This window comes from Leclercia sp. UBA5958, from assembly GCF_002430365.1.
GTDB classification, from domain to species: domain Bacteria; phylum Pseudomonadota; class Gammaproteobacteria; order Enterobacterales; family Enterobacteriaceae; genus Enterobacter; species Enterobacter pneumoniae.
Genome location: NZ_DJCE01000003.1, coordinates 552 through 54,762, shown reverse-complemented (window position 1 = coordinate 54,762; position 54,211 = coordinate 552). Strand labels below are relative to the sequence as shown.

The 54,211-nt window shown below is 52.0% G+C and carries 65 protein-coding genes, 3 tRNA genes and 2 pseudogenes (1 of these 70 running past the window's edge); 39 read left to right on the top strand and 31 right to left on the bottom strand.

The features are described from left to right. The 3 genes from B2Q93_RS04250 to B2Q93_RS04240 form a co-directional block, all read right to left on the bottom strand. Nucleotides 1-18, bottom strand: the beginning of a protein-coding gene (locus B2Q93_RS04250) for a DUF4222 domain-containing protein (RefSeq protein ID WP_212477874.1). 189 nt of this gene lie to the left of the window's left edge; only the first 18 of its 207 coding nucleotides appear in the window; its start codon is at nt 16-18; its stop codon lies off the left edge, out of view. Between the two features lie 195 nt (nt 19-213). Further along, a complete protein-coding gene (locus tag B2Q93_RS04245; protein ID WP_286931877.1) occupies nt 214-759 on the bottom strand; it encodes a YmfL family putative regulatory protein in 546 nt (181 codons plus the stop codon). A 23-nt stretch (nt 760-782) separates the two neighbouring features. Beyond that, nucleotides 783-1,040 carry a helix-turn-helix transcriptional regulator gene (locus tag B2Q93_RS04240; RefSeq protein WP_286778026.1) on the bottom strand — a complete coding sequence of 86 codons (258 nt, stop codon included), beginning with the start codon at nt 1,038-1,040 and terminating at the stop codon, nt 783-785. A 97-nt stretch (nt 1,041-1,137) separates the two neighbouring features. Between B2Q93_RS04240 and B2Q93_RS04235 the strand changes: the two genes are divergently transcribed. The 13 genes from B2Q93_RS04235 (at nt 1,138) to B2Q93_RS04175 (ending at nt 8,012) form a co-directional block, all read left to right on the top strand. Continuing rightward, the gene (locus B2Q93_RS04235) at nt 1,138-1,833 is read left to right on the top strand and encodes an XRE family transcriptional regulator (RefSeq protein WP_286931875.1); all 696 of its coding nucleotides are present in this window, start codon (nt 1,138-1,140) and stop codon (nt 1,831-1,833) included. 264 nt (nt 1,834-2,097) lie between these two features. Further along, complete coding sequence (locus B2Q93_RS04230) at nt 2,098-2,253, top strand: hypothetical protein (RefSeq protein WP_286931873.1); 156 nt, start codon at nt 2,098-2,100, stop codon at nt 2,251-2,253. 463 nt (nt 2,254-2,716) lie between these two features. After that, nucleotides 2,717-3,076 (top strand): hypothetical protein, encoded by a 360-nt coding sequence (locus B2Q93_RS04225; protein WP_286931872.1) that lies wholly within the window; start codon nt 2,717-2,719, stop codon nt 3,074-3,076. After that, nucleotides 3,076-4,104, top strand: a complete 1,029-nt coding sequence (locus tag B2Q93_RS04220; RefSeq protein ID WP_286931871.1) for a chromosome partitioning protein ParB — start codon at nt 3,076-3,078, stop codon at nt 4,102-4,104. The genes B2Q93_RS04225 and B2Q93_RS04220 overlap by 1 nt, the downstream gene beginning before the upstream one ends. After that, nucleotides 4,091-4,552 carry a hypothetical protein gene (locus B2Q93_RS04215; RefSeq protein ID WP_286931869.1) on the top strand — a complete coding sequence of 154 codons (462 nt, stop codon included), beginning with the start codon at nt 4,091-4,093 and terminating at the stop codon, nt 4,550-4,552. Before B2Q93_RS04220 ends, B2Q93_RS04215 begins: the two co-directional genes overlap by 14 nt. Then, entirely contained in the window at nt 4,549-4,968 is a 420-nt protein-coding gene (locus B2Q93_RS04210; protein WP_286931868.1) for a hypothetical protein, read from the top strand. The genes B2Q93_RS04215 and B2Q93_RS04210 overlap by 4 nt, the downstream gene beginning before the upstream one ends. An 11-nt stretch (nt 4,969-4,979) precedes the next feature. Next, nucleotides 4,980-5,285 carry a hypothetical protein gene (locus tag B2Q93_RS04205; RefSeq protein WP_286931867.1) on the top strand — a complete coding sequence of 102 codons (306 nt, stop codon included), beginning with the start codon at nt 4,980-4,982 and terminating at the stop codon, nt 5,283-5,285. A 1-nt stretch (nt 5,286) separates the two neighbouring features. Continuing rightward, the gene (locus B2Q93_RS04200) at nt 5,287-5,550 is read left to right on the top strand and encodes a hypothetical protein (RefSeq protein WP_286931866.1); all 264 of its coding nucleotides are present in this window, start codon (nt 5,287-5,289) and stop codon (nt 5,548-5,550) included. Between the two features lie 10 nt (nt 5,551-5,560). Then, nucleotides 5,561-6,205 carry a DUF551 domain-containing protein gene (locus B2Q93_RS04195; RefSeq protein ID WP_286931865.1) on the top strand — a complete coding sequence of 215 codons (645 nt, stop codon included), beginning with the start codon at nt 5,561-5,563 and terminating at the stop codon, nt 6,203-6,205. Continuing rightward, nucleotides 6,202-6,384, top strand: coding sequence for a hypothetical protein (locus B2Q93_RS04190; protein WP_286931863.1), 183 nt, complete (start codon nt 6,202-6,204; stop codon nt 6,382-6,384). Before B2Q93_RS04195 ends, B2Q93_RS04190 begins: the two co-directional genes overlap by 4 nt. Before the next feature lie 79 nt (nt 6,385-6,463). Next, nucleotides 6,464-6,733 (top strand): hypothetical protein, encoded by a 270-nt coding sequence (locus B2Q93_RS04185; protein ID WP_286931862.1) that lies wholly within the window; start codon nt 6,464-6,466, stop codon nt 6,731-6,733. A 32-nt stretch (nt 6,734-6,765) separates the two neighbouring features. Then, on the top strand, nt 6,766-6,996 hold the full coding sequence (locus tag B2Q93_RS04180) for a DUF4224 domain-containing protein (RefSeq protein WP_072056326.1): 231 nt from the start codon (nt 6,766-6,768) through the stop codon (nt 6,994-6,996). After that, nucleotides 6,996-8,012 (top strand): phage integrase central domain-containing protein, encoded by a 1,017-nt coding sequence (locus B2Q93_RS04175; RefSeq protein ID WP_286931860.1) that lies wholly within the window; start codon nt 6,996-6,998, stop codon nt 8,010-8,012. Before B2Q93_RS04180 ends, B2Q93_RS04175 begins: the two co-directional genes overlap by 1 nt. Before the next feature lie 336 nt (nt 8,013-8,348). On the opposite strand, the gene B2Q93_RS04170 is transcribed toward B2Q93_RS04175, so the two are convergent. The 8 genes from B2Q93_RS04170 to uvrY form a co-directional block, all read right to left on the bottom strand. After that, nucleotides 8,349-8,879 (bottom strand): ImmA/IrrE family metallo-endopeptidase, encoded by a 531-nt coding sequence (locus B2Q93_RS04170; RefSeq protein WP_286931858.1) that lies wholly within the window; start codon nt 8,877-8,879, stop codon nt 8,349-8,351. Nucleotides 8,880-8,889: 10 nt separating this feature from the next. After that, nucleotides 8,890-9,252 carry a helix-turn-helix domain-containing protein gene (locus B2Q93_RS04165; RefSeq protein ID WP_286931857.1) on the bottom strand — a complete coding sequence of 121 codons (363 nt, stop codon included), beginning with the start codon at nt 9,250-9,252 and terminating at the stop codon, nt 8,890-8,892. A gap of 397 nt (nt 9,253-9,649) precedes the next feature. Continuing rightward, nucleotides 9,650-9,736, bottom strand: a tRNA-Leu gene (locus B2Q93_RS04160). Nucleotides 9,737-9,748: 12 nt separating this feature from the next. After that, nucleotides 9,749-9,822: transfer RNA gene (locus B2Q93_RS04155), tRNA-Cys, on the bottom strand. A 50-nt stretch (nt 9,823-9,872) separates the two neighbouring features. Then, nucleotides 9,873-9,948, bottom strand: a tRNA-Gly gene (locus B2Q93_RS04150). A 151-nt stretch (nt 9,949-10,099) separates the two neighbouring features. Next, nucleotides 10,100-10,648 (bottom strand): CDP-diacylglycerol--glycerol-3-phosphate 3-phosphatidyltransferase, encoded by a 549-nt coding sequence (gene pgsA / locus B2Q93_RS04145; protein ID WP_040075055.1) that lies wholly within the window; start codon nt 10,646-10,648, stop codon nt 10,100-10,102. A gap of 56 nt (nt 10,649-10,704) precedes the next feature. Further along, the gene (gene uvrC, locus B2Q93_RS04140) at nt 10,705-12,537 is read right to left on the bottom strand and encodes an excinuclease ABC subunit UvrC (protein WP_040075054.1); all 1,833 of its coding nucleotides are present in this window, start codon (nt 12,535-12,537) and stop codon (nt 10,705-10,707) included. Then, a complete protein-coding gene (gene uvrY / locus B2Q93_RS04135; protein ID WP_040075052.1) occupies nt 12,534-13,190 on the bottom strand; it encodes a UvrY/SirA/GacA family response regulator transcription factor in 657 nt (218 codons plus the stop codon). Before uvrY ends, uvrC begins: the two co-directional genes overlap by 4 nt. Nucleotides 13,191-13,550: 360 nt before the next feature. On the opposite strand from uvrY, the pseudogene B2Q93_RS21315 reads away from it, so the two are divergent. Together B2Q93_RS21315 and B2Q93_RS04130 are read left to right on the top strand one after the other, a co-directional pair. After that, a pseudogene (locus tag B2Q93_RS21315) lies at nt 13,551-13,622 on the top strand (hypothetical protein); the annotation flags it as partial. 35 nt (nt 13,623-13,657) lie between these two features. After that, nucleotides 13,658-13,882, top strand: a complete 225-nt coding sequence (locus tag B2Q93_RS04130; protein WP_040075051.1) for a DUF2594 family protein — start codon at nt 13,658-13,660, stop codon at nt 13,880-13,882. A 68-nt stretch (nt 13,883-13,950) separates the two neighbouring features. Here the strand turns inward: B2Q93_RS04130 and sdiA are convergent, their stop codons facing one another. From sdiA to B2Q93_RS04080, 10 genes are all read right to left on the bottom strand, one after another. Further along, complete coding sequence (gene sdiA, locus B2Q93_RS04125; protein WP_040075050.1) at nt 13,951-14,673, bottom strand: transcriptional regulator SdiA; 723 nt, start codon at nt 14,671-14,673, stop codon at nt 13,951-13,953. Between the two features lie 222 nt (nt 14,674-14,895). Next, nucleotides 14,896-15,648 (bottom strand): L-cystine ABC transporter ATP-binding protein TcyN, encoded by a 753-nt coding sequence (gene tcyN, locus B2Q93_RS04120; protein ID WP_046884875.1) that lies wholly within the window; start codon nt 15,646-15,648, stop codon nt 14,896-14,898. After that, entirely contained in the window at nt 15,645-16,313 is a 669-nt protein-coding gene (gene tcyL / locus B2Q93_RS04115; RefSeq protein ID WP_046884874.1) for a cystine ABC transporter permease, read from the bottom strand. The genes tcyN and tcyL overlap by 4 nt, the downstream gene beginning before the upstream one ends. Before the next feature lie 20 nt (nt 16,314-16,333). Then, nucleotides 16,334-17,320 carry a D-cysteine desulfhydrase gene (gene dcyD / locus B2Q93_RS04110; RefSeq protein WP_233802791.1) on the bottom strand — a complete coding sequence of 329 codons (987 nt, stop codon included), beginning with the start codon at nt 17,318-17,320 and terminating at the stop codon, nt 16,334-16,336. A 104-nt stretch (nt 17,321-17,424) separates the two neighbouring features. Beyond that, nucleotides 17,425-18,225 carry a cystine ABC transporter substrate-binding protein gene (gene tcyJ, locus B2Q93_RS04105; protein WP_046884872.1) on the bottom strand — a complete coding sequence of 267 codons (801 nt, stop codon included), beginning with the start codon at nt 18,223-18,225 and terminating at the stop codon, nt 17,425-17,427. A gap of 87 nt (nt 18,226-18,312) precedes the next feature. Further along, nucleotides 18,313-18,864, bottom strand: a complete 552-nt coding sequence (fliZ, locus tag B2Q93_RS04100; RefSeq protein WP_046884871.1) for a flagella biosynthesis regulatory protein FliZ — start codon at nt 18,862-18,864, stop codon at nt 18,313-18,315. Between the two features lie 55 nt (nt 18,865-18,919). Continuing rightward, on the bottom strand, nt 18,920-19,639 hold the full coding sequence (gene fliA / locus B2Q93_RS04095) for an RNA polymerase sigma factor FliA (protein ID WP_040075043.1): 720 nt from the start codon (nt 19,637-19,639) through the stop codon (nt 18,920-18,922). Between the two features lie 393 nt (nt 19,640-20,032). Further along, complete coding sequence (locus B2Q93_RS04090) at nt 20,033-20,305, bottom strand: hypothetical protein (RefSeq protein WP_286931853.1); 273 nt, start codon at nt 20,303-20,305, stop codon at nt 20,033-20,035. A 172-nt stretch (nt 20,306-20,477) separates the two neighbouring features. Continuing rightward, the gene (locus tag B2Q93_RS04085) at nt 20,478-23,216 is read right to left on the bottom strand and encodes a tetratricopeptide repeat protein (protein WP_286931852.1); all 2,739 of its coding nucleotides are present in this window, start codon (nt 23,214-23,216) and stop codon (nt 20,478-20,480) included. A gap of 152 nt (nt 23,217-23,368) precedes the next feature. Then, on the bottom strand, nt 23,369-24,262 hold the full coding sequence (locus B2Q93_RS04080; protein ID WP_286931850.1) for a flagellin: 894 nt from the start codon (nt 24,260-24,262) through the stop codon (nt 23,369-23,371). A gap of 391 nt (nt 24,263-24,653) precedes the next feature. Between B2Q93_RS04080 and fliD the strand changes: the two genes are divergently transcribed. From fliD to amyA, 4 genes are read left to right on the top strand one after another with little or no spacing between them, the layout of a single operon-like run. Next, nucleotides 24,654-26,081, top strand: coding sequence for a flagellar filament capping protein FliD (fliD, locus tag B2Q93_RS04075; protein WP_286931849.1), 1,428 nt, complete (start codon nt 24,654-24,656; stop codon nt 26,079-26,081). A 15-nt stretch (nt 26,082-26,096) separates the two neighbouring features. Further along, nucleotides 26,097-26,501 (top strand): flagellar export chaperone FliS, encoded by a 405-nt coding sequence (gene fliS, locus B2Q93_RS04070; protein WP_286931847.1) that lies wholly within the window; start codon nt 26,097-26,099, stop codon nt 26,499-26,501. A 5-nt stretch (nt 26,502-26,506) separates the two neighbouring features. Beyond that, nucleotides 26,507-26,881 (top strand): flagella biosynthesis regulatory protein FliT, encoded by a 375-nt coding sequence (fliT, locus tag B2Q93_RS04065; RefSeq protein ID WP_212475559.1) that lies wholly within the window; start codon nt 26,507-26,509, stop codon nt 26,879-26,881. A 52-nt stretch (nt 26,882-26,933) separates the two neighbouring features. After that, nucleotides 26,934-28,421, top strand: a complete 1,488-nt coding sequence (gene amyA, locus B2Q93_RS04060) for an alpha-amylase (RefSeq protein ID WP_286931968.1) — start codon at nt 26,934-26,936, stop codon at nt 28,419-28,421. A gap of 41 nt (nt 28,422-28,462) precedes the next feature. Here the strand turns inward: amyA and yedD are convergent, their stop codons facing one another. Next, complete coding sequence (yedD, locus tag B2Q93_RS04055; protein ID WP_040078455.1) at nt 28,463-28,876, bottom strand: lipoprotein YedD; 414 nt, start codon at nt 28,874-28,876, stop codon at nt 28,463-28,465. Nucleotides 28,877-28,945: 69 nt separating this feature from the next. Further along, nucleotides 28,946-29,260 (bottom strand): flagellar hook-basal body complex protein FliE, encoded by a 315-nt coding sequence (fliE, locus tag B2Q93_RS04050; protein WP_040074974.1) that lies wholly within the window; start codon nt 29,258-29,260, stop codon nt 28,946-28,948. A 229-nt stretch (nt 29,261-29,489) separates the two neighbouring features. Between fliE and fliF the strand changes: the two genes are divergently transcribed. From fliF to rcsA, 14 genes are all read left to right on the top strand, one after another. Then, the gene (gene fliF, locus B2Q93_RS04045; RefSeq protein WP_046884852.1) at nt 29,490-31,172 is read left to right on the top strand and encodes a flagellar basal-body MS-ring/collar protein FliF; all 1,683 of its coding nucleotides are present in this window, start codon (nt 29,490-29,492) and stop codon (nt 31,170-31,172) included. Continuing rightward, a complete protein-coding gene (gene fliG, locus B2Q93_RS04040) occupies nt 31,165-32,160 on the top strand; it encodes a flagellar motor switch protein FliG (protein WP_040074972.1) in 996 nt (331 codons plus the stop codon). The genes fliF and fliG overlap by 8 nt, the downstream gene beginning before the upstream one ends. Continuing rightward, nucleotides 32,153-32,863, top strand: coding sequence for a flagellar assembly protein FliH (fliH, locus tag B2Q93_RS04035; protein ID WP_046884851.1), 711 nt, complete (start codon nt 32,153-32,155; stop codon nt 32,861-32,863). The genes fliG and fliH overlap by 8 nt, the downstream gene beginning before the upstream one ends. Next, complete coding sequence (gene fliI, locus B2Q93_RS04030) at nt 32,863-34,233, top strand: flagellar protein export ATPase FliI (RefSeq protein WP_046884850.1); 1,371 nt, start codon at nt 32,863-32,865, stop codon at nt 34,231-34,233. The genes fliH and fliI overlap by 1 nt, the downstream gene beginning before the upstream one ends. 21 nt (nt 34,234-34,254) lie before the next feature. Then, nucleotides 34,255-34,698 (top strand): flagellar export protein FliJ, encoded by a 444-nt coding sequence (gene fliJ, locus B2Q93_RS04025; protein ID WP_040074969.1) that lies wholly within the window; start codon nt 34,255-34,257, stop codon nt 34,696-34,698. After that, on the top strand, nt 34,695-35,906 hold the full coding sequence (gene fliK, locus B2Q93_RS04020; RefSeq protein ID WP_207292001.1) for a flagellar hook length control protein FliK: 1,212 nt from the start codon (nt 34,695-34,697) through the stop codon (nt 35,904-35,906). The genes fliJ and fliK overlap by 4 nt, the downstream gene beginning before the upstream one ends. Nucleotides 35,907-36,012: 106 nt before the next feature. Further along, entirely contained in the window at nt 36,013-36,480 is a 468-nt protein-coding gene (gene fliL, locus B2Q93_RS04015; RefSeq protein ID WP_040074967.1) for a flagellar basal body-associated protein FliL, read from the top strand. A 4-nt stretch (nt 36,481-36,484) separates the two neighbouring features. Further along, complete coding sequence (gene fliM, locus B2Q93_RS04010; RefSeq protein ID WP_040074966.1) at nt 36,485-37,489, top strand: flagellar motor switch protein FliM; 1,005 nt, start codon at nt 36,485-36,487, stop codon at nt 37,487-37,489. Continuing rightward, nucleotides 37,486-37,899, top strand: a complete 414-nt coding sequence (gene fliN / locus B2Q93_RS04005; protein ID WP_040074965.1) for a flagellar motor switch protein FliN — start codon at nt 37,486-37,488, stop codon at nt 37,897-37,899. Before fliM ends, fliN begins: the two co-directional genes overlap by 4 nt. A 1-nt stretch (nt 37,900) precedes the next feature. Then, nucleotides 37,901-38,275, top strand: coding sequence for a flagellar biosynthetic protein FliO (gene fliO / locus B2Q93_RS04000; RefSeq protein WP_040074964.1), 375 nt, complete (start codon nt 37,901-37,903; stop codon nt 38,273-38,275). Then, nucleotides 38,275-39,012, top strand: a complete 738-nt coding sequence (gene fliP, locus B2Q93_RS03995) for a flagellar type III secretion system pore protein FliP (protein ID WP_040074963.1) — start codon at nt 38,275-38,277, stop codon at nt 39,010-39,012. Before fliO ends, fliP begins: the two co-directional genes overlap by 1 nt. 9 nt (nt 39,013-39,021) lie before the next feature. After that, nucleotides 39,022-39,291 (top strand): flagellar biosynthesis protein FliQ, encoded by a 270-nt coding sequence (gene fliQ / locus B2Q93_RS03990; RefSeq protein WP_040074962.1) that lies wholly within the window; start codon nt 39,022-39,024, stop codon nt 39,289-39,291. An 8-nt stretch (nt 39,292-39,299) separates the two neighbouring features. Beyond that, nucleotides 39,300-40,094, top strand: a complete 795-nt coding sequence (gene fliR, locus B2Q93_RS03985) for a flagellar biosynthetic protein FliR (protein ID WP_040074961.1) — start codon at nt 39,300-39,302, stop codon at nt 40,092-40,094. 283 nt (nt 40,095-40,377) lie between these two features. Next, on the top strand, nt 40,378-41,001 hold the full coding sequence (gene rcsA / locus B2Q93_RS03980) for a transcriptional regulator RcsA (protein ID WP_046884848.1): 624 nt from the start codon (nt 40,378-40,380) through the stop codon (nt 40,999-41,001). 78 nt (nt 41,002-41,079) lie between these two features. Here the strand turns inward: rcsA and dsrB are convergent, their stop codons facing one another. Next, on the bottom strand, nt 41,080-41,268 hold the full coding sequence (gene dsrB, locus B2Q93_RS03975; protein WP_046884847.1) for a protein DsrB: 189 nt from the start codon (nt 41,266-41,268) through the stop codon (nt 41,080-41,082). Between the two features lie 126 nt (nt 41,269-41,394). Between dsrB and yodD the strand changes: the two genes are divergently transcribed. Continuing rightward, complete coding sequence (gene yodD, locus B2Q93_RS03970; protein WP_046884846.1) at nt 41,395-41,622, top strand: YodD family peroxide/acid resistance protein; 228 nt, start codon at nt 41,395-41,397, stop codon at nt 41,620-41,622. Nucleotides 41,623-41,920: 298 nt separating this feature from the next. Beyond that, entirely contained in the window at nt 41,921-42,733 is an 813-nt protein-coding gene (locus B2Q93_RS03965) for a mannosyl-3-phosphoglycerate phosphatase-related protein (protein ID WP_286931842.1), read from the top strand. Here the strand turns inward: B2Q93_RS03965 and dgcQ are convergent. The 3 genes and pseudogenes from dgcQ to B2Q93_RS03950 all read right to left on the bottom strand — a co-directional run bounded on the left by dgcQ (nt 42,718) and on the right by B2Q93_RS03950 (nt 45,685). After that, nucleotides 42,718-44,406 (bottom strand): annotated as a pseudogene (gene dgcQ / locus B2Q93_RS03960) (cellulose biosynthesis regulator diguanylate cyclase DgcQ). The gene B2Q93_RS03965 and the pseudogene dgcQ overlap by 16 nt on opposite strands. Before the next feature lie 116 nt (nt 44,407-44,522). Then, entirely contained in the window at nt 44,523-44,705 is a 183-nt protein-coding gene (locus B2Q93_RS03955) for a YodC family protein (RefSeq protein ID WP_040074953.1), read from the bottom strand. 68 nt (nt 44,706-44,773) lie between these two features. Further along, nucleotides 44,774-45,685 carry a DUF808 domain-containing protein gene (locus tag B2Q93_RS03950; RefSeq protein ID WP_046884929.1) on the bottom strand — a complete coding sequence of 304 codons (912 nt, stop codon included), beginning with the start codon at nt 45,683-45,685 and terminating at the stop codon, nt 44,774-44,776. A gap of 178 nt (nt 45,686-45,863) precedes the next feature. Between B2Q93_RS03950 and yedA the strand changes: the two genes are divergently transcribed. Further along, entirely contained in the window at nt 45,864-46,778 is a 915-nt protein-coding gene (gene yedA / locus B2Q93_RS03945; protein WP_233802756.1) for a drug/metabolite exporter YedA, read from the top strand. Here yedA and B2Q93_RS03940 read toward each other — a convergent pair. Genes B2Q93_RS03940 through B2Q93_RS03930 form a run of 3 tightly spaced genes read right to left on the bottom strand, consistent with a single transcriptional unit; the run spans nt 46,738 to nt 49,401 of the window. Next, nucleotides 46,738-47,241, bottom strand: coding sequence for a very short patch repair endonuclease (locus tag B2Q93_RS03940; protein WP_286931841.1), 504 nt, complete (start codon nt 47,239-47,241; stop codon nt 46,738-46,740). The two genes, yedA and B2Q93_RS03940, sit on opposite strands and share 41 nt — an antisense overlap. Continuing rightward, nucleotides 47,222-48,655: a DNA cytosine methyltransferase gene (locus tag B2Q93_RS03935; RefSeq protein ID WP_286931840.1), complete on the bottom strand. Its 1,434-nt coding sequence runs from the start codon at nt 48,653-48,655 to the stop codon at nt 47,222-47,224. Before B2Q93_RS03935 ends, B2Q93_RS03940 begins: the two co-directional genes overlap by 20 nt. A gap of 50 nt (nt 48,656-48,705) precedes the next feature. Continuing rightward, on the bottom strand, nt 48,706-49,401 hold the full coding sequence (locus tag B2Q93_RS03930) for a phosphohydrolase (RefSeq protein ID WP_207292008.1): 696 nt from the start codon (nt 49,399-49,401) through the stop codon (nt 48,706-48,708). A 621-nt stretch (nt 49,402-50,022) separates the two neighbouring features. On the opposite strand from B2Q93_RS03930, the gene B2Q93_RS03925 reads away from it, so the two are divergent. From B2Q93_RS03925 to dcuR, 3 genes are all read left to right on the top strand, one after another. After that, nucleotides 50,023-51,099 (top strand): porin, encoded by a 1,077-nt coding sequence (locus B2Q93_RS03925; RefSeq protein WP_286931839.1) that lies wholly within the window; start codon nt 50,023-50,025, stop codon nt 51,097-51,099. Between the two features lie 130 nt (nt 51,100-51,229). After that, nucleotides 51,230-52,828, top strand: coding sequence for a sensor histidine kinase (locus B2Q93_RS03920; RefSeq protein WP_286931838.1), 1,599 nt, complete (start codon nt 51,230-51,232; stop codon nt 52,826-52,828). Beyond that, entirely contained in the window at nt 52,825-53,550 is a 726-nt protein-coding gene (gene dcuR / locus B2Q93_RS03915; protein ID WP_286931837.1) for a two-component system response regulator DcuR, read from the top strand. Before B2Q93_RS03920 ends, dcuR begins: the two co-directional genes overlap by 4 nt. A 342-nt stretch (nt 53,551-53,892) precedes the next feature. On the opposite strand, the gene B2Q93_RS03910 is transcribed toward dcuR, so the two are convergent. Continuing rightward, nucleotides 53,893-54,207, bottom strand: a complete 315-nt coding sequence (locus B2Q93_RS03910; RefSeq protein ID WP_286931965.1) for a hypothetical protein — start codon at nt 54,205-54,207, stop codon at nt 53,893-53,895. Between the last annotated feature and the right edge of the window lie 4 nt (nt 54,208-54,211).

Below are 54,211 nucleotides of genomic sequence, written 5' to 3'. Positions count from 1 at the left end.
CCGGTCAACTTCAGCCATTCCTCGCGCCCCTTCTCGTTCATCAGAGCAAATGCACCTACCATCTCTGCACATGCCTGGTAGTTGTTGGCACCATCAGCGCTGTGTACTATTTCCACATAGCCGAACGGGGAGCTTTTCCCCACCAGCGGCAGGCATCTGAATTGCTTAGTTGGTCTGAATCGGTTTAAACTGTTCATGCGTTAGTTTCTCCACTTAAAGAACCGGCGCGCCAGACGCCTCGAGCTGCACACTCGGGGCGTCACCTTTTCTGCCGGTTGAAACGAAAACATCAACTGCCTGATCTGAAATTCCCGCCCCGTACAGAGCCATGAACCCTAGGAAGCCGTGAATCTGGTGACGCAACTTCTTGTTGAATAGATCGGACAGTGTCTTGCGTTCTTTCACATCGATTACGCCATCAGCAATAGCTGCAACTTTTGCTGAAGCCAGTTCGCCAGCTGCGACCGTCGCTTTCATATCGATTTCATACAAATCGACATTGTCGATGCTCTCGGGAACAGGAATGTCCACCAGCATTTTTCCGCAGCGCTTAGCGAAATACTCAGCCAGATAAGACGTGCCGGAAATGGACTGCATCTGTTCAAGTTCGACTACCGTAAAAAAACGACTGCCGCATTTTTGGTATAGATGGTTGTGAAATTGATCGATGGTCATGCCAAGATCAGCAGCCAAGCCGACACGACCGTGTTTGTGTGCCTTGCACATAAGGCGAATCGCTGTGTTTATGCTGTCTACCATTTTGTTTTCCCTTTGGTAGTTATTTAGTTAGCTACTTTCGAACTAAGATTTCGCTTGCTGAGAACGTCGTCAGGAGTTTGATAGCGGCTCGGATATAAAATATGTAATTCATTGATCTCGCCATGGAAGAACTTGGCAAGACGTTCGGCTAGCTCTACAGACGGTACTTGCTCGCATCTTTCAATGCGGCTCAGCGTCGCTGGATCGACTTGTACGCCAGTTGCAACATGCAACAAAGTCATACCATGCGATTTACGCAATTTTCTTAACGGTGATTGCATAACGCCTCCTTAATTTGCGTAATACGCATATTATTTCATACTGGCGGATTGCGCAAGTTGCTTTGCATGAGGCGCAAAAACAACATGTAATAGGCGCATGAATATAGGATCTCGCATACGACATCTTCGCCTGACGAAGAACATGAAAATCGCAGAACTCGCTGAAGCTGTGGGGGTTGATGCTGCCAATATTTCTCGGCTTGAAACCGGAAAGCAAAAGCAGTTTTCAGAACAAACACTTAACAGGCTTGCTCAAGCTTTAGGCGTTAAAGTTACCGACCTATTTACGTCAATGGAAAATGAGTCTACTGTATGTATAAACAGTAAAACTGATTCATCAGCCCGAAAGGACATTGATGTGTATAGAGTCGAGGTACTTGATGTGAGTGCAAGCGCCGGGTCAGGACATATTCAAGGTAGTGACGTTATCGATGTTATTCATGCCATCGAATACAGTAACGACCAGGCGGTGATTATGTTTGGAGGCAGGACGTCAACTGGCGTTAAAGTTATCAACGTTCGCGGTGATAGCATGGCCTCTACTATCGAACCTGGTGATTTAATCTTTGTTGATGTAAACATTAATGAATTTGATGGTGATGGCATTTATGTATTTGGCTTTGACGGTAAGGTTTACGTAAAACGCCTACAAATGATCCCCGATCAGCTTCTTGTCATTTCTGACAATCCCAAATATCGTGAATGGAACATCACCAAAGAAAATGAGCACCGCTTCCACATCTTTGGTAAAGTTTTGATAAGCCAATCTCAAGCGTATAAACGTCACGGATAATCCATCTTTGATAAAACAGGCCTCCACTGGAGGTCTTTTTTTTGCCCTCAATTTGCGTGTTGTGCATTTTATCACTTGCGCTACTCGCAATTTGTGATTATCTTTACCCCACGGCATATGGCACATGTGCCGCAGCGGTCCGGGGATTCCTTTGAAGACAATATCCAGATCCAGCGGGTAGCCGGAATGTGCAAGCCAAGCAGTAGCACGAGCATTGGATTCACCATCCAGGCGGTACGGTGTGACACCTCGGAAGAGACGAGGATGCAACTGAAAGAGCGCGGGCGTGAAAAACTGTACCCTTCGACTGCCGTAGTAACCAATCCCGATGGTGGCAGGCAAAGCATGGTGAAGGTGGACCGCTCTTTTTCAGATGTGGTGAATGACGGGGCTGACCGTCAAACGGTTGAGAAAAGATAAGCAGGCGAAACGTTCTAGGCGAGCATACGGACTGATAAAACGCGGATGGAACGGGCGGTTACGATATTGAAACACCGCGCCACTGAGCTGGAGTTCAGCACCAGCCACCACAAACGAATCACGTAGCTAGCGTGGTAAACCCGTAGTAACTGCAACAAATGCTGTGTGTAGTCTTGGCGGTCGGCAGTTCTGAATGTCCTTATGTCGACCGCCCCTTTTACACAACTGAAAGCGCGTTCTGGACCTTTAACCTAAGTGTCAGTTCGTTAAATGCAAATTCGAGCGGAGCGCGCTCTCAGTTGTGGAGAAGCTAACAGGCGATGGCAGTCGCCCGTTTCATTAAGTGCCCTGCTCGGGTGCTTACTAAAACGAACCCCCTTTATTTTTGTCGCCACCAGGCGAGGGATTCGTGCAACCAAAAATCAGCGCTGTGCAGAGCGCTTATATAACGGAGAAACTGACCATGACGACCACACAGAACGTCACCGAGTTACAACCACGCTTGACCAGAGAGCAGCTGATCGACGCAGCTCGTAAAGCCGCCCCTCTCCTTCCCCCTGCTTATCGCGGGATCGTGAATGAACTGGCTAACCGACTGGATTACACCAGCGTGGCGCTTTGTGAGTCCATGAGTCAGCGTAAGGCACTGGCTGCTGAAAATGCCACTCTTCGAGAAGATGTTACCTGCTGGGCTAAAGAATGTGACCGTATCGTTGAGCGCCACACAAAAACCCCCAGCAATATGCACCTGCTTGAAGCCCAGCGCGAGCTTCGCGAACTTACGCCTGTCACCCTGACAGTATTAAACGAAGGGGTTGCGTGATGGCTAACTCATTCAAATTGATGTCTCGTGACGGAACTATCAAGCGTACTGACACCGGCATGTTCATCAGTCTCGACAATATTCACGTTCGTGAAGGCTTCAATAAACGTCATGATGACGATGAACGTACCCGCCTGGCTGATGATGACCTGTTTAACTATCTGATGAATGGTGGCTCAGTACCTCCGCTGGAAGTTATCGCCCGTGACGAAGGTGGCGTTTGGGTTGTTGAAGGTCACCGCCGTCGTCGTTGCTATGAGCGCTGCCGCATAGCCGGTAAGCCAGTAGACCGCATCCACATCATGCCGTTCAACGGTAACGATGTTCAGCGCCTGGCTCGCATCATGACCAGCAATAACCAGCTTCCATTATCCGATATGGAACAGGCCGCGGTTATCCAGGAGCTGCATAACGCGTTTAACCAGACCACCAGCGAGATCGCAAAGCTGGTCAATAAATCTGTGGCCACGGTAGAGAAGTTACTCACGCTTAGCACCGCCAACTATGACGTTCAGCAGGAAGTGAAATCGGGCGCTGTATCGGTTGATGTTGCTGTTGATCGCGTCCGTGAATATGGCGAACAGGCTGGCGAGGTTCTACAGCACGATAAAGCAGTAGCTGCTGCCCAGGGTAAAACGAAGGTTACACGCAGCTCTATCGCGCCAGAACTTAGCATCAAAACTGCACGTCGTTTCGTCGAGCTTATGGCTCAGGCATCTATCAGCGATGAAGGGGTCTTCACTATCGAAGGCGCAGCACTTGCTGAAGCACTTTCCATTATCGACGAACACAAGGCCATTGCTGAGGCGAGAGAAACCTACCGCCTGTCTCAACCAATACCAGCCGCTGAAGTACGTGGAAAAACCCTTTACGTAACTCTCGACGGAGTTGATATAGGCTCTGCACCGATCTACCGGGGCAAGAACGTCAATCTCAATGGCATCGTTGCCAGCCAGTCAAAAGCAGTCGCCTACTTCGTTAAGCAATACAAACTGCAGCAGCAGGAGAATCATCATGACAACAACTAATAAACCAATGACCGGTGAGCAGTTGGACGAACTGATGACTGTTGCCGTCAATATGCAGCGTGACAGCGAGAAAGCAGGTGAACGACCTGCTGCCATGTTCGCTTATGCAGTTCAGGTTGCAGTGCTTGAACTACGAAAAGTTCGTGATGATGCTGCGGCGCTGGCTGCGGAGAATGCGGGGCTGAAAGAGTGCACCGTTAATCATGCGCCCGCAGTAGAACATTGGAACGCATGGGCAGATGCAGAAGATAAAATCCCGCCCGTGCCTGAAACCCCGGCCACCGACTCCTTCCTGGCTGAAGTGCGGGCTCAGGGTGTGGATATGATGGTTGATCAATGCGAGTCAGACATCGTGTTCATTGAGCCTGAGGATGAGGAACATTACACGCTGATGATTGAGCACGCCAAAGAGTTCGCAGCCCAACTTCGCAAAGGAGCATCAGAATGAGCAAGTACTCAAATACCAAAGCGCGCATCGAGAAGAAATTTTCTAAAAACGCGAAAGAGCTGCTGCTGGCATTATTTCCAAGCCTTCATGGCAATGATTTCACGGTTGAGAGCGACAGCTTTGAATCCCATCGTGGCCGCGTCTGGCACGAGCAGCACGTTGTATGGTTCGGACCTGACTACTACGGCGAGAGCGATTACATGGACTGCGAATGGCTGCTTTACTCCTGGCTCATCGACAACACAACAGACTGGGATGGCATCGGCAAGGCCCATGATGCGACTGGCTGGGATCCTGATATCGCGGTGGACGAGTCGCCATTCTATTCGCCGTGGCGTGGAGCTTCCCGGGCTGAGATTATCAGTCACTGCAGGGATCTGGTTCGTGCCGGCGTAACATTAGAGCGCATGCGCTAAGGAGCAGCCCAATGACCAACAAACAGGCGCTGCGCCAAACAGCAGAGAAAGCTCAAGAGCATGGCGTGTTCAACATGGATATACATTCAGAAACCGTGCTGGCTCTACTGGATGAGCTGGAAGCCGCAGAGAAGCGCGTGGCTGAACTGGAGGCGGTTAAGTTCAAATTAAGCGATTCGAAATTGCTCTTACTGGCTAAGGATATCGTCGAGAGCCTGGTGGATACGGGATCATCTGATCCAGAGTATACGCAGCAATACCTTGACTGGACCTGCAAACGAATCCGCGCCGCTGGCCGCATCAACGGGGAGGGGTGATATGACAAAGCTAACCAAAAAAGAGGTGACCTGGGTTGATGAACTCCAGGCAGTCCTCGACCGGTGCCCATCACCAAAGAAAATCGGTTTTTATACCATCGGCGATTCGAATATTTTCCTGTATGACCTGCGCCGGTTAGAAGAGGTGCAAAACGAGCTGGATAGCAGTTCATCCTCTGACTGGTGTACCGCTGTCCAGGAAATCGGCGCTGGCTTCGATGAAACCATAGATTTCCCATCTCCAGTTGAAAGCACAGCAGGTTGAGGACTAACCCATGACATTAACCAAAGAGTGGCTCCTGAAAACAATCGCAGAGCTTGAAGAAGAGCGCGATGCTACGCCCGGAGCGGTAAACGAAGATGCGTCCATGGCGCTGGCAGCGATGAAGATGGCTCTGAAATCGATGACGGCTGAGCCGGTGGCTTATATCGACCCTTTGTCCCTGCAAAACTTTGCCACATATCGAGCTGGCGAAACCGATAATAAGCGCATGGGCAGGGAATGGTCGTGGGCCAATAGCGATGCTGGCCTTGAGCCAGTGTATGCCGCCCAGCCAGCTCCGGTAGTGCCTGATGCCTTACCGAAGCTGAAAGATGGTCAACGGTTTAAATATGTGAAAGATGGAATCCGTTATTCCGCAAATTATGCCAACGGATGGAACGCCTGCCGCGCCGCCGTGCTTCAGGGTGCCGCTGGCAACTCTCCGGCGATTCCGGATAGCTGGGTGACATGCAGTGAGCGGATGCCGACTATAGGTGTGCCAGTTATTACATGCTGTGGAGATGTGGTTCAGTACGCTGTGTATGCGTGGGATGGCAAGGTATGGCAGGACTGGTACGAGGAATACGATAAGTTACCATCCGACACCTTTACTCACTGGCACCCTCACCCTGCAGCACCGCAGCAGGAGGCCGAATGAGCTACGTCTTTCTGATTATGGTTCTTACCAGCCAGAGCATGAACATGCAGATCGAGCCGATGAAGAATATGGCTCAGTGCCAGGCAGCTATAAAAGCGCTAGCTATTGCGGAGCGAGAGCGCTCATGGAATGAGACATCACCGCGCATTAACAATATTAAGTGCGTGGAGGTGAAGTGATGCCTCCAGTCAAAGTGCTAGTGGTCACTGTGGTGATGTTCGCTATTTGCCAGCTGATATCCATGACCGGGTATGGCATATGGTAAGCAAACTCAAACAGCGGCGCTTGCGTCGCCTTAAAGCCGATGTCGCCTGGTGGCGCGAAGAAGCTTCTGATCTGCATGCACGCGTCATGGAGCAGGCCGATGAAATAGCAGAACTACGCCGGCTGGTTATCCGCGTGCCGATGCCGGTGGTCGTGCCAAAAGAGATGGTCCACCAGCTCTATCATACTGACACAACAATATGTCGTACCTGCAATGATGGCCTCCGTGGTGGATGCTCATCTTGCGCGTTTTATAAACCGTAACCGGGTGCAGCCGGTTTAGTGGAGAAAAAACTATGAGCGAACAAAGCCAACGCTTTCTTACTCCGGATGATCTTTATCAGCTTACTGGTTATCGCCGCCCTTCCCTGCAGTGCAAAGCACTCAAAGAGAGCGGAGTATTCTACGTTCCCCGCAAGGATGGACGGCCAGGCACAACGTGGGACCATGTATCAAACCCAGTTGGTTTAAAGTTGGTAGTGAATAATCCTGAAGAAGAAGAGCCTAACTTCAAGGATATGTGTTGATGCCTAGAGTTCGTAAAAACCCAGAAGACAACTGGATGCCGCCCCGCGTTCGTCGGGGCAAGTCTGCCTATGAGTTTCGGACATCTGATGGCCGAACCGTAAGACTCTGCAATGCAGATTTAACCAAGGCACAGGTTTGGTCTGCATATGAACACTTTATTAACGACATAAAGGTTGGAACAAACTTTAACGCGCTGTGTGAGGATTTTTTTAACTCAGGAGATTTTCACGAGCTGGCTACGGAGACAAGGAAGGATTACAGAAAGTACAGCTCTAAAGTTAATGTTGTGTTTGGAAAAATGAAGCCTGACAACATTAAGCCTGAGCACATCCGTAAGTATATGGACAAGCGAGGGGTGAAAAGCAGGGTTCAGGCGAACCGGGAGAAGGCTTTTATCTCTCGTGTGTTTAGATGGGCGTACGAGCGAGGCAAAGTGAAGATGAATCCTTGCCAAGGTGTGAAGCAATTTAAGGAGAAAGCGAGAACACGATACGTGACGGATAAGGAGTATTTAGCGCTGCTTAGTGTGGCTCATACGCCCGTCAAAGTGGCAATGGAACTGGCGTATTTATGCTGTGCAAGGCAGGGAGATATTCTCGACCTTAAGAAAAACCAGATCCTTGAAAACGGAATCATGATTCAGCAAAGCAAAACTGCGGTACCGCAAATCAAGGCCTGGACTGAACGATTAGAAAAGGCGGTAAAGCTTGCGGAGGGTCTGCCGCTAAATTCAGGCATGGTTAGTATTTTCCTACTCCACCAGCCATCAGGGTTGCGCTATACGCGAGACGCATTCAACGCTCAGTGGTCAAAAGCCAAAGTGTTAGCCGCTGAGAAGTTTCCTGAGCTCGACTTCAAATTTACTTTTCATGATCTTAAAGCGAAAGGGATATCGGATCTCAGGGGTACTCTGCATGAAAAGCAGGGAATAGCGGGTCATAAAAATGCCTCACAAACAGCGAGGTATGATAGAAAAATCCCTGTGGTACCAGTGGTCGGCGGGCAAAATAAATAAAGGCACCTCGCGGTGCCTTTAAGATATAACCTGCTAGCAGCGGACTAAAAATGCCCATGCCTCATAACCGTAATCATGGGCATCAAGTACTTTAGCCGACTTTCCACGCACCTTGCGGTAGCGGCAGAAAATCCAGCGGAAGCCTTTAGGTGCTGCCTTCGAAGTAATAGACTTTAAGCTCATTCATGTACACCTCCTTACCGAGAGAGATTTTTTCCCTTGAACCTACTCTCCTGAAGTGCTATTTTCAGGTTGCTTATAGAGAAGTTCCTGGTGACGATGCCTCTTGGTTTCATCGCCTATACAGACCCTGATGGTTGGCGCCGTCAGGGTTTTTTATTTTTTGCTTAACAACTCTTTTTGGTAGAAGGCTGCATGTGCCGAAACTCCGCACTTTTCAGCAATCTCTTCTACCGACATATTTCTTAGCAACGCTGCATGACTATGCGGGACAAGCAACTCACCACTAAAACACTTTGCTTGCCATTCGCTGCTTTCAAATGCCCGAATTTCTACACCTGGCTCTGCGCGGGCAAAAGCAATGTTTTTGTGCATCAGTAGATGCCCTATCTCATGAGCGACTGTCATTCGATCACGACCATTACCTTCATGTGCACCTTCGTAGACATCTTCACGAAGGATAATCAGGGAATCTTGTGGTAATGTCAGACCATGAGTACCACCCATTTCCTTTACCGAAGCGGTTTCAAAGGAAAAATTGGGCAAGATCTGAGGCAGTGCGAACTCAAGCATCTCAATTACTGGAAAATACATGTCATGTATTTTCAACATTGAACGTAACTGGATTGTTAAGCCACGAACCTCGTTACGACTCAAAGGTGGTACTCGATAATCTTGTCCGCTCAAACAAAGTCTCCTACTTATTGTTCTTGGTTAACAACTCACGCAGACGTGTAAATTCTTCATCACTCAGCTCATCAAAGTTACGGGCGAAAGCCATCGCTACTTCGCGAGCGTTTTGATTCTTACCAGAAAGATTAATCTCAACAGATTGTTGAGAATCCCGAGCGGCTTTGGCTAATTCATCTTGGGCATGTACACCTGCGCCAGAAAAATAACCAATGATGCTGTTCAGCACAGGATCAGTAACAGCTCGTTTTCCTGTTTCAATTGCTGAGAGGTAAGACGAAGTCACGCCCATAGAATCAGCCATGCTCTTCAGCGTGACACCGACGTCTATACGTAATTTCCTAACTTTCTTACCAAACGGCGTTAACATATTATGCCTCTCTAATGTTCGTGAGACCCTGATACTACCTAGGCCTGACTTAAAAGTAACAAAACCAAAAAACAAAATCAACTAAATTTTGTTGATTCCGTATCAGGTTTGAAGTTCACGTTCTGCACTAAGCGTAGTTCATCAACATGATCATTTCTTGCAACGCCTAGAAATTTGCCTATCCGTAGTTGGAAGCCAGGAAAATTTTGACATCAAAAAAGGGCAAATGACTACAACACTTAGGGGTAGATGTACAACGACCGGGATGAGCAAACCAAAAAATATGGCGAAGCTGAATGGCGAAACAATGGCGAATGGTGAATTTTAGGCAATAAAAAACCACCTTTCGGTGGTTTACACGACACTGCTTATCATTGATTTTATTCGTCTTTTCCCATGGTACCCGGAGCGAGACTTGAACTCGCACAGCGCGAACGCCGAGGGATTTTAAATCCCTTGTGTCTACCGATTCCACCATCCGGGCTCGGGAAGAAAGTGGAGGCGCGTTCCGGAGTCGAACCGGACTAGACGGATTTGCAATCCGCTACATAACCGCTTTGCTAACGCGCCTTAAATCTTCTGTCTTTCGACGGCATCCGCAACTGCCGATGCACTTAATTTGGAGCGGGAAACGAGACTCGAACTCGCGACCCCGACCTTGGCAAGGTCGTGCTCTACCAACTGAGCTATTCCCGCAATCATCAAGTCATTCGCTAATCACTTGATTTTGCTATCGACTGGCTAGCTGTGCCGCCGTTCGATGCGTTGCATTCTACTTATATGACGTTTTGAGTCAACGTTAATTTTCGTCAGTATTGTTCGTTTGCTGAAAATTACGGCGAAACGATCACTGTTCAAGCAAATCGCCACGTGCGGCGTTCAGATACTGCAACATAGACCAGAGCGTGAGCACCGCTGCCACCCACAGCAGACCGATACCGGCCCACTCTACCCAGGCGTTCGGACGCCACAGCATCCAGACCAGCGAGGCCATTTGCGCAGTGGTTTTCACTTTGCCAATCCAGGAGACCGCCACGCTGCTGCGCTTGCCCATCTCAGCCATCCACTCACGCAACGCCGAGATGATAATCTCGCGGGCAATCATGGTTGCGGCTGGCAAGGTCACCCACCAGCTGTGATAGTGCTCGGCGACCAGCACCATTGCAATGGCGACCATCACTTTATCAGCCACAGGGTCAAGGAACGCGCCGAAGCGGGTACTCTGATTCCAGCGGCGCGCCAGATAGCCGTCAAACCAGTCGGTGACGGCGGCGACAAGAAAAATAAGTGCACATGCGAATGGCGCCCAAATGAAGGGCAGGTAAAACGCCACTACAAAGAACGGGATAAGTACGACACGAAAAAGCGTGAGTAGCGTTGGAATATTTAATCGCATAGTGACGGTAACTGTTTGTTGGCAGTAAATATTAGCTCTATGTTGCTACAGAGCCCTCAATGTTTCAACGAGTAGTAGATCTTTTCTGCCAACGCTTGCGAAATACCCGGCACTTTTGCAATTTCCTCAACGCTGGCGTTGAGTAAACCTTGCAATCCGCCCATATATTTCAACAACATCTGGCGACGTTTTGGCCCAACGCCCTCAATGGTCTCCAGCGTACTGGTATTTTTGACCTTCGCCCGCTTTTTACGGTGACCACCGATCGCATGATCGTGCGACTCATCGCGAATGTGCTGGATGACGTGCAGCGCCGGTGAGTCCGGCGGCAGGCTGAATCCCTCCCCTTCCGGCTCCAGGAATAGCGTCTCCAGGCCCGCCTTACGATCGGTACCTTTGGCGACACCCAGCAGCAGAGGATGATGCTTATCCCAGCTGACGTCCAGTTCGGCAAACACCGTTTTCGCCTGGCCTAGCTGCCCCTTGCCACCGTCAATCAGGATAACATCCGGGATCTTGCTCTCTTCAATCGCTTTGCCGTAGCGGCGGCGCAAGACCTGATTCATTGCAGCGTAATCATCACCCGGGGTTATGCCGGTAATATTGTAGCGGCGATATTCTGCGCGCAGAGGGCCGTTGGCATCAAAGACCACACAGGATGCGACGGTCTGCTCGCCCATGGTGTGGCTGATGTCGAAACACTCCATGCGTTTCACTTCCGGCAATTTTAACACCGTCGCCAGCGCGGCAAGACGCTGATGAACTGTAGATTGCTGTGACAGTTTGGTGGTCAGCGCCGTGGCCGCGTTGGTTCGCGCCAGCTTTAGATAACGGGCCCGATCGCCGCGTGGACGGGTCTGCACATTTACGCGACGCCCGGCCAGCTCAGAGAGCGACTCTGCTAACAGCGTTTTATCGGTAAGGTTGAAATCGAGCAAGATTTCCGAGGGGAGCGTACGCATCTGGCTTCCCTGCAGATAGAACTGCCCGACAAAGGTTTCGACCACTTCACCCAGCTCGGTGCCACCCGGTACTTTTGGGAAGTAGCTCCGGCTGCCCAGCACTTTACCCTGACGAATAAACAGCACGTGGACGCAGGCCATGCCCGCATCAAACGACACGCCAATCACATCCAGATCGTCACCATTATTGGAGACGAACTGCTTCTCTGTGACCCGGCGCACGGCCTGAATCTGATCGCGAATTCGCCCTGCCTCTTCGAAGGCCAGCGCCTGGCTCGCTTTTTCCATCCGCTCAATAAGCTGCGTGAGCACCTGGTCATCTTTACCGGCCAGGAACAGCCGCACGTACTCCACCTGCTGCGCATACTCCTCTTCGCTGACCAGCCCGGCGACGCAGGGCCCCAGACAGCGGCCGATCTGATATTGCAGACACGGGCGCGAGCGGTTGCGGTAGACGCTGTTTTCGCACTGGCGAACCGGGAAGATTTTTTGCAGCAAGGCGAGCGTTTCACGCACTGCGTAACCATTCGGGAACGGTCCGAAATACTCCCCTTTCGCATGCTTTGCACCGCGGTGCATTGCCAGGCGCGGGTGGGTGTCGCCGCTGAGGAAAATAAACGGATAGGATTTGTCGTCGCGCAGCAGTACGTTGTAGCGAGGTTGATAGAGCTTGATGTAGTTATGTTCAAGCAGCAGCGCTTCCGTCTCTGTATGGGTGACGGTTACGTCAATTTGCTGGATTTGCGCGACGAGCGCTTCCGTTTTACGGGACGCAAGATTGCTACGGAAATAGCTGGAAAGACGCTTTTTAAGGTCCTTCGCTTTACCGACATAGATAACCGTACCGCCAGCATCGTACATCCGGTAAACGCCGGGCTGGCTGGTCACGGTTTTCAGAAATGCACTGGATTCAAACACATCACTCACTGACTGGTTAAGGTCTCTGCATTACACAGACCATGGCGAATGGCCAGGTGAGTGAGTTCGACATCGCCATGAATGTTCAGTTTACTGAACATTCGATAGCGGTAGCTGTTCACCGTTTTCGGGCTGAGATTAAGCTGCTCGGAAATCTCATTCACCTTCTGGCCTTTGGTTATCATCAGCATAATCTGCAATTCGCGCTCAGACAAACTGGCAAAGGGTGATTCGGTCTTTTCTGGCTCAATCTGGCTTAGCGCCATCTGTTGCGCAATGTCAGAGGCGATATAGCGCTGTCCGGCGTGAACAGAGCGAATGGCGTTAACCACCTCTTGCGGCGCAGCGCCTTTGCTTAAATAACCTGCAGCACCTGCCTGCATAACACGCGCAGGAAGGGGGTTCTCGGTATGCACCGTCAGCATAATGACTTTGGTGTCTACAAAGGCGCGGGCGATTTTTCGGGTTGCTTCAAGCCCACCGATCCCAGGCATATTCATATCCATCAGGACAACATCGGCGGTATTGGCGCGGCACCATTTTACGGCGTCTTCACCGCAGCAGGCCTCACCGGCAACTTTAATACCCTTAATATCTTCCAGAATGCGTCGTATCCCTGCGCGCACCAGTTCGTGGTCATCAACAAGAAGGACGTTGATCAATGGAAAGTCTCCAGAATAGGGATAACGCTATGGAATGCTAATGCCGTATATATTACCGTTTTTTACCTCAACTTTAAAACGTTAAAAATGCAGATAAGCGATACCGAACAAATTTTTGGAAATTAACCTATACAGTAACTGGAAACGATAAGAAGGCACTTCAACGCTTGTCGCTAAATTTTAGCTCCCTTTTTTCAGAAGGTTACAATTGTTCAGGCGGGGTTGCGTTCACCAATATAATTTTCAAATTTTTGTAACAATAATTAACTGCATTAAAACTGCCGGTATATGTTAATTGTCAGTAAAAGCAAGATGAAGTTTATGCTTATTGATTGTTTATTCAATTAAACCGCATGCCAAAAGTACAAAAAACAACCGCTGCATTTTTTTGTCAAGCTTGTGGTATACTCCGCCGCCTTAACTAAGGTCTAAGCGCGTATGCGCCGTTTTTATAATGAGGAAAATGAATGAGCACACCTGATTTCGCCACTGCGGAAAATAACCAGGAACTGGCGCAGGAAGTCTCCTGTCTGAAATCCCTTCTGACCCTGATGCTTCAGGCAATGGGCCAGGCTGATGCGGGTCGTGTGATCCTTAAGATGGAAAAGCAGATCGCGCAAATGGAAGACCAGGCTCAGGCCGACGTATTTTCCAGCACGGTTAAGCAGATTAAACAAGCTTACCGTCAGTAAAAACAAAAACGGCTGAACGCATTGCATTCAGCCGTTTTTTCGTCTGGCACGCAGAACGTCAGAACGCGTCAGATAATGCCCGTCGCCGCCGCATAACAGGCTATCTGCGTTTTGTTTGGCGCATTGAACTTCTTCTGCATATTCTTCTGATGGAAGTTCACCGTATTTTCAGAAATAGAGAGAATAATCGCTATTTCTGCTGAGGTTTTTCCTTCCGCCGTCCATTTCAGAATCTCTTTCTCGCGCTTGCTGAATTTCATCTCTGGCGGCATCACCATTTCATGTTCCAGACGCAACAGGGTGGTCAGCGCCATCTGCACCAGCATTTGCAGACGCAACTCCAGCTCTTCTTTGCTGAATCTATTAATGCCTTGCACCGTGCTGGAGACGGACAGAAAACCGAGCGCATGATTCGGTAACATCAGGCACTGGGTAATTCCCCTGCGCAGCCCATGCTCCCGTGCGCCATCCCATAGGGGTTGCGCATCGGCAAACAGCGCGTCATTCCAGGGAAGATGGCCGTGCACAAAATTCTCTGGTTTGAGTACCGGATCGATGGCGAAATAATTCTCCGCCTGATAATGCGATAGCCATTGCGCCGGATAATTACTCTGCAATGAGAGTTTAGGCCGGGTAAACGGCACGGGATGACGGACACAAAGCGAAAAATAATCGAACTCTAGTGCCTGTGTTTGTCGCAGAAGTTCGGAATATACCTGATCGGCCGAAGTCATTTCCTGAAACCGAAGATAGCAATCCCGTCGCCATGTGAAAAAGTCTGAATCCTTCATACTTACGGAATGAAGCCCCTGTAAAAGATAATCATTATTATGGATTGATTAAACTAACACATAAATCTTATTTATATGTGTAAAATATCGACCACAAGGGAAATTTGTACAGAATTTATGTGGTTACAGCAATTCAGACAGAATAAAACAATATATGTAAAGACTTTCAGGGGGAATTATTTGCTCCAGATAATGTTTCTGGAGCAAAAAAGAACAAAGATTCTACCGAAGAAGGAATTTTTCCAGGAACTGTCGGGTACGCGGCTGTTGCGGGTCGGCGAATAACGCTTTTGCCGGCCCTTGCTCAACAATACGCCCCTGATCCATAAAGATAGCCCGGTCCGCCACGTCACGAGCAAAGCTCATCTCATGGGTCACGATCACCAGCGTGCGCTTCTCCTGAGCCAGTTGACGGATGGTATTTAATACCTCCCCCACCAGCTCTGGGTCGAGTGCGGATGTGGGTTCATCAAACAGAATCACCTCCGGGCGCATTGCCAGCGCGCGGGCAATAGCCACGCGTTGCTGCTGCCCGCCGGAGAGACGGCGCGGATAACTGGTCTCTTTCCCTGATAGTCCCACCTTGGCCAGCAGTTCGCGGGCGCGGGTTGTCGCCTCCTCTTTCGGCTCACCTTTCACGATAACCGGCCCTTCAATGATGTTCTCCAGCACCGTGCGATGAGGGAACAGATTGAAGCTCTGGAAGACGAAACCCACATGCTGGCGCAGACGGCGAATTAGCCCCTTCTGTTGCCCCATGGGTTTACCGGTATCAATAGTGATATCCCCTACCCGGATTGTGCCGCCTTCTGGCTGCTCCAGCAGGTTTATGCTGCGCAGTAAGGTAGTTTTACCCGAGCCGCTGGGGCCGATAATGGCCACCACTTCGCCCTGCTGCACCTCCAGATCGATACCATGCAGTACCGTTTGACCGTGGAATTTTTTAACCAGGTTTTTGACTTCGATAGCACTCATTTCGGATCACGCTCCTGGCGGTTCAGCTGGTTTTCAAAGTAATTTTGCAGCGCGGAGAGAACCGTCGCCATCACCCAGTAAATCAGAGAGGCCGCCAGATACATGGTGAATACCTCCAGCGTACGCGACGTAATCAGCTGCGCCTGACGGAACAGTTCCGGCACCTGAATCGTGGCCGCCAGCGACGTATCCTTCACCAGGCTAATAAAACTGTTGCTAAGCGGCGGTAATGCTACGCGCGCCGCCTGCGGTAAAATCGCCCTGCGCAGCGTCTGCCATGGCGTCATTCCGATACTGGCTGCGGCTTCCCACTGCCCTTTATCAATAGACGAAATGGCGGCACGGAGTGTTTCAGAAGTATATGCCGCCGTGTTAAGCGATAACCCAATCATGGCCGCCGGGATGGGATCCAGCTCAATACCAAACTGCGGGAGACCGTAATAGATCATAAACAGCTGGGCAATCAGCGGCGTGCCGCGGAAGACTGAGATGTAAAAACGCGCCAGCCAGCGCACCGGCAGAATCGATGACATGCGCATCAACGCCAGTATAAAGCCCAGCAGCAACCCAAAGAACATGCCGCCGATACTCAGTTGCAGCGTAAATACCGCCCCTTTGAGCAAGAAGGGCAAGGAGTCGATAACCAGTTGGATACTTTCTTGCATTCGAATTTTTCTACCCGCAGTTAAACATGAGGATGGTAGGCAAAAAGAGCCGGCGCTCCGCCAGTATGGACAAACAAAATAGGCCCTTCATCCTTAAAGCGTTTCTGGCTGATCCCATCGATAAGCCCTGCCATGGCTTTGCCCGTATAGACCGGGTCGAGCAGGATACCTTCCAGGCGCGCCAGCAGTTTGACGGCTTCCATCCCCTCATCATTCGGCGTGCCATAGCCTGGCGCAAAGTAGTCATCCCAGAGCGTGATGTCCGCACTGGCCGTGACTTCCAGTGCTTGCGCCACCGCCTGTTGCAGCATGACCACTTTCGGTTTTTGATCCGCAATGCTGCGCGAGACCGTCACGCCAATGAGCTCAACCTGCGGCATAAGCTGTTCCAGCCCTACCGCCAGCCCGGCATGCGTGCCCGCGCTACCCGAGGCCACCACTACCGACGAAATCCCTACAGCACCTTCACACTGCTGGGCAATTTCCAGCGCGCTCTCCACATAGCCCAGCGCGCCCAGTGCGTTTGATCCGCCAACGGGAATGACATAAGGTCGGAACCCCTGCGCTTCAAAGCGGGTGGCCAGTTCATCAAGCTGCGTGACAGGGTCGTGCAGGGCATCGCACATTTCAATCTGCACATTAAACAGGTCGAGCAGCAGGCGGTTGCCGTTGGTGAGATAGTTTTCCGCGCGGGTGCCAATCGGATTTTCCAGCAAGGCCACACAGTGTAGTCCCAGCTTCGCGGCGACGGCCGCGGTCTGACGGACGTGGTTCGACTGAATAGCGCCGGCGGTGATGAGCGTATCGGCCCCCTCACGCAGGGCTTCAGCGGCCAGAAACTCCAGTTTGCGCAGTTTATTACCGCCCATTGCCATTGGAGTCACATCGTCCCGTTTGATCAGTATGTCGCGGCCCAGGTAATCCGATAAGCGAGGTAGATATTCGAGCGGCGTCGGTGCGCCAATAAATTCCAGACGCGGATAACGCGTTAAGTTTTGCAATGACATGGATTCCCCCGGCGGGTCTGTTTGATCTGTTATTATTTATTATGCACGTAGATCGGCAGGAAATAAAAAAGGCGCTGAATAAGCGCCTTTTTCTGAGCAAAAACTTATTGGGTGACGTCTGCGCCGAACCACTTCTCAGAGAGTTTCTTCAGCGTGCCATCTTTCTGCATATCGGCAATCGCGCCATCGATGGCTTTCACGAGGTCTTCATTGTCTTTACGCACGGCAACACCGGATTCCTGACGGGAGAACGCGTCACCGGCCACTGCCAGGGTGTCTTTGGTTTTCTTCACCAGATCCAGCGCAGCAAGACGGTCAACAAGGATGGCGTCGATACGGCCTACGCGCAGATCCTGGTATTTAGTCGGGTCATCATCGTAAGTGCGGATATCCACGCCCTGTACGTTCTGGCGCAGCCACTCTTCATAGTTAGTGCCCAGACCAACCCCCACTTTCTTGCCTTTCAGGTCGGCGGCGGTTTTGATGCTGCCTTCATTCCCTTTCTTCACCAGCGCCTGAATACCTGAGACGGTATAAGGCGTCGAGAAGTCATACTTCTTCTTACGCTCGTCAGAGATGGTGACCTGGTTTATCACCACGTCGATACGTTTAGAGTCCAGCGATGCCAGCATCCCGTCCCACTTGGTCGGCTTCAGCGAGGCTTTGACCCCGAGATGCTTCGCCAGCTCCTCGGCAAACTCCACTTCAAACCCGGTCAGTTTACCGTCGTCACCCTGGAAGCTAAACGGAGGATAAGTACCTTCCAGCCCAACCAACAGCGTACCGCGCTCTTTGACTTTATTTAACAGACCTTCGGCGGCGAAGGTTTTGACACTCATACCCGCAACCAGCGCCACGGCCATAACACCCATCAGCGCCTGACGACCCAGAAGTGCTAATTTCATAAGTACCCCGATATAGTGGAATTTTGACTGTAGTGTAGGGCGTTTGGCCCACAGGTCAAACACGACTGCGCTACATGTTATTCATTTTTAATATATATCAGAAGTTGTCTCGAGGAGGACTTTCTGCTTCTGCACCGCCGGCATTTGCGCCTTAAACTGTGCATATTTACGCAGCGCAATTCGGTAGTTGTTGGTGCTGGTGACGGGCAGCCACGGCTCCAGATTTTCATCCAGTAAACCGCTCTTCAGCAGATCGCGAGAAATCGCTTGTGTGGTCAGATGCTGGCCAAGACGACGCAGGCGCACGACATATTCGCGGACCGTGCCGTGGCTCATCTCGGTTTGCTCAAACAGGAACTGTTTGAAGCCGATGATATCAAAAAAGTCGCTCTGTTCTTTGCAGTGAAGATCGCCGCAGAAACGACATAACGCCACCCACTCTTTCTGCTCTTCTTGCCACGCGGCTTCGTCCATCAAGGTATCGAGGCGGGAAATCGCAATCTTGTTCACGATCTCACCGCGACGAACCAGCGTGATGCGGTCGAGCAATTTATGGCAATGGGCGCAATGCGTCTGGCTGTGTTTAAAGTCTTTCAGATAGCGGCTTAAAGGCCGTCTTTTAGATTGCTGCACCGTCATGATAACTCCTGGTTGTCAATACGTTGTGCGGCACTTTTCGGATGAAATGAATCACCTATAACTTACCCAGTTTGGTACGTAAGCGTTTAATGGCCTGACTGTGCAGCTGACTTACCCGTGACTCCCCGACTTCCAGTACCGCGCCAATCTCTTTGAGATTGAGCTCTTCCTGGTAATAGAGCGTCAACACCAATTGCTCACGTTCCGGTAAAGCTTCTATCGCTTCCATTACGCGCTGGCGTAAATTGCCTTCAAGTAATTGGTGTAACGGGTTTTCCTGCTGATGATCATCAGTCACGAGCTCGATGCTATCGCCATGCTCTTCACGCCACTCGTCATAAGAGAAGAGTTGGCTATTATTGGTATCGAGCAACATCTGGCGATATTCGACAACAGCAATACCCAGACGCTCCGCCACTTCGGTTTCGGTTGCGTTACGTCCAAGCTCCTGTTCCAGCTGTCCCATCGCCTGCGCCACTTCGCGTGCGTTACGTCGGACGCTGCGCGGCACCCAGTCCCGGCTGCGCAGTTCGTCCAGCATCGCACCACGAATACGCTGTACTGCGTAAGTAGTAAATGCCGTTCCTTGCAGAGCGTCGTACCGGTCAACTGCATTCAATAACCCGATACCGCCCGCCTGTAGCAGATCGTCCAGTTCCACGCTCGCCGGCAACCGCACCTGTAGGCGCAATGCTTCGTGACGCACTAGTGGTACATAACGCTGCCACAGCGAGTGTTTATCCATTACACCTTCAGCGGTATAGAGTGAATTCACGATAAACAGCCCTGCGTTAATTGAGTTATCGGCATGATTATCCGATTCTGCAGGGCGTTCAATTGGATGAATAGTGGGTGAAATGAGGGGTTATTTTGGTTGTTAGATTATGAAATCATAACTTTCATACAGTTACCGAGCGCAAGTGCCGGCCTAAAGCAGACTGCTATTCACAATCAATGCGATAGAACATGAGGTTCATGAGCTCTGAAAAATAAAAATAATCGCCTAATTTTTCACCAGGCGACCAACATTATGCCGGAACGTATTTGTATTTCTCGAGAGCTGTTTGTAATAAATCAGTATTGATATTCGATTTTAAACGGAATACCGCTGCGCTCTCTTCAGTATGCTCAGCGTCAAGGAACTCGAGCACAGGGTAATATTCAGGCCTTATCCAGAAGCCGCGAATAAATATTGCCTATCACGGATATTGTCTTGTTTTTCCAGTGTGTGCTTTATGGCGTTCAATGTGCATGCCACGCGGAAGCGTCCATCGACCAGAATGAGATCAAATGCGCGGTCATGTTGCAATATCGTTTTACTGTAGTCGGTAAACTTTTCCTGATGTGTATCGTCTATAGGGTAGCCCCAGGCTTTGTTTGGCCCAATATCAACATAATCGACTTTACACAGCGGTCCAGCCTCGCTGTGAAGCGTGTCCACCTAGAATGTGTCACTTTCTACACTGTACACTTCGATATTACTACGCGTGGTAAGCTTGGTTGAACCGCCGCTGCCAAATTCAAAATAACGTTCGGCCTTTTTGAGACAATCTTCAAATAAGGCTGTTTCTTTCGGAGACATTCGTGGCATCGCTGGAATAACCAGTGTCTCTTTAGGTAACGTCTGCCCCGACAGTAGTACTGCTGGCCCCCGCCATGCTTGCGAGGTAGTTCTCCCCGCGCTCTACAGACCCAGTATTCAACACCGTATAAGCTGCGTGTTTAAGGTCATATGCCACATGCAGTATGAAGGCCAGTTTTTCTCGTTGTCCGATATCCATCTCCTCAAGACGAACTGCTGAAGGAATGAATAGCGCCTTGGCAGCCTCCATTTGTGTTGATGCTAATGGATCGCCTGTTTGTGCAGTCAAAGGCTTTGAATATTCAATGTCATTGAAGCAGTGGAAAACGAACCCAGAATTTTTCAGCGAGCGACGAATATCATCAAACCCTGACTGACCCTCATGCGTATCGTTAAAGGTAACCCGTACTTCAACCGCTAAACAATTAGCAAGTATACGCTGACCAAATTCGAATACAGGTTTCAGATCGTAACGATTATCTAACGCAAACCAGTCTAGTTTTTCCAGACCATGAATATCGTCAAGACGGGAAGTCTGAACTTTCAATTCAGTGACGATCTGCGCCCCGGTATTGGATAGAGGCTTAAGATTACTACTTTGGTGGCTATCGAGACATAGCCAGATTGGCGCTGCTTTACCATCACCTAACGCATGTAGAGTAATGTGCTGGATTAATTTTCTGCGCAACGGGAGATGCGTTTCCTGAACAATACCTACAGTATCCATTAAAATAAAGAAGAAAGCATCGAAACCTGTAAGCGTTACAAATTTAGCTCTGGTTACCAGGTTTGAGCCGTAATCCATCGTGGAAATTTTACCGGGAAGTTTAAATTCGAATTCACTGCGCTGCTTTTTATGTTTCTTGATTACAAATTCGGTTGGGATATTCAGTTTAATTGGCTCAGCATCCCCCTCAAAATAAGGTGCAGCATCATGTCTTAATGTCAAAGCAGCTGGCGCTTTATTTTCGCAATGGCGCTGCCATACGGCGCGCATAGCATCGGCAAAATGACGGCCGAAACGCTGCCCATCACATAATGGAGAAACCAGCAATATATCACGAAGATTACTACGAATTATTTCAAGACTTTTAAGATCTTGAGTTAAACCTACAGTGATATCAATGTAATTTTCCCAATCTGAAGCCACTAACTCTTGTAGTCCAGCATTGACAAGATGAGAGGCAGAGTGACGTCCAGCAAAAGTTGGCCCTGGAAGGGTGACCACAGGTACGCCCATGACCATCGCTTCGCATGTCGTTAAACCACCTGAGTAAGGCCAAGGATCGAGTGCAATATCAACATCGTTGTAACTTGTCAGCAAATCTTTATGAGCAGATTTCCCCTCAATTCTAATTCGGTCGCGAGAAACTCCATGATTTTCGAGTACAACATATATTTTTTCCCTAAGAGCTAAATTATCAAAATTAAAACTCTTCAAAAACAGATGCGAATTCGGCACGGCATTAAGAATAATCGCCCATTGTTGCAATAATACGTCGTTTATTTTCGAAGCGTTATTAAAACAGCCAAACGTAATATATCCATTGCGTTTAACAGGATTTTCGTTGATTGGAGGCAAGTAGAATGGCGGATCATAGCAAATATAATCATCTGGCATGCGAATAAGCTTCTCGGTATATTGCGCATCTACACCTTCCGGAGTTTCAATCCGATCACTAAGAAGATAGTCCATGCTCTCAAGACCTGTGCTGCTTATGAGGCCACCTACCCATTTTATTAAAATTGGTGCCGGTGCCAGCTGAAAAGCCTGCATTCTACTATTTGCATTGTAACCGCATAAATCAAATAAAATATCGATCTCATCAGATCGAATTAACTTGTCGAGGTCATGTGGCATGGTATGTTCTATTACAGACCATTTGGCACACATTCGCTTAATACTTTGTGTTATGTGATCTTCTTCAAAATTAGTGCTGTAACCGTAAAACTGAATCTCTGAATCCGATATAGAGTTAAGACCCATTGCAATCATTTGGCCGACGGGATGGACGCGAAATCCATCTGAAATGAGTCCAATGCGTAAGCACTTCTTAGGATTATTATCTTTTGAGATTGCCCGCGAAAATGATTTTGGTGAAAAATATTTTTGCCATTGCTTACAAAGCGAAAGGATATCATCTGCGCTAGAGCGCGGATCATAGTGAGCACCCACAATACGATTAAACCAAGGTGTAGGATCATCGCCTGCAACGTTACAACTTTTTTCATAAGCTGCAGACATATCATCAAAATTACCTAAATCTTGGTTTACCATGCCAAGATTACTCCAGTAATGCCAGTTATCAGGCTTTTTGTGAGTTAAGAACGCATAAATTTTCTGAGCTTCTTCGTATTTTTTAGCTTTTTGAAGAATGACAGCCTTCAGAGAAAGTAAGGGTAAAGATGCTTCTTCTTCAATAACAGCCAGAACTTCATTGAGATAAGTTTCCGCTTCCTTTAAACGTTCGCTTCGGAAGAGGAGGTCGGAATATGCGTAGATAACTTCATGATCATTTGGCGCGAGCTTTAAAGCTTTATCTATACTCGCCTCTGCCTTCAAAAATTTCCCTAGCCTGATATTGGCTTTGGTAGCTATGACCCAAAGCAATGGGTTCTCGTCATCCTTTACAATCAACTCATTTATAATTATTAAAGCGTTTTCTGGTTGAGAAGATAGCAATTCGATCGCAAGTCGCATTTTGTTATTAGCTGTATTATCAAGCGATTGATTATTTTTTTTAACCATTTTAACAGATGACTTTTTCATAGGCGTGCTTAACTTCGTATTGGCAATTGAGTTGGCAGAGATTGAGCTCTGAGAAACCTGTTAGGTATGGTTATTATAAGAAACGCAAAAAAAAATAACGGGTGAAATACCCGTTATTTTTTAGCTTAATTAGACAGATTGTAATTGCGCGATTAACGCAGCAGTGACAGTACGGTCTGAGGAACCTGGTTAGCCTGAGACAGTACAGAAGTACCAGCCTGCTGCAGGATCTGCGCACGGCTCATGTTGGATACTTCAGTCGCGTAGTCAGCGTCTTCGATACGACTTTTAGCTGCGGTGATATTGGTCACGGTGCTGTTCAGGTTGTTAACGGTAGATTCGAAACGGTTCTGGCTCGCACCCAGGCTTGAACGCAGGGAGTCAACGTCAGCAATTGCTTTATCGATTTTAGCCAGCAGGCCGGTATCTACAGTTGCAGTGGCCGCAGTACTTGTAGTAGCTGCAGCATATGCAGAAAGAATACCCACAGAGGCTGCGCCAGTGGAAGTCTCGGTGATCCCAGTCATACGGGCATTACCAGTAAACAGTGTAGAGGCATCAATCTGCTTGAGGGAAATGCCGATAGTCTCATCATCATTTGCACCAACCTGAATATCCAAGGTCGTGGTTTTAGACAGTACTTTCACGCCGTTGAAGCTGGTCTGGTCAGAGATACGGTTGATTTCTTTCAAACGGTCAACGACTTCGTTGTTGATGGAAACCAGGTCATCACCAGAGTTAGTACCGTTTTCTGCCTGAACGGTCAGTTCACGGATACGCTGTAAGTTGGTGTTGATTTCGTTCAGTGCGCCTTCAGTAGTCTGAGCAACAGAGATACCGTCGTTTGCGTTACGTGCTGCCTGAGTCAGACCTTTAACCTGTGCAGTCATACGGTTTGCAATCGCCTGGCCAGCAGCGTCATCTTTCGCGCTGTTGATACGCAGACCAGAGGACAGACGCTCGATCGCAGTACCCAGGGAAGACTGAGATTTGTTCAGGTTGTTCTGAGTAGTCAGGGACAACAGGTTAGTATTGATAACTGCCATAATTTTAATTCCTTCAAAAATGGGTTTAGGTTTCGGTGCCTAACACTCACGGCGTCTCTCACCGTCAACAAGGTTATCGACGGCACCCAAAAAGACTTTAGAATCAATTTTAAAAAAAATTCATCCGACTGATTTTAAAGGAATTATTTAGACTATTATTTTTAAGCGGTGGTTTCTTAACGCAAACGCTGAGTGCATAACCTCTCTTGTTTTCATCTTCTTACCCACGCCTTTTTAAGGCCTTTATAGGTGCGTCACTGGTCAATCCACTTATTTGCCCACTCCGCATATTGCTATTCCACGGATTATTTTTTTGCCCGAGCCGTAAACTTTTGCCTCTATAAGCCGATAAAGAGTCCTGAACTACTACCGTACTTTAAGGAAAACAGGCATGGCTACTATCACTAACCTCGGGATAGGTTCTGCTGGACTCGGGGATTTGTACGATCAGTTAGAAACAGCAGAAAGAACAAAACTGACAACAATTACCACCCAACAAACGACGTATAACGCTCAATTAAGCGCTTACGGCAAACTGCAGAGTGCCATGACCAGTCTGCAAACGGCTACCGCTGCACTGGCGAAAACTGCGACCTGGAACTCAACCTCCGTCAGCAGCACGAATACGGCGTTTACAGCGACTACCTCTACCGCGGCCTCTACGGGTTCGTTTACGGTCAACGTAAACCAGATTGCAAAAGCGCAGGTACTGACCAGCGGTTCTATCGCCAGCAACACTGAGCTGTTGGGTGAATCAACGGGCGCCAAACGCACCATTATCATCACCCAGCCGGGAACCGAAAAACCGCTGGAAGTGGAACTTTCCGACACGGACACGACGGTAAGCGGTATTGCCAGCGCGATTAACAAAGCGAACGGTAACGTCACCGCCAGCGTCATCAAAGCTAATGATGGCGACTACCGTCTGATGCTGACGTCGAAATCGACGGGTACCGACGGCCAGATGACCATTGACGTCACCGGCGACGATAAATTAAAAGCCGCGATCGGCTATGACTCCTCCGCTGGTACTGGCGCGCTCACCGTTCAAACGAAAGCGCAAAACGCCATCGTGGTGGTGAATGACATCAAAATCGAGCGCCAGAGCAATACCATTTCTGATGCGCTGCCAGGCGTGACCTTTACGGTTAAAGCCGAAAGTAAAGCCGACGAAACGCTGGATATTACCCGCGCAACCGACGCTAACCAGAAAGCCATTACCGATTGGGTAACCGCCTACAACTCGCTGCAATCCACCATCAACAGCGTCACCAAGTATGTTGCTGTAGATAAAGGTGAAGATCAGTCTAATAGTAACGGCGCTCTCGTCGGCGACGGCAATGTGCGCGGGATTCAGGCGCAGCTGCGCGGAATGTTGACGGATGTGCAAACAGGTACTGTGCAGATTATGGCGCAGCTGGGTATTACTCAGGATCCAACTAAAGGTAGCGATGGAACCCTGGGTAACCTGAAAATTGACACCGATAAACTGAAAAAAGCGCTCACAGACAATCCGGACGCCGTACAGCAGTACTTTATCGGCGACGGTAAAACCACTGGTCTGGCAACCAAGATGAGCAGCACCCTGGACTCTATGCTGAGCACCAGCGCCGGTAAAACCGGAGTAATTCAGAACGCAAAAGATGGTATCAACAAAACGTTGAAAAGCCTGAGCGAGCGTTACGACGCAATGGAAGCCTCCATTGAAGCGACCATGGCGCGTTATCAGACCCAGTTTACTCAGCTCGACGTATTGATGACCAAGATGACTAACACGGCCAACTACCTGACCCAACAGTTCTCAAGCTCATCGTCGTAATGTTTAGGAGAGAATATGTATAACACCTCTGGTGTTCAGTCCTATCAGAAGATAGGAGTGGAAAGCGCAGTAATGAATGCCAGCCCACACCAGTTGATCGTCATGTTGTTCGATGGGGCGCACAGCGCCCTGGTTCGGGCCCGCCTGTTCCTCGAGGCTGGCCAGATGCCGGAGAAAGGAGAAGCCCTTTCCAAAGCCATCAACATCATCGATAACGGGTTAAAGGCAGGCCTGAATATGGAGGCCGGAGGCGAGTTGTCCGACAATCTCTCCTCTTTATACGAATATATGGTTCGTCGATTGTTACTGGCGAACCTGCATAACGACGTAGAGGCAATTGTTGAAGTTGAGGGGTTACTAAACAACATTGCGGATGCGTGGAAACAAATCGGCCCCAATGCGTCCTCCATTTCAGGATAATTTTGATGAATACTCCCAGCGCCGCTCTAAGTCACTGGCATGCCCTGCATGCCCAGAGTATTGCTATGCTGAATCTCGCCCATGTTGGTAAGTGGGATGAGTTAATCGAGCAGGAAATGCATTACGTTCAACTGGTGGAAAGCATCTCGCGTAACCCCATCACGTCATGCCCCCCCGCTCAGGTCGAGCAGGCGCGTTTTCTTCTTAAAAAGATTCTGGAAAACGAGCAAAAATTAAAAGAGATGTTAAAAACCCGGATGGATGAATTGCGTAACCTTATCGTTCAAACGGGCAAGCAACAATCTATCTCTACTGCTTATGGCAAACTCTCTGGCAATATTCTTTATCCAGAAAGCCTGACCCGCGACACCCAATTATGATTTCTTCATCCATACTCCAGAGGTCTGCCTAACGGCTTCTGGAGCACGGATGATGAAAAACCCCACCCTGTTACAACTCTTTCACTGGTATTACCCCGACGGCGGAAAACTCTGGTCTGAAGTAGCCGAACGTGCTGACGGTCTCAATGACATCGGCATCAATATGGTCTGGCTGCCTCCGGCCTGTAAAGGCGCCTCTGGCGGCTATTCCGTAGGCTATGACACCTACGACCTTTTCGATCTTGGTGAGTTTGACCAGAAAGGCTCGGTCGCGACCAAATACGGTGATAAAGCCCAACTTCTCGCCGCCATCGATGCGCTGAAACGCAACGAGATTGCCGTTCTGCTTGATGTTGTGGTGAACCATAAAATGGGCGCCGACGAGAAAGAACCGGTCCGCGTGCAGCGAGTGAATGAGCAGGATCGTACCCAGATCGACGATGAGATTATTACCTGCGAAGCCTGGACCCGTTATACCTTCCCCGCCCGCGCCGGGCAATACTCGCGTTTTATCTGGGATTACAAATGCTTCAGCGGCGTGGACCATATCGAAAATCCGAATGAAGACGGCATCTTCAAAATCGTTAACGACTATACCGGCGAAGGGTGGAACGACCAGGTTGACGATGAAATGGGCAACTTCGACTATTTGATGGGTGAAAACATCGATTATCGCAACCGCGCCGTGACGGAGGAGATCAAATACTGGGCGCGCTGGGTCATGGAGCAGACCGGCTGCGACGGCTTCCGGCTCGACGCGGTGAAACACATTCCGGCGTGGTTTTATAAAGAGTGGATTGAGCACGTTCAGGAAGTGGCGCCAAAGCCGCTGTTCATCGTGGCGGAGTACTGGTCTCACGAGGTGGATAAACTGCAGCAATATATCGATCAGGTTGAAGGTAAGACCATGCTGTTCGATGCCCCGCTGCATATGAAATTCCACGAAGCGTCGCTTCAGGGACGGGATTACGACATGAGTCAGATCTTTACCGGCACGCTGGTGGAAGCCGATCCCTTCCACGCGGTCACGCTGGTGGCTAACCACGATACCCAACCGCTGCAGGCGCTGGAAGCCCCGGTGGAAGCCTGGTTTAAACCTCTGGCGTATGCCCTGATCCTGCTGCGGGAAAATGGCGTCCCCAGCGTCTTTTATCCGGATCTCTATGGTGCCAGTTACGACGATACCGGCGGGGATGGCGAAACCTACCATGTTGATATGCCGGTCATTGAACATCTGGATAAACTCATTCTCGCCCGTCAGCGCTATGCACATGGGATCCAGACCCTCTGGTTCGATCATCCTAACTGTATCGCCTTTAGCCGCAGCGGCACGGAAGAAGATCCCGGCTGCGTAGTGGTACTGTCCAATGGCGATGAGGGAGTGAAAACAATCACCCTCGGCGAAAATTATGGCAACAAACAGTGGAAGGATTTTCTCGGTAACCGCGACGAGACCGTCATTACCGATGAAAGCGGCACCGGGGTCTTCACCTGCCATGGAGGCAGCGTCAGCGTGTGGGTGTTAGAAGAGGTGCTGTAGTAACGAGACCGGGTAGTGCTTGTGCCCTACCCGGCGCGGTTTTATGGCAGTTGGCTGGCGAGCGGCGCTTTCTCCAGCGCGTCAGCACACTCTACGGTAGGCCGGGTCACGCGTTCCAGCGTCATCCCATCGTACTCAAGCAGGCTGCCATCGCGTTCGAGAGAATAGATATCGAGCTTGCTGGTCACGTTGTAAAAATCATCTGAACGCAGCATGACTTTTCCCGGTACCGCAATCACCCGTTGCCACTGGCGACAATCCAGCGTATCGCCCTGCGGGGTCACCACCAGGGAAGCGATGGCCTCCGGGCTGACCAGTTTGCTCTGTGGCCCTTTCGTCTGCCAGTAGCCCGCCAGACTGGCCGGGACCGGATGTTTAACCACATCCTGATAGTTATCAACCTGCACACATCCGCTTAAGGCCAGCAGCGCACCAATAATTGCTATTTTTTTCATCATCTTTCTCACATGAGAAGAAAAAAATATTGTGGCATTAAAGCGATGAGGCCGCCAGCCTGATAAAACCTAAACCTGCATGGACATGACGTCCTGATAGGCCTGCATCAGTTTATTACGGACCTGAATACCCATCTGCATCGACACAGAGGCTTTCTGCATATCGGTCATCACGTCATTCAATGCTACGCCTGGCTCTCCCAGGGTGAATTTCTCTGCCTGGGTGCGGGCGGCAGACTGGGTTTCGCTAATGCGGTCCAGCGCGGCATGCAGCTGACCGGCAAAGCTCACGGTTGGCTGCACATCCGCCACGTTCTGATTACGGGCCGTCATTGCCGTTGCCTGCAACTGGCTGATAACGCCTTCAATACCCTGAATTGCCATGACTCTCCCCTGGATGGATTTTTACGCGCTCAAGAGTACCAGCCTGTCAATAAGATAAAGGCGCTAAATAGCGCGAAAAAACCAGGTTATTTGACGCATAGAAAATCCCGAATCATCAAATAATGACACAGCCATCAAATATGGAATTTTTGTCGTGTTTGCCGACCCGGGAGTCTGTTTTGTTTCTCTACACGAATAATGTAATCCACGAAGAGTCACGAGGTGCGCTATGAGTGCAACAGCAACAACAGCACCTCAAACTAAACCTCTCGAGTGGATGAGTCGCCTGCGCGCGAACCCAAAAGTACCGCTGATTGTCGCCGGTGCTGCTGCTATTGCTATCATTGTCGCCATGGTCCTGTGGGCCAAAGCCCCTGACTATCGCACCCTTTATAGCAACCTCTCCGATCAGGATGGCGGTGCCATCGTCACCCAGTTGACCCAAATGAACATCCCTTACCGCTTCGCTGATAATGGCGGTGCGCTGGAAGTTCCGGCAGACAAAGTTCATGAATTGCGCCTGCGTCTGGCCCAGCAAGGTCTGCCTAAAGGCGGCGCCGTGGGCTTTGAGTTACTGGATCAGGAAAAGTTTGGCATCAGTCAGTTCAGCGAGCAGGTCAACTACCAGCGTGCGCTGGAAGGTGAACTGGCCCGCACCATCGAAACTCTGGGGCCGCTGAAAAGCGCCCGCGTTCACCTGGCCATGCCGAAGCCATCGCTGTTTGTCCGCGAGCAAAAAGCCCCTTCTGCCTCCGTTACCGTAAACCTGGAGCCTGGCCGTGCGCTGGATGAAGGCCAGATCAACGCGGTTGTGCACCTGGTTTCCAGCGCTGTTGCCGGTTTACCGCCGGGCAACGTGACCCTGGTAGACCAGAGCGGGCACCTGCTGACCCAGTCCAATACCAGCGGTCGCGATTTGAATGATGCCCAGCTGAAATACGCTAATGATGTTGAAAGCCGCGTTCAACGTCGCATCGAATCTATCCTCGGCCCTATTGTCGGTAACAGCAATGTCCATGCGCAGGTCACCGCGCAGATCGACTTTGCTAATAAAGAGCAGACTGAAGAGCAGTATCGTCCGAACGGTGAAGCGTCGCAGGCGGTAATGCGTTCACGTCAGGTTAACGAGAGTGAGCAGATTGGCGGCCCGAATGCGGGCGGCGTGCCGGGTGCGCTCTCTAACCAGCCTGCACCGGCCAACACTGCACCGATCACTACGCCGGCTCAGAACCAGCAGGGTCAGCAGAATAATCAGCAACAGACGACGTCAACGGCGGCGAATTCCGGCCCACGCAACAGCAGCCGTAATGAAACCACCAACTACGAAGTTGACCGTACGATTCGCCATACCAAACAGAATGTGGGCGACATCGAGCGTCTCTCCGTTGCCGTGGTGGTGAACTACAAAACCCTGCCAGATGGCAAACCCCTGCCGCTCACCGCAGAGCAGATGAAACAGATTGAAAATCTGACCCGCGAAGCGATGGGCTACTCCGAGAAACGTGGCGACACGCTCAACGTGGTCAACTCGCCGTTCAGCGCAACGGACGAAACAGGCGGTGAACTGCCGTTCTGGCAACAGCAGACGTTTATTGATCAGCTGATGTCTGCCGGTCGCTGGCTGCTGGTTCTGCTTGTCGCGTGGCTGCTGTGGCGTAAAGCCATTCGCCCACAGCTCAATCGCCGTGCAGAGGTTATCAAGGCACAGCAAGAGATGCTCACGCAGCGTGAAGAGACCGAAGAAGCGGTGGAAGTCCGCCTCAGCAAAGACGAGCAGCAACAGCAGCGTCGTGCTAATCAGCGCCTGAGCGCCGAGGTCATGAGCCAGCGTATTCGCGAAATGTCAGATAACGATCCGCGCGTCGTGGCGCTGGTCATTCGCCAGTGGATGAGTAACGAAGAACATGAGTAATCTTTCCGGAACGGACAAAAGTGTCATCCTGCTGATGACCATTGGCGAGGATCGTGCGGCAGAGGTGTTTAAACACCTCTCCCAGCGCGAAGTTCAGATCCTCAGTTCAGCGATGGCGAATGTACGCCAGATCTCGAACAAACAGCTGACCGACGTGCTGGCCGAGTTTGAGCAGGAAGCAGAACAGTTTGCAGCGTTGAACGTCAATGCCAACGAATACTTGCGTTCAGTGCTGGTCAAGGCACTCGGCGAAGAGCGTGCCGCCAGCCTGCTGGAAGACATTCTCGAAACCCGCGACACCGCCAGCGGTATCGAAACGCTTAACTTTATGGAGCCGCAGAGCGCCGCCGACCTTATTCGCGACGAGCATCCGCAGATCATCGCCACCATCCTGGTTCACCTCAAGCGTGGCCAGGCGGCAGATATCCTGGCGCTGTTCGATGAACGTCTGCGTCACGATGTCATGCTGCGTATCGCCACCTTCGGCGGCGTACAGCCTGCCGCACTGGCAGAGCTGACCGAAGTGTTGAACGGCCTGCTCGACGGCCAGAACCTCAAGCGCAGCAAAATGGGCGGCGTGAGAACCGCAGCCGAAATTATCAACCTGATGAAAACGCAGCAGGAAGAGGCCGTTATTTCGGCGGTGCGCGAGTTCGATGGCGAGCTGGCACAAAAAATTATCGACGAGATGTTCCTGTTCGAAAACCTGGTCGAAGTGGACGATCGCAGTATTCAGCGCCTGCTGCAGGAAGTGGACTCCGAGTCGCTGCTTATCGCCCTCAAAGGGGCCGAACAGCCGCTGCGCGAGAAATTCCTGCGCAATATGTCCCAGCGTGCAGCCGATATCCTGCGCGACGATCTGGCCAACCGGGGTCCGGTACGTCTGTCTCAGGTGGAGAACGAGCAGAAAGCAATCCTGCTTATTGTTCGTCGTCTGGCCGAAACCGGCGAGATGGTAATTGGCAGCGGCGAGGATACCTATGTCTAACGAACTGCCGTGGAAGGTCTGGACACCGGATGACCTCGCCCCTCCCCTCGCGGAGTTTGTGCCTGCCGTAACGGCGACAGAGACGCCCGACGGCGAAGAGACCGACGTGCCCGAGCTTAGCGAAGAAGAGCTTAAGGCGCAGCAGTTAGCGCAGATCCAGATGCAGGCCCACGAGCAGGGTTATACCGCGGGCATGAACGAAGGCCGCCAGCAAGGGCACGACAAGGGTTACCAGGAGGGTCTGGCTCAGGGGCTGGAGCAGGGTCTGGCGCAGGCGCGTCAACAGCAAGCGCCTCTTCACGCCCGTATGCAGCAGCTGGTGAGCGAATTCCAGCATACGCTGGATGCGCTGGACAGCGTCATTGCCTCACGCCTGATGCAGATGGCGCTGGAAGCCGCGCGTCAGGTTATCGGCCACACGCCGCCGGTAGACAACTCGTCGTTGATAAAACAGATTCAGGGTCTGCTCCAGCAGGAGCCGCTGTTTAGCGGTAAGCCGCAGCTGCGCGTCCATCCGGACGATCTGCAGCGAGTGGAAGAGATGCTGGGAGCCACGCTTAGCCTGCACGGCTGGCGTCTGCGTGGCGACCCGACGCTGCATCACGGGGGCTGTAAAGTCTCTGCGGATGAAGGCGATCTTGATGCCAGCGTCGCTACCCGCTGGCAGGAGCTGTGCCGTCTGGCAGCGCCGGGAGTCGTCTGATGACCGCGCGCCTCACCCGCTGGCTCACCACGCTGGATAATTTCGAAACGAAAATGGCGCAGCTGCCTTCGGTTCGTCGTTACGGACGTCTGACCCGCGCTACCGGCCTGGTGCTGGAAGCGACCGGCCTGCAATTGCCGCTGGGCGCCACCTGTATTATTGAACGTCAGGACGGCGCCGATATCCGCGAAGTTGAAAGCGAAGTGGTCGGTTTTAACGGCCAGCGGCTATTCCTGATGCCGCTGGAAGAAGTCGAAGGCGTTCTCCCCGGCGCCCGCGTTTACGCCAAAAGTTTAACCGGTGACGGTCTGCAGAGTGGCAAACAGCTGCCGCTCGGGCCGGCGCTGCTCGGTCGCGTACTGGATGGCGCAGGTAAACCGCTCGACGGCCTGCCTGCGCCAGATACCACCGAAACCGGGGCCCTGATCACCGCCCCCTTCAACCCATTACAACGTACGGCGATCGAGCATGTGCTGGACACCGGCGTGCGTCCAATCAACGCCTTGCTGACCGTCGGCCGTGGTCAACGTATGGGGCTCTTTGCGGGCTCGGGTGTCGGTAAATCGGTGCTGCTGGGCATGATGGCCCGCTACACCCAGGCCGATGTGATCGTGGTGGGGTTAATCGGCGAGCGTGGCCGCGAAGTCAAAGATTTTATCGAGAACATTCTCGGTGCAGAGGGACGCGCCCGCTCGGTGGTGATTGCTGCCCCGGCCGATGTGTCTCCCCTGCTACGCATGCAGGGTGCCGCCTATGCCACCCGTATCGCCGAAGATTTTCGTGACCGCGGTCAGCACGTACTGCTGATCATGGACTCCCTCACCCGCTACGCCATGGCGCAACGTGAAATCGCGCTGGCGATTGGCGAGCCGCCGGCCACTAAAGGCTATCCGCCGTCGGTGTTTGCCAAACTTCCGGCGCTGGTAGAGCGTGCCGGTAACGGCATCACCGGTGGGGGCTCCATCACCGCGTTTTATACGGTCCTGACCGAGGGTGATGACCAGCAGGACCCTATTGCCGACTCCGCGCGCGCCATCCTTGATGGGCACATCGTGTTGTCGCGCCGCCTGGCCGAGGCGGGTCACTATCCGGCCATTGATATCGAAGCGTCAATCAGCCGTGCGATGACCGCGCTGATTAGCGAGAAGCATTACGCCCGCGTGCGTAACTTCAAACAGTTGCTCTCCAGCTTCCAGCGTAACCGCGATCTGGTCAGCGTCGGCGCTTATGCCAAAGGCAGCGACCCGATGCTCGACAAGGCGATTGCGCTCTGGCCACAGCTGGAGGCCTATCTGCAACAAGGTATTTTTGAAAAAGCTGACTGGGAAGATTCGATTCAGGCTCTGGAGCATATTTTCCCGCAGGTGTAACAGAGGTAGAGGGCGAAGGTCATGGCACAAAATAGCGCATTAACGACGCTGAAAGATCTGGCCGAAAAAGAAGTTGATAACGCCGCACAACAACTCGGCGCTATGCGTCGCGGCTATCAGCAGGCTGAGGAGCAGCTAAAAATGTTGATCGACTATCAGCATGAGTATCGCTCCAACCTCAACAACGACATGACACAGGGCATCGGCAGCCAGCGCTGGATCAACTATCAGCAGTTTATCCAGACGCTGGAAAAGGCGATCGATCAGCATCGCCAGCAGCTTGACCAGTGGAACCAGAAAGTCGATACGGCGCTCAATTTCTGGCGAGAGAAAAAACAGCGGTTACAGGCCTGGCAAACCCTGCAGGAGAGACAAGTGGCCGCCGCGACTCTGGCCGAAAACCGCCTTGATCAGAAAAAAATGGATGAGTTTGCCCAGCGCGCTTCAATGAGGAAACCTGAATGATCACACTGCAACAACTGCTCTCAAGCGATACCGACCTTACCGGCGGTGCGCTGGGCGGTAAAGCCGCCGACGGCGGGCAAGATTTTCTTGCTCTGCTGGCGGGTGCATTAACCGATGCGAAAGCGCAGGGCAAAGAGACGCCGCTGACGCTTAGCGATCTGCAGGCGGCAGGCGACAAACTGTCGAAAGCAGCGCTGTTAAAAGGCGACGAAAGCCTGGATGCCAGCGCCCTGAGCGATCTGCTGGCAAGTAAAGAGATTAAATTCGCTGACGATAGCGTTCAGCAGGGCACGCTGCAGGGGCTGGTCTCTGGCTTAATGCCGGCGGGTAAAACCGATGTGCTGAAGACGCTGACGCAGGCGGTTAAAGAGGCCGATAGCAAAAGCGAGCTGAGCGATGACGAGCTGGCGGGCCTGAGCGCCCTGATGGCGATGCTGCCGCATCAGCAGCAGGCCAGCACCATCGCCGCGCCGAAAGCGATGAGCAGCGACGCCATTGCTGTTCAGGTTCCGCTGACAGGAGCGAGCGCCGGGCGTCAACCTGCGCTGGAGACCGACGCCCAGCGCACCGGTAAACAGGTTGCTCAGGATCCGACCGTAGCGCTTCCGGGCAATAATCAGCTCTCCCCAGCCGTAGCGGCGGTCGCTACGAAGCACGAGGTGGATAGCACCCCTTCTCCGACGGTATCTGGCACGCCAACCGCCAGCATCGCCCCCGTACTGAATACCGCCAACGCCGCACAGCCAACCCTGGTTGCCGCACCGGTGGTTAGTGCACCGCTGGGCAGCCATGACTGGCGCCAGAGCGTCAGCCAGCACATCACCCTGTTTACCAAAGAGGGCCTGCAGAGCGCCGAGCTGCGTCTGCACCCCGAAAATCTGGGTCAGGTGCAAATTTCACTTAAACTGGATGATAACCAGGCGCAGTTGCAAATGGTGTCAGCGCACAGCCACGTACGGGCCGCACTGGAAGCCGCCATTCCAGTTCTGCGTACCAACCTGGCTGAAAGCGGTATTCAGCTTACCCAAAGCAGCGTGAGCAGCGAGAGCTTTGCCGGACAGCAAAATGCCTCGTCGCAGCAGCAGGGACAGGCTTCCCGCTCTGGTCATCAGGGTGGTTTTAATGAAGAGAGCGATGAGATTCTGCCGACCCCGGCCGCCTTGCAGTCAGCCGCCCGTGGTAATGGTGCGGTAGACATCTTCGCCTAAACGCCAGAGGTAGCGTGATTATCCTCGTCTTTTCCACGCTTTGACGCGGTAAGGACACGGGATAATCACTTTATTAGCAGTACCCGAAACAGGAAGCTCGTATCAGATGACTGACTCCGCTATCAGCAAAAAAAGTAAGCGTTCCATCTGGATCCCGCTGCTGGTGTTGATTACCCTCGCCGCCTGCGCGACCGCCGGTTATAGCTACTGGCGCATGAACAAGGCACCGACAGAAAAAGTAAAAGAAGAGATTCCGCCGCCACCTGCGCCGGTCTTCTTTGCGCTGGATACCTTTACCGTCAATCTGGGTGACGCGGATCGCGTCCTCTATGTCGGTATCACGCTGCGTCTGAAAGACGAAGCGACCCGCACACGTCTGAGCGAATATTTGCCAGAAGTGCGTAGCCGTCTGCTGTTGCTGTTCTCTCGTCAGGACGCATCACAGCTCGCGACCGATGAAGGTAAGCAAAAACTGGTAGACGCTATTAAGCAAACGCTGGCCGTACCGCTGGTATCTGGCCAACCTAAGCAGGAAGTCACTGACGTTCTGTATACAGCCTTCATTCTGCGGTAAAGACATGGGCGATAGTATTCTTTCTCAGGCTGAAATCGATGCGCTGCTCAATGGCGACAGCGATAAGAGCGATGATCCAACGCCAGGGATAGCGGGTGAGAGCGATATTCGCCCCTATGACCCGAATACTCAGCGTCGCGTAGTACGTGAACGTCTGCAGGCGCTGGAGATTATTAACGAACGTTTTGCACGTCAGTTCCGTATGGGGCTCTTTAACCTGCTGCGTCGTAGCCCGGATATCACCGTTGGCGCGATCCGCATTCAGCCGTATCACGAGTTTGCCCGTAACCTGCCGGTGCCGACCAACCTCAACCTGATTCATCTGAAACCGCTGCGCGGTACAGGTCTGGTGGTCTTCTCGCCGAGCCTGGTGTTTATCGCGGTCGATAACCTCTTCGGCGGTGATGGGCGTTTTCCGACGAAGGTCGAAGGTCGTGAGTTCACCCATACGGAGCAGCGGGTCATTAACCGCATGCTGAAGCTGGCGCTTGAAGGCTACAGCGATGCCTGGAAGGCGATTCACCCGCTGGAAGTGGAGTATGTGCGTTCGGAGATGCAGGTGAAATTCACCAACATCACCACCTCGCCTAACGATATCGTCGTGAATACCCCGTTCCATGTGGAGATCGGCAACCTGACCGGCGAGTTCAATATCTGTCTGCCGTTTAGCATGATTGAGCCGTTGCGCGAAGTGCTGGTCAACCCGCCGCTGGAAAACTCTCGTCATGAAGACCAGAACTGGCGTGAGAACCTGGTGCGTCAGGTGCAGCACTCACAGCTGGAGCTGGTGGCGAATTTTGCTGATATCTCAATGCGGTTATCCCAGATTCTGAAATTACAACCCGGCGATGTTCTGCCGATAGAAAAGCCCGATCGCATCATTGCCCATGTGGATGGCGTACCCGTCCTGACCAGCCAGTACGGCACAATCAACGGTCAATACGCGTTACGAGTAGAGCACTTGATCAACCCGATTTTGAATTCGCTGAATGAGGAACAGCCCAAATGAGTGATATGAACAATCCGTCCGATGAAAACAGCGGAGATATGGACGATCTGTGGGCTGAGGCGTTAAGCGAACAAAAAGCACCGGCCAGCAAAAGCGCGGCGGATGCGGTATTCCAGCAACTGGGCGGCGGCGATGTTAGCGGCACCCTGCAGGATATCGATCTGATTATGGATATCCCGGTCAAGCTGACCGTTGAGCTGGGCCGTACCCGCATGACCATCAAAGAGCTGCTGCGTCTGACGCAGGGTTCCGTCGTGGCGCTGGAAGGCCTTGCCGGTGAGCCGCTGGATATTCTGATCAACGGTTATCTGATAGCCCAGGGTGAAGTGGTGGTGGTTGCCGATAAATATGGCGTGCGTATCACCGACATCATTACCCCGTCTGAACGTATGCGTCGTTTGAGCCGCTAAGATGACGACCCAGGCCACCGTATCACAGCCCTCTGCAGTTCCAGGCTCACCGCTGTTGCAGGTGAGCGGCGCGCTGCTGGGGATTATCGCGTTTATCCTCGTGGTGGCCTGGCTGGCAAAACGCGTGGGTCTGGCCGGTAAAAACGCCGGCGCACGTGGCCTGAAGCTCAGCGCCAGTACCTCGCTGGGTCCGCGCGAACGCGTGGTGATTGTTGAGGTTGAAGATGCCCGGCTGGTGCTGGGCGTTACGGCGTCAAACATCCAGGTTCTGCACAAATTGCCGCCTGCGCCCGTTTCCACCGACGCAGCCGCAGAAGTTCCGGCGGATTTCCAGTCCGTTATGAAGAGTTTGCTTAAGCGTTCCGGGAGATCCTGATGCGCCGTTTGTTATCCCTTACGCTTGCAGGCCTTGCGCTGTTTGCTCCTTCCGTATATGCCCAGTTGCCCGGTTTGATCTCCACCCCGATGGCAGGCGGCGGCCAGAGCTGGTCGCTACCGGTACAGACGCTGGTTTTCATCACCTCGCTGACCTTTATTCCGGCTATTTTGCTGATGATGACCAGCTTCACTCGCATCATCATCGTTTTTGGTTTACTGCGTAACGCCCTCGGCACCCCGTCGGCACCACCCAACCAGGTGCTGCTGGGGCTGGCGCTTTTCCTGACCTTTTTCATTATGTCGCCGGTTATCGACAAGATTTATACCGACGCGTATCAGCCCTTCAGCGAAGAGAAAATCTCCATGCAGGAAGCGCTGGATAAAGGCGCCCAGCCACTGCGTGAGTTTATGCTGCGTCAGACCCGTGAAGCGGATCTGGCTCTCTTTGCGCGTCTGGCTAACGCTGGCCCAATACAGGGACCAGAAGCCGTCCCTATGCGCATCCTGTTGCCAGCCTACGTGACCAGTGAGCTGAAAACGGCTTTCCAGATCGGCTTTACCATTTTTATTCCGTTCCTGATTATCGACCTGGTGATCGCCAGCGTACTGATGGCTCTGGGTATGATGATGGTGCCTCCGGCGACCATTGCCCTGCCCTTCAAGCTGATGCTGTTCGTCCTGGTGGACGGCTGGCAGCTGCTGGTGGGCTCGCTGGCACAGAGTTTCTACAGTTAAGGGGCGGCCATGACACCCGAATCGGTAATGATGATGGGCACGGAGGCGATGAAGATTGCGCTTGCCGTTGCCGCCCCGCTGCTGCTGGTGGCGCTGGTAACAGGTCTGATAATCAGTATCCTGCAGGCCGCCACCCAGATTAACGAAATGACCCTCTCCTTCATCCCGAAAATCATCGCTGTCTTCGTGGCGATGATTATCGCGGGTCCGTGGATGCTAAACCTGCTGCTCGATTACATGCGTAATCTCTTCAGCAACATTCCTTACATCATCGGCTAGCACAGGCGATGCTGCACTTTACCAGCGACCAGTGGATCCACTGGCTTAGTCTCTACTTCTGGCCGCTGCTGCGGGTGCTGGCGCTGATCTCAACAGCGCCTATTCTCAGTGAACGCTATATTCCAAAGCGGGTGAAGATTGGCCTCGGGTTTATGATTACGCTTATCATCGCCCCGTCGTTGCCCCCCGTTGAGGTGCCCATTTTTTCTGCCGGGGCGCTCTGGCTGGCGTTACAGCAAATTCTGATTGGCGTGGCCATCGGCTTTACGATGCAGTTTGCCTTCGCCGCGGTACGTACCGCAGGGGAAGTCATCGGGCTGCAGATGGGGCTCTCCTTCGCCACCTTCTTCGACCCCGGCAGCCATCTGAATATGCCGGTACTGGCCCGCATTATCGATATGCTGGCGATGCTGTTGTTCCTCACCTTTGACGGGCATCTGTGGCTCATCTCAATGCTGGTAGATACCTTCCATACGCTGCCAATTGGCGGCAACCCCGTTAACAGCAACGCCTTTATGGCGCTTACCCGCGCCGCCGGGATGATCTTCCTTAACGGTCTGATGCTGGCGCTGCCCATCATTACGCTGCTACTCACGCTTAACCTGGCGCTGGGTCTACTCAACCGTATGGCACCTCAGCTGTCAGTCTTTGTGATTGGTTTTCCGCTGACGCTGACGATTGGCATACTGCTTATTTCGCTGTTAATGCCATTTATTGCGCCATTCTGCGAACACTTATTTGGTGAAATATTCAATCTCTTAGCCGATATAGTAAGCGAAATGCCAGCAAATACTAACCCGTAATTTTTATATTGTCTTTCTGAGGATATTCCTAAAATATTTTTAGAAAAACATCTTCCAGGATATATCTGGTGCGGTTTATTTGTTTTTATGCTCCTCACATTCCTCAACATTTACTTTACTTTGAGAAGATTCCTGGCAAATTATACGTAACTTTACGAGATAGTGAGTTCGCCTGAAAGTCCTTGTAATGCTCACAGGTTATTAGTTATTTCCATCCCGTATGGCTGTTTTGAGCTCTCAGGCTGGTGGTGAATTATCGTTACGCATTGAGTGAGGGTATGCCATGTCAACGATCATTATGGATTTATGCAGTTACACCCGGCTAGGGTTAACCGGGTACCTGGCTAGCAGAGGGGTAAAAAAGAGAGAAATCAACGACGTACACTCCGTTGACGAACTTGAAGCCGCTTGTGATGAATTGAAGCCAGGTGTGGTGTTTATTAATGAGGACTGTTTCATACACGATCCCGCTAACAGTCAGCAAATAAAGCAAATCATTAATCAGCATCCGAAAACTATGTTTATAGTTTTTATGGCGATAGCCAATATTCACTTCGACGAATATTTGCTGGTACGTCAGAATCTTCTTATAAGCTCGAAATCCATTAAGCCAGAATCTCTGGATGAACTTCTTGGCGATTATTTGAATAGAGCGATTAAGAATGTAGGAACAATTAATTTACCGACTTTATCATTAAGCCGTACTGAATCAAGTATGTTACGAATGTGGATGGCGGGTCAGGGAACCATTCAGATATCTGACCAAATGAATATCAAAGCTAAAACGGTATCGTCACATAAGGGTAATATTAAAAGGAAGATTAAGACGCATAATAAGCAAGTGATCTATCATGTGGTACGTTTAACCGACAACGTGACCAACGGAATTTTCGTCAATATGCGTTAACCCTGTGCAATCTCTGGCTATGCCAGAGATTTTTATCTCTCCCCTTATCCGGGGCGGCCTCATTCCCCCTCGCAGCCTTTACTCATCGCGTTCAACAAAGATACCGTCGGGATGTCCCATCTCATTGAAGAACCAGATACCAAGCGGGTAATCCTCCAGCGAGACCAGATACATTGTCCCTTCATTAAAGGGTTCTACCGCCAGCACCACACCCGGGCGACGCGGCCCACCGTCCGTTTTTACCGTAACCCGATCGTTGACCTTCATACAATCCTCCTCTGGTTTTGAGCCAGTGTAGAACAAATTGCGTCTAGTGGCAGTGCCCCTATGCACGATTGCCGCTTTTATCGGCAGTCTATACTTACGGGTGAATGCTTAAACGAGGTATATAAAATGAAGACCGCCAAAGAGTACAGCGACACTGCCAAGCGTGAAGTGAATATTGACGTCGATGCCCTGCTCGCCGCCATTAACGAGATCAGCGAAAGTGAGGTTCGCCGCATTGAGGGCGAGCCGGCACGGGTGATGGTGGATGGACGGGACTACCACACTTACCATGAACTGGCTGAAGCGTTCGAACTGGATATTCATGATTTTAGCGTGACGGAAGTGAACAGATAAAGCTGAAAAAAATCCCGGTCATGGGGTGACCGGGATTAAACTTGCTCATGCAAGAAGCACTTGAAAATTCGTTACACCAGGAAATCTGATGTCGGGGATTACCTTATCTGCAAATAATTTGCATGACAAGGAAATATCCTCTATCTGAATAGATGGTCTAAGTAACCTACATTTTGGTTATAAGTGTCAGGGCGCATGGCCTCTGGGTTTGATGGTAACGATCCCAAATACGGTCTTACGCATCGCGATTTTTTTTAAGATAAATCTTACTAACGTAGCTATTAACGCGGGAGACGCTATGCCTTCACTTCAGGATCCCTTGCTGATTTTCTCCGATCTCGACGGCACCTTGCTGGACATTCATACCTACAGCTGGGCACCTGCCGCCGACTGGCTTGAGAAGCTGCAAGAACATCAGATCCCGGTCATTCTGTGCAGCAGTAAGACCGCTGCTGAGATGCTGGCGATTCAGAGCGATCTGGGGTTAGATGGCCTGCCGTTTATTGCTGAAAACGGTGCGGTGATACAGCTGGACGCACGCTGGGATGACCACCCCGATGCGCCAAGGTTAATTAACGGCGCCCCACACGAAGAGATCGTCAGCGTCATTAATCAACTGCGCGACCAGCAAGGATTCAAATTCACCAGTTTCGATGACGTTGAGGTCAAAGTCGTGGGTGAATGGACCGGCTTAACGCGGGAAAGAGCGACGCTGGCGCGCCTGCATGAGGCCTCAGTGACCCTGATTTGGCGCGACAGCGATGAGCGGATGGCGGCCTTTAGCGAGGCGCTGGACGCGGTGGGATTAAAGTTTGTCCAGGGAGCCCGCTTCTGGCACATCCTGGATGCCCGTGGTGGAAAAGATCAGGCCCTGCGCTGGCTGGCCGAACAGTACCGTTTACGCGAAGGGGTCGCCCCCGTCACGCTGGGCCTGGGCGATGGCCCGAATGATGCTCCGCTACTCGACAGTGTGGATTACGCGGTGGTGGTGAAAGGGATTAACCGACTCGGCGTCCCTCTGCAAAAAGATACCCCTGAGCGGGTTTATCACACCCGTCAGGAGGGACCGGAGGGCTGGCGTGAAGGGCTGGATCACTACTTCTCGTCCTGACTGATCACCCGGTTACGCCCGCGCTGTTTCGCCTGATAGAGCCGGGCGTCGGCAATGGATTGCAGTTGTTCAAATTCGTAATTGCCTTTTTCTCCGGCGCAGCTCACCCCAATCGAGATGCTAATACGTACCGTCTGACTCTTTTGCACCAGAATCTCCCGGCGGTTAACCCGCGCCCGGATCCGCTCAGCCACCTGAGATGCCTGCGCAAGCGTAGTATTGGGTAATACCACGCAAAACTCTTCGCCCCCTACCCGGCCGGCCACGTCACTCTCCCGGAGCGTGCTGACAATCAACCCTGCGGTATGAATCAGCACTTTGTCCCCGGCCTGATGCCCGTAGCGGTCGTTAATACTTTTGAAATGGTCGAGATCCATCTGGATCACCGAGAAGGGCTGATTCTGTCTCTGACAGCCGGCGGCCAGCGTTTTGGCCTGCTCAAAGAGGGCACCCCGGTTATGCAGGCGCGTCAGGGGATCATGCCAGGCCTGCCACTGTAAGGTGTGTTGCAGACTGTACATATTGCTCACCATACGGCGAATCACCAGCCATGATCCCACCAGCATGGCCGTAAACAATAGCCAGAGAAGCGCCAGTACCACCGAGATACGGCCAAAATCTCCCTGCAAACCTTCGTCCAGCCGATGCACGCGCAGCAGTACACCATCGAAGTGATTCAGGCGATGCCAGCTCAGATAACGACTCCCCAGTCGCACGCCCCCTTCGTTGTCATGCTCTAGCGCGTAGGCAAGCTGCGCCCGCTCACGTTCATCAAACAGGCTGATTCTCTCTGCCTGCTTTCCGGATGAGACGAGCAAAGTTAACTGATTATCGTAAAGCTGGTATTCACCATCTTCGTAACCGTCCAGCGCTTCGCTTAGCATCTGCCCGACGGCCGTCACGGTAAAATCGATCGCCAGAACGCCATACCAGTACTGCTGATGATCGACAGGCACGCTGACGGTAACCGTCTATTCATCGCCGGACCAGGATTGCGCGGGACGGGTGAACCAGCGTACGCCACGGCTGCGGTTACTGGATTCCGATTGCTGCGTAAACCAGGGGCTGGTCACTAAATGATAGTAACGGGACGGGATTGCGCCTCCCCAGTCGGCAATATTACTGGAGACATAAAACCCGGCGCGGGAGACATACATGATTCGCCTGGCAAGCTTTGCCAGCGGCGAGGTGATTCGCATCAGATACCCCACCTCAAAAGCCGCCCTCAGCTCGTCAGCAATAAGCATCTCATCGCGACGCAGACTGACTGTTTGCATCACAAACGCATCGGAAACACCGTTGAGCGGCAGCGTCCGGTGTTCATCGAAAGTGAGTTGCCATGAAGGCTGAGCGCTGATGTCCGAAAAGCGCGCCACGCTCTGACGCAGCAAACCTGAGATCAGCGGCGTATGCAGCGCGTCGTACATTCCATTACGGAAGAAAAGGAGTTTATCGACGCTGTATTCCAGTTGCCTGTCGAGCGAGTTAGCCACCGTTTCCAGGTGGTTACGTTGGCTGGAGATGTAGGCATCTTCCAGCACCACCACTTCACGCCAGGTAAGGAGTGTGGAGAAGATCAGGACGGTAACAAAACAGAGTGTCACAATCCGGCCAGGATGTAGACGCTGACGTAAGAAAAACGGGGGTTTTCTTACCCTATTCTCATGCTGCACACACTCTCCATGATAACGATCTTACGGCAACGCGCTGCCGGCGGTTTCGCGAGACTTCGCGCTTAGCAGCGATTATAGCGTACGAAAACGCCCGGCATAGCCGGGCGTTGCGTGACCTAAGCCTGATCCTGGCTGCGGTAGCCGTCACCATGCTGGAGTTCGTCTTCACGAAACGCCTCCCGCTTGATGCCATAACCATCATACCAACGACACTCCACCATGCCGCTGGAATAGCCGGTCACGACCATACGCGGACCGCCGCTTTTAGGCTTAACTTCATCGCTGACCAGAAAGACCATAACTGCCTCCTTTATCAGTGCGAAACTGTTTCAATTTAGTCGAGGAATGGCGTTTCTGCGCTCTTTTTTTAGTGCGCGCTACCTCGCATTTTGCCAATGCCCTTCACCAGCGCAACGACAACCGCCCCGATAATGAAGCCCAGCACCAGGTTTAATAACGTCGGCAGGATGGCCGCCATCACGGTACCCTGCGCCTCGGCAAAATGGAGAATGGCATGATGCAGCGGCGCGATGCCATGAACAACGATGCCGCCCCCAACCAAAAACATGGCCAGCGTGCCGATGACTGAGAGCGATTTCATCAGCCAGGGCGCAATGAACAGCAGGGCTTTGCCGAGCCACTGCGCCAGCGCTGCGCGTCTCTCTGCCAGCCAGTAGCCCATATCATCAAGTTTAACGATGATACCAACCAGACCATAGACGCCAATCGTTACCAGTACGGCGATACCGGAGAGCACCAGCACCTGATTCAGCAGCGGCGCGTCGGCAACAATACCCAGCGTAATCGCCACGATCTCGGCCGAGAGAATGAAATCGGTGCGCACCGCCCCTTTCACTTTATCGCGCTCAAAGGCCTTAGGGTCGGCGGCGGCCAGCGCTTCCAGACGCTGCTGACGCGCCGCCGGGCTCTCTTTCTCTTTACGCGACTCGAAGGTATGCAGCACTTTCTCTACCCCTTCGAAGCAGAGAAACGCGCCACCAATCATCAGCAGAGGGGTAATAGCCCAGGGAATAAAGGCACTGATCAGCAGTGCCAGCGGTACCAGAATCACCTTATTGAGAAGGGAACCCTTCGCCACGCTCCACACTACCGGCAGTTCACGATTGGCGCGCACCCCGGTGACCTGCTGCGCATTTAACGAGAGGTCGTCCCCCAGAACCCCGGCCGTCTTTTTCGCGGCCAGTTTACCCATCACGGAGATATCATCCAGCAAGGTGGCTATGTCATCCAGTAAAGTTAATAAGCTACTTCCTGCCACAATGAACATCCTTCTTTTATTGTTAAAAACCTAAATAGTATGGAGTAAAACCGGCAAGCCTGAAACCACCACGCCTCGTCAACAAATAATTCACATCACCTACACAATTAAAGCGCTCGCCAGCGTGATAGTTTTAACGTTAACTATACGCGACCTTTTTATTTCGCCGTGAGGGAGTATGCGTATCAGGCACTTGTTACCGCTTATTGGCGCGCTATTTGCGCTTTATATCATCTGGGGTTCCACCTATTTCGTGATCCGTATTGGCGTAGAGAGCTGGCCGCCACTGCTGATGGCCGGGGTTCGCTTCCTCTCGGCGGGTCTCTTGTTACTGGCCTTCTTATTTCTGCGTGGACACAGACTGCCGCCGCGCCGCCAGCTGCTGAATGCGGCCTTGATTGGCGTGCTATTGCTGGCGGTGGGCAACGGATTTGTCACCGTGGCGGAACACCAAAATGTGCCGTCGGGCATTGCCGCTGTGGTGGTGGCGACCGTACCGCTCTTTACGCTCTGTTTCAGCCGGCTGTTTGGCATCAAAACGCGCAAGCTGGAGTGGCTGGGAATTGGCATCGGGCTGGCGGGCATTATTCTGCTGAACAGCGGCGGTAACCTGAGCGGTAATCCCTGGGGGGCGCTGCTGATTCTGATCGGTTCCATGAGCTGGGCATTCGGCTCGGTCTATGGCTCCCGTGTCGAACTCCCGTCCGGCATGATGGCCGGTGCAATCGAGATGGTGACGGCGGGGATAGTATTGCTTGTCGCGTCTCTGCTTTCCGGGGAGAAACTGACAGCCCTCCCCGACCTGTCGGGCTTCCTGGCGGTGGGATATCTCGCTATCTTCGGTTCAGTGATAGCGATTAATGCTTATATGTTCCTGATCCGCAATGTCTCCCCCGCCGTGGCAACCAGCTATGCCTACGTAAACCCGGTGGTCGCAGTGCTGTTGGGAACCGGACTTGGCGGCGAAACGCTCTCCTCCGTTGAGTGGATAGCGTTGGGCATTATCCTTATGGCCGTAGTGCTGGTCACGCTGGGTAAATACCTGATCCCCGCTAAGCCGGTGGTTGCGCCGTGTCCGGCGGAAAAACCCTGAGCGGGCGAATGCCCTGAGTGTCGATCTGCGCGTTTGTCCCTTCTGCGCAGATCCACTCTTCCAGCCGCGCGTTAAGAGCGGCATCGGTTAACTTCATTTTGCCCCGCAGCGCACATTCCCACACCACGAGTACCCGCCAGCCTTGCTGATCGAGCAATCCCAAATCGCGTCTGTCACGCGTCACGTTCTTACCAATTTTCTCCAGCCAGAAGTCGGTGCGCGTCGCCGGGACTTTAAACAGGTAGCAGTCGTGGTGATGCCAGAAACAGCCGTGCGTAAAGATTACGCAGCGCCACTCATCCAGCACAAAATCGGGTCGACCGGGTAGCGAACTGTCCTGCACGCGGAAAGCAAAGCCCGCCTGCGTGAGAAGCTCGGCCAGCCGCTTTTCGATTGCGGTATCACGCGTGCCAATGGCACGCATGTTTTTACTGCGGGTCGCCTTATTGTGGACATCCGTCATTGACGGCCTCATGAGTGCGATGTTGTGCCGCCTGCAATATGCGTGATTTTAAAAGCCTGGCCACAGCGGCAAAGGCAGGCACCACCACCGAATTTCCGAATTGCCGGTAGGCCTGGGTATCCGAAACCGGGATCCGGAAGCGGTAACCCTGCGGCGTTTCAAACCCCATCAGGCGCGCGCATTCGCGTGGCGTCAGGCGACGCGGACGATGACGCTGATTGTCAGGATCGTCAAAATCTTTCTCACCCAGGGCTTTATCCCAGCCCCGGTCAATCAGGATTTCGGCGCCATCTTTGTAGTAACGCGCAGAGAGGGTGCGCGCCACGCTATGGGGGTTGGTGGGATCTACCATGCCAAATCCAAAACCATTCCCTTTCGCCTGATGTTTTTTCGCATAGCGATACAGGTACTTCCACAGGACCGGGGTAAGAATAAATTTGGCATCGACGACCGGCTCCAGCAGCTCGGCAATGGTCGGACGATGTTGCGGATAATGCGCGGGCAAGTCGCGCAGGGTAAAGTCGCCACGCAGGTTGAGATCGCGCCGGAACCCCACCAGCACGATGCGCTCGCGATGCTGCGGCAGGAAATGTTTGCCATCGATAATTTTCGGATCGTCCGGGCCGCTCTCATCGGCATCTGCGACGTCATAACCCAGCTCATCAAGGGTTTGCATAATGATGCGGAAGGTCTTGCCGCCATCATGGCTTTTCAGATTTTTGACATTCTCCAGCACAAAGATGGCCGGCCGGCGTGCGTCAATAATGCGCGCCACATCGAAAAACAGCGTGCCCTGAGTATCGCAAGCAAAACCGTGTGCACGACCGAGCGCGTTCTTTTTTGATACCCCGGCAAGGGAAAAGGGCTGGCATGGAAAGCCGGCCAGCAGCACATCATGCTGGGGGATCACGCTGCGAATATGATCCGCTGCCTCCTGGTCCGTTACCCCTTCGTGATGGCTCAGGGTAACCTCACGAATATCCTCGTTAAAGGTGTGCGCATCAGGATCGCAGTACCAGTTGGCTTTATAGGTGCGTACCGCATGTTTATTCCATTCGCTGGTAAAGACGCACTGCCCGCCAATGGCCTCAAAGCCGTGGCGAATACCGCCGATACCGGCGAACAGATCGATAAAGCGGAAGGCCGGTCGGCTCTGCGTAGCTGGGGGACGAGGCAACAGACTGTGTAAAAAAGTAAATTCGCGATCGCTCAGGCGCTGCCCTGCCCGGTCGCTGACCAACAGGCGTTTAACAATAGCCGGGCTCCAGTGCCCCTCTCCCTGACCATTCAGAAGCGTTGCCAGGGTTCTGGCATCATAAATGTCCAGCAGCTGGCGTAACAGCGTCTGAACGGACGCGGTGGATTTTTCTGCCAGCAAAAAGGCGGAGTTCGTCACTGATAAATTTTCCTGCATACATTTAACCGGGCCTGGGAGAGAGCTGAAGAGAGTACCACATAACCGCCTTACAGCGTTGCGCGGAAACGCTGTAGCACCGTCTCGTCAACACCGAGGCAATCGCCGGCTAACTCAGCACTCAGTTTGGCCATAAACTGGATTAAAAAATCGGCATTATGGCGCGCCAGCGCTTGTCCGGCGGCAGTTTGCATGGTTTCGGGCAGGCGTAACAGCTTTGTCTGGAAATGGTCCAGGGCGTATGCCCGGTCATTCAACGCGCGGCGATCGGCGAAAGGGTCCTCGGCATCAAAAAGTGCCACGCCCAGGGCACCGGAAACGGCAAACACCCGCGCCAGGCCGATCGCCCCCAATGCCTCTAGCCGGTCAGCATCCTGAACGATTTTCGCCTCCAGCGTCCGGGGCGTAATGGCTGCGCTAAAGCTGTGCGCTTCGATCGCATGCTGAACCGCCGGATAGTGCGTGCCGGGAAAATCTGCAAAATAGTCGCGCAGAATGTCCAGCGTGCGTTCGGCCGCTAATACTGACGAGCGGCTACGCTGCGGGTGGTTTTTGGGAAGGCTCACGATGTCATGAAAATAACAGGCGGTAAGAATGACCAGCGGCTCGACCGGCTGGTTAGCCATCAGCCGCTGGGCAGTATGCCAGACGCGGCGAAAATGGGAGATATCGTGTGCTGCATCATCGCTGGCGTGATGTTCTGCCAGCCACTGTTCAAAATGTTGCTGCCACTGGGCAAGTTCCATAGCCGTTTCCACAAGACTGAAACGGGTACATTAGCAATTAATCAACGCGCTGACACGTTCATCAAAGCGTTGCCACAGGCGATGCTGTCGCAATTTGCAAAGTCGGGTTTTCAGACCTTTTCGCATGACCGCCTGGGTACACCGCGGCGCCAGCCGTTACTTTTTGGGTTAATATCATAAAATATTCCTAAAAGTTAATTTTATTCTGGCGATCGATTTTAAATAAGTAAACGCTATGCAATTATTATCCCGTTTATGCTTTTTATCGTTTAGCGCTCTCATGCCATTCATTCCTATCCGTTATGCCCAATAGCCACATTGGGCTTTTTTTTTCCACTTCACCCCCTTTTCGCCCCATAAGCGATCCAAAACCATCATCAGTAACAATCAAATTAACCAACACATAACTCACTGATATATAAATCAATAGATGTCATTTATTTTCTTTTTCACTCGAATAGATAAATAATATAAAACACCCCCCATTAATATTTTGAAATACTTTTAACCTTTCGAATGAGATATTTTCAAAAGATCGCAATTGCGTCATGAAATAGTATTATTCCGCACCCGGAGCGGGTCGCAATTATTCATATAAACAATATATAAAGGATATATATAATGAAAAGAAAAGTTCTGGCAGTTCTGGTCCCCGTTTTATTATCCGCTGGCGCTGTCAATGCAGCAGAAATCTACAATAAAGACGGTAATAAATTTGACCTGTATGGAAAAATGGTTGGGAAACGCATCTGGAGCGAGGCCGACAGCAGCAACAGCAGCAACGCCGATGACTCCTATGCCCGTTTCGGCATCAAGGGTGAGACCGAAATTACCGATCAACTGACCGGTTTCGGTCAATTCGAATACAACCTGGAAGCCAGCAAGCCGGAAGGCGCACAGGATGAAAGCACGCGTCTTTCCTTCGCGGGTCTGAAATTCGGTGATTTTGGCTCCTTCGATTACGGCCGTAACTATGGCGTGGCTTATGACGCAGCGGCTTACACCGATATGCTGGTTGAATGGGGCGGCGACGCCTGGTCAGCAACCGACAACTTCATGACCGGCCGTACGACCGGCGTGGCCACCTACCGTAACAACGATTTCTTCGGCGCGGTTGAAGGCCTGAATTTCGCCCTCCAGTATCAGGGCAACAACCACGACAAAAACCTGCGTAAAGGTAACGGCGATGGCTACAGCACGTCCCTGAGCTATGAAATTGATGGCTTCAGCTTTGTGGGTGTCTATGGCAAATCAGATCGTACTGATACCCAGGCTGCAGACGGCTACGGCGACAACGCTGAAGTGTGGTCTCTGGCAGCAAAATATGATGCAAATAATCTTTATGCCGCGGTAATGTACGGCGAAACCCGTAACATGTCCTGGGCTGGTAGCGACATTGGCTTTGCCAATAAAACCCAGAACGTTGAAGCTGTGGTCCAGTATCAATTCGACTTCGGCCTGCGTCCATCTCTGGGTTATGTCTACTCCAAAGGCAAGGATTTGGGCGCGAAAGAGGGTGAAAAGGGGACTAATGCAGATCGTCTTAACTATGTCGAACTGGGTACCTGGTATTACTTCAACAAGAACATGAACGTCTACGCTGCTTACAAATTCAACCTGCTGGATGACCGGGATACCGCCATCACTGGCGCCGATAATGGCGACCAGATAGCGCTGGGTATCGTTTACCAGTTCTAAGGATCTCTTCCCCCTATTCAGGCCCGCCACGTTGCGGGCTTTTTCTTTCCTGCCCCACCAGCTTAACCTGGCTTTAACAATCGTGCGGCATCGGCGATAATAGCGCTTTTCTGCCCTTTCCGGAGTTTCAATGCGCGATCTGCCCCACGTGACTACCCCGCACAAGCGCCCAATGAAACTGACGACCCTGGTGACTCTGATGGTGTACTCCGTGACGGGCTCCATTCTGTTGGTCATTTTTGTTCTCTACTTTGCGCAGATCACCAAAGCGACACGCGAAGGCGTTAAAGAGACGGCGCTTGCGGTGGCGAGGACGCTGGCCGACAGTCCTGACGTGGTGCGAGGGTTAGAGCACCCTCCTCAGAGCAACCTGATTCAGCCGATCGCCCTGGCGGTAATGCAGCGCAACAATTTGTTGTTTGCCGTCGTCACGGATATGCGCGGAATACGTTATTCGCATCCCAACCCCTCGTTGCTCGGAAAAGCCTTTATCGGGGAGGACCTGCGCCCAGCCCTGCAGGCAAAAGAGAATGTCGCCATCAACCACGGCGTGCTCGACGAGGCGCTACGAGTCTTCACGCCCGTTTATAACGCCAGCCACCAGCAGATTGGCGTGGTGTCAGTAGGTATATCGCTGGAAAAAGTGGAGCAACAAATCAGCCGTAACCGCTGGGATGCCATCTGGCTGGTATTGTTCAGCGCCCTTCTGGGTGCGCTGGCTGCCTGGGGGTTGGCCAGAATGCTCAAACGCGTACTCTTTGGCCTTGAGCCCTGGGAGATTTCCGCGCTCTTTGAACAGCGTCAGGCTATGTTGCAGTCACTGCGTGAAGGGGTTATTGCGGTCGATCAACAGGGGCAGATTACGATGGTCAATCTCGCCGCGCGCCAGATTCTTGCCGACGATCCCCTTAATACGCCGTTACTGGTTACGCTGCGTGAAGTCTCCCGCAGCGGACAGGCGCGTGAGGATCAGGAGATCAACTGCAACGGTCGTCTGTTACTCTGCAATACCTTGCCCATCAGGGCGCATAATCAGCAGGCTGGGGCGATTACCACCTTCCGCGATAAGACCGAAATCAGCCAACTGATGCAGCGTATGGATGGTCTGGTGAGCTACCTCGATGCCCTGCGTACCCATTCTCATGAGTTTATGAATAAGCTGCATGTGATACTCGGCCTGCTGCATATGAAACGCTATGACAAACTGGAGACGTACATACTGCAAACCGCGCAAAATTATCAGCTCGATGTGGGCGCGATTCAGCGGACTATCCAGTCTCCGGTGGTAGCGGGTTTTCTGTTGGGCAAAATTACCCGCGCGAAAGAGGCGGGCTTTACCTTAACCCTGGCTGATGAGTGCCGGGTACCAGACAACCCTAATGAAGAGCAAACCGCCGTCCTGGTTACCGTCCTGGGTAACCTGATAGAAAACGCCCTGGATGCAATGGCAGCGCAGCCGGCGGGAGAAGTCAGCCTGCTGCTCCATTACCAGAACGGCATACTGAGTGGCGAAGTGAGTGACGACGGGCCGGGCATTCCGGCGCAGAACCTCTCTGCAATTTTTGATAAAGGCTTCTCGACCAAAGGTGAACACCGGGGCGTGGGGTTGTATCTTGCGCGTCAGCAACTTGAAAAGCTGGGGGGCGAATTGAGCGTGGAATCAGAGCCAGGCGTGTTTACACAATTTTTTGTGCAAATCCCCTGGGACAGTGAAAGGAATAGCGCGTGATAAATGTTTTGATTGTCGATGACGATGCCATGGTGGCCGACCTGAACCAGATGTATGTAAACCGTGTCGAAGGATTCCACTGTAGCGGTATCGCCTCTACCCTGACGCAGGCCAGGAGGATAATCAGTGACAACACCTCGCCGATAGATCTTATTCTGCTCGACGTTTATATGCAGCATGAGAGCGGCCTGGATCTGCTACCGATAATACGCGCCTCTGGCCGTTCAATTGCAGTGATTATGATCTCATCGGCATCCGATGCTGCCACCGTTCAGACCTCGCTGCACTATGGCGTGGTCGATTACCTGATTAAACCCTTTCATTTTCCGCGTTTTGAAGAGGCACTCACCGGCTGGCGAGCTAAGAAACAGGCTATGGACGCGCATCAGCATTATGAGCAGGCGGACGTGGATAAGCTCCTGCACGGCAGTACCGCCGAATTTATGGAGAACAAACGGCTGCCGAAAGGGTTAACGCCCCAAACGCTACGCACGCTCTGTTTGTGGATCGATGCCAATCCGGGCATAGAATTTTCAACCGATGACCTGGCCAATGCGGTCAAAATCTCGCGGGTCTCATGCCGTAAATATCTGATATGGCTTGCGCAGATTAATCTGCTTTTTACCCGTATTCACTACGGTGCCACCGGGCGTCCGGTCTATCGCTATCGACTGCGACCCGAGCAGGAGGCGCGGCTGAAACAGTTCTGCGAGCCGGGTTAAGAATCGACGCAACAAGACAATAGCATCGCTGAAACATCCTGATTTAGCTCACAGATATCGTGACGAAGCGGTAAAGGAATGTTACTTAACGCGATCAGAGTGATAAGGTACGCATCGCAGGAAGAGGTCGACAGCCTGAAAAGATGTGGCGGAGAGAGGGGGATTTGAACCCCCGGTAGAGTTGCCCCTACTCCGGTTTTCGAGACCGATCCCAAATAAGTATAATTCAATAGCTTACGGCTTATTCGTGGTATATCAGGAGTATTTTTTATTCCGTAGAATCAATGTATTACCCACTTTATAAAAGTTAATATACCAACAATTTCCAGCCATCCGCCCCGCCTAAACGGGCGCCTCGTCCTCCAGCGCGCGGTTGATGAAATACGTAACCCTGCCCATCACCTCTACTTCCCCCATCGCCTCTCCTTCAATCGCTTCGCCATCGTCAGTGATTAACGATCGGCCCTGTAGTTTGGCAAACTGGGTATATCCACCACTAAGAATTAGCAGCACCTGCCCCTGCGAAAGTTTTGTCACCGGCTCAATAACGGCATAGCCGGTTGCCGTTTCGACGATACGGCTCTGATCCGTTGTAAGCAGATCCTCAGGGTTTAACCTGCGCTCGATGTAGTCGCCCGCTGGCGAAACGAACCCCATTATC

Bases quoted from the DNA above. Each gene is read 5' to 3' on its own strand.
- B2Q93_RS04245 (WP_286931877.1), bottom strand. From the start codon at position 759: ATGGTAGACAGCATAAACACAGCGATTCGCCTTATGTGCAAGGCACAC.
- B2Q93_RS04240 (WP_286778026.1), bottom strand. From the start codon at position 1,040: ATGCAATCACCGTTAAGAAAATTGCGTAAATCGCATGGTATGACTTTG.
- B2Q93_RS04235 (WP_286931875.1), top strand. From the start codon at position 1,138: ATGAATATAGGATCTCGCATACGACATCTTCGCCTGACGAAGAACATG.
- B2Q93_RS04230 (WP_286931873.1), top strand. From the start codon at position 2,098: ATGCAACTGAAAGAGCGCGGGCGTGAAAAACTGTACCCTTCGACTGCC.
- B2Q93_RS04225 (WP_286931872.1), top strand. From the start codon at position 2,717: ATGACGACCACACAGAACGTCACCGAGTTACAACCACGCTTGACCAGA.
- B2Q93_RS04220 (WP_286931871.1), top strand. From the start codon at position 3,076: ATGGCTAACTCATTCAAATTGATGTCTCGTGACGGAACTATCAAGCGT.
- B2Q93_RS04215 (WP_286931869.1), top strand. From the start codon at position 4,091: ATGACAACAACTAATAAACCAATGACCGGTGAGCAGTTGGACGAACTG.
- B2Q93_RS04210 (WP_286931868.1), top strand. From the start codon at position 4,549: ATGAGCAAGTACTCAAATACCAAAGCGCGCATCGAGAAGAAATTTTCT.
- B2Q93_RS04205 (WP_286931867.1), top strand. From the start codon at position 4,980: ATGACCAACAAACAGGCGCTGCGCCAAACAGCAGAGAAAGCTCAAGAG.
- B2Q93_RS04200 (WP_286931866.1), top strand. From the start codon at position 5,287: ATGACAAAGCTAACCAAAAAAGAGGTGACCTGGGTTGATGAACTCCAG.
- B2Q93_RS04195 (WP_286931865.1), top strand. From the start codon at position 5,561: ATGACATTAACCAAAGAGTGGCTCCTGAAAACAATCGCAGAGCTTGAA.
- B2Q93_RS04190 (WP_286931863.1), top strand. From the start codon at position 6,202: ATGAGCTACGTCTTTCTGATTATGGTTCTTACCAGCCAGAGCATGAAC.
- B2Q93_RS04185 (WP_286931862.1), top strand. From the start codon at position 6,464: ATGGTAAGCAAACTCAAACAGCGGCGCTTGCGTCGCCTTAAAGCCGAT.
- B2Q93_RS04180 (WP_072056326.1), top strand. From the start codon at position 6,766: ATGAGCGAACAAAGCCAACGCTTTCTTACTCCGGATGATCTTTATCAG.
- B2Q93_RS04175 (WP_286931860.1), top strand. From the start codon at position 6,996: ATGCCTAGAGTTCGTAAAAACCCAGAAGACAACTGGATGCCGCCCCGC.
- B2Q93_RS04165 (WP_286931857.1), bottom strand. From the start codon at position 9,252: ATGTTAACGCCGTTTGGTAAGAAAGTTAGGAAATTACGTATAGACGTC.
- pgsA (WP_040075055.1), bottom strand. From the start codon at position 10,648: ATGCGATTAAATATTCCAACGCTACTCACGCTTTTTCGTGTCGTACTT.
- B2Q93_RS04130 (WP_040075051.1), top strand. From the start codon at position 13,658: ATGAGCACACCTGATTTCGCCACTGCGGAAAATAACCAGGAACTGGCG.
- sdiA (WP_040075050.1), bottom strand. From the start codon at position 14,673: ATGAAGGATTCAGACTTTTTCACATGGCGACGGGATTGCTATCTTCGG.
- tcyN (WP_046884875.1), bottom strand. From the start codon at position 15,648: ATGAGTGCTATCGAAGTCAAAAACCTGGTTAAAAAATTCCACGGTCAA.
- tcyL (WP_046884874.1), bottom strand. From the start codon at position 16,313: ATGCAAGAAAGTATCCAACTGGTTATCGACTCCTTGCCCTTCTTGCTC.
- dcyD (WP_233802791.1), bottom strand. From the start codon at position 17,320: ATGTCATTGCAAAACTTAACGCGTTATCCGCGTCTGGAATTTATTGGC.
- tcyJ (WP_046884872.1), bottom strand. From the start codon at position 18,225: ATGAAATTAGCACTTCTGGGTCGTCAGGCGCTGATGGGTGTTATGGCC.
- fliZ (WP_046884871.1), bottom strand. From the start codon at position 18,864: ATGACGGTGCAGCAATCTAAAAGACGGCCTTTAAGCCGCTATCTGAAA.
- B2Q93_RS04085 (WP_286931852.1), bottom strand. From the start codon at position 23,216: ATGAAAAAGTCATCTGTTAAAATGGTTAAAAAAAATAATCAATCGCTT.
- B2Q93_RS04080 (WP_286931850.1), bottom strand. From the start codon at position 24,262: ATGGCAGTTATCAATACTAACCTGTTGTCCCTGACTACTCAGAACAAC.
- fliD (WP_286931849.1), top strand. From the start codon at position 24,654: ATGGCTACTATCACTAACCTCGGGATAGGTTCTGCTGGACTCGGGGAT.
- fliS (WP_286931847.1), top strand. From the start codon at position 26,097: ATGTATAACACCTCTGGTGTTCAGTCCTATCAGAAGATAGGAGTGGAA.
- fliT (WP_212475559.1), top strand. From the start codon at position 26,507: ATGAATACTCCCAGCGCCGCTCTAAGTCACTGGCATGCCCTGCATGCC.
- amyA (WP_286931968.1), top strand. From the start codon at position 26,934: ATGAAAAACCCCACCCTGTTACAACTCTTTCACTGGTATTACCCCGAC.
- yedD (WP_040078455.1), bottom strand. From the start codon at position 28,876: ATGAAAAAAATAGCAATTATTGGTGCGCTGCTGGCCTTAAGCGGATGT.
- fliE (WP_040074974.1), bottom strand. From the start codon at position 29,260: ATGGCAATTCAGGGTATTGAAGGCGTTATCAGCCAGTTGCAGGCAACG.
- fliF (WP_046884852.1), top strand. From the start codon at position 29,490: ATGAGTGCAACAGCAACAACAGCACCTCAAACTAAACCTCTCGAGTGG.
- fliG (WP_040074972.1), top strand. From the start codon at position 31,165: ATGAGTAATCTTTCCGGAACGGACAAAAGTGTCATCCTGCTGATGACC.
- fliH (WP_046884851.1), top strand. From the start codon at position 32,153: ATGTCTAACGAACTGCCGTGGAAGGTCTGGACACCGGATGACCTCGCC.
- fliI (WP_046884850.1), top strand. From the start codon at position 32,863: ATGACCGCGCGCCTCACCCGCTGGCTCACCACGCTGGATAATTTCGAA.
- fliJ (WP_040074969.1), top strand. From the start codon at position 34,255: ATGGCACAAAATAGCGCATTAACGACGCTGAAAGATCTGGCCGAAAAA.
- fliK (WP_207292001.1), top strand. From the start codon at position 34,695: ATGATCACACTGCAACAACTGCTCTCAAGCGATACCGACCTTACCGGC.
- fliL (WP_040074967.1), top strand. From the start codon at position 36,013: ATGACTGACTCCGCTATCAGCAAAAAAAGTAAGCGTTCCATCTGGATC.
- fliM (WP_040074966.1), top strand. From the start codon at position 36,485: ATGGGCGATAGTATTCTTTCTCAGGCTGAAATCGATGCGCTGCTCAAT.
- fliN (WP_040074965.1), top strand. From the start codon at position 37,486: ATGAGTGATATGAACAATCCGTCCGATGAAAACAGCGGAGATATGGAC.
- fliO (WP_040074964.1), top strand. From the start codon at position 37,901: ATGACGACCCAGGCCACCGTATCACAGCCCTCTGCAGTTCCAGGCTCA.
- fliP (WP_040074963.1), top strand. From the start codon at position 38,275: ATGCGCCGTTTGTTATCCCTTACGCTTGCAGGCCTTGCGCTGTTTGCT.
- fliQ (WP_040074962.1), top strand. From the start codon at position 39,022: ATGACACCCGAATCGGTAATGATGATGGGCACGGAGGCGATGAAGATT.
- fliR (WP_040074961.1), top strand. From the start codon at position 39,300: ATGCTGCACTTTACCAGCGACCAGTGGATCCACTGGCTTAGTCTCTAC.
- rcsA (WP_046884848.1), top strand. From the start codon at position 40,378: ATGTCAACGATCATTATGGATTTATGCAGTTACACCCGGCTAGGGTTA.
- dsrB (WP_046884847.1), bottom strand. From the start codon at position 41,268: ATGAAGGTCAACGATCGGGTTACGGTAAAAACGGACGGTGGGCCGCGT.
- yodD (WP_046884846.1), top strand. From the start codon at position 41,395: ATGAAGACCGCCAAAGAGTACAGCGACACTGCCAAGCGTGAAGTGAAT.
- B2Q93_RS03965 (WP_286931842.1), top strand. From the start codon at position 41,921: ATGCCTTCACTTCAGGATCCCTTGCTGATTTTCTCCGATCTCGACGGC.
- B2Q93_RS03955 (WP_040074953.1), bottom strand. From the start codon at position 44,705: ATGGTCTTTCTGGTCAGCGATGAAGTTAAGCCTAAAAGCGGCGGTCCG.
- yedA (WP_233802756.1), top strand. From the start codon at position 45,864: ATGCGTATCAGGCACTTGTTACCGCTTATTGGCGCGCTATTTGCGCTT.
- B2Q93_RS03940 (WP_286931841.1), bottom strand. From the start codon at position 47,241: ATGACGGATGTCCACAATAAGGCGACCCGCAGTAAAAACATGCGTGCC.
- B2Q93_RS03935 (WP_286931840.1), bottom strand. From the start codon at position 48,655: ATGCAGGAAAATTTATCAGTGACGAACTCCGCCTTTTTGCTGGCAGAA.
- B2Q93_RS03930 (WP_207292008.1), bottom strand. From the start codon at position 49,401: ATGGAACTTGCCCAGTGGCAGCAACATTTTGAACAGTGGCTGGCAGAA.
- B2Q93_RS03925 (WP_286931839.1), top strand. From the start codon at position 50,023: ATGAAAAGAAAAGTTCTGGCAGTTCTGGTCCCCGTTTTATTATCCGCT.
- B2Q93_RS03920 (WP_286931838.1), top strand. From the start codon at position 51,230: ATGCGCGATCTGCCCCACGTGACTACCCCGCACAAGCGCCCAATGAAA.
- B2Q93_RS03910 (WP_286931965.1), bottom strand. From the start codon at position 54,207: ATGGGGTTCGTTTCGCCAGCGGGCGACTACATCGAGCGCAGGTTAAAC.